Origin of the sequence: Acinetobacter sp. 226-1, from assembly GCF_030329325.1 — a bacterium.
Lineage (GTDB): Bacteria > Pseudomonadota > Gammaproteobacteria > Pseudomonadales > Moraxellaceae > Acinetobacter > Acinetobacter sichuanensis.
Map to the genome: position 1 here is coordinate 1 of NZ_JACANU010000016.1, position 50,086 is coordinate 50,086.

At 37.3% G+C, this 50,086-nt stretch carries 50 protein-coding genes and 1 pseudogene; 29 read left to right on the forward strand and 22 right to left on the reverse strand.

Annotated elements, in window-relative coordinates; genetic code table 11:
• The first annotated feature begins 244 nt into the window (after positions 1–244).
• The 8 genes and pseudogenes from HX124_RS15985 to HX124_RS16020 all read left to right on the forward strand — a co-directional run bounded on the left by HX124_RS15985 (position 245) and on the right by HX124_RS16020 (position 6,523).
• The gene (locus HX124_RS15985; protein WP_107010143.1) at positions 245–601 is read left to right on the forward strand and encodes a roadblock/LC7 domain-containing protein; all 357 of its coding nucleotides are present in this window, start codon (positions 245–247) and stop codon (positions 599–601) included.
• A 1,103-nt stretch (positions 602–1,704) separates the two neighbouring features.
• Positions 1,705–1,941 carry a hypothetical protein gene (locus HX124_RS15990; RefSeq protein WP_286384087.1) on the forward strand — a complete coding sequence of 79 codons (237 nt, stop codon included), beginning with the start codon at positions 1,705–1,707 and terminating at the stop codon, positions 1,939–1,941.
• Between the two features lie 100 nt (positions 1,942–2,041).
• Entirely contained in the window at positions 2,042–2,212 is a 171-nt protein-coding gene (locus tag HX124_RS15995) for a hypothetical protein (RefSeq protein ID WP_286384086.1), read from the forward strand.
• Between the two features lie 345 nt (positions 2,213–2,557).
• Complete coding sequence (locus HX124_RS16000; RefSeq protein ID WP_286384085.1) at positions 2,558–2,968, forward strand: hypothetical protein; 411 nt, start codon at positions 2,558–2,560, stop codon at positions 2,966–2,968.
• A gap of 119 nt (positions 2,969–3,087) precedes the next feature.
• Positions 3,088–3,312: a hypothetical protein gene (locus HX124_RS16005; protein ID WP_286384084.1), complete on the forward strand. Its 225-nt coding sequence runs from the start codon at positions 3,088–3,090 to the stop codon at positions 3,310–3,312.
• A 335-nt stretch (positions 3,313–3,647) separates the two neighbouring features.
• Positions 3,648–4,286, forward strand: a complete 639-nt coding sequence (locus HX124_RS16010) for a putative metallopeptidase (RefSeq protein ID WP_286384083.1) — start codon at positions 3,648–3,650, stop codon at positions 4,284–4,286.
• Positions 4,287–4,344: 58 nt separating this feature from the next.
• Positions 4,345–4,850 (forward strand): annotated as a pseudogene (locus tag HX124_RS18165) (DUF2280 domain-containing protein).
• Complete coding sequence (locus tag HX124_RS16020; RefSeq protein WP_286377389.1) at positions 4,847–6,523, forward strand: terminase large subunit; 1,677 nt, start codon at positions 4,847–4,849, stop codon at positions 6,521–6,523. Before HX124_RS18165 ends, HX124_RS16020 begins: the two are co-directional and overlap by 4 nt.
• 99 nt (positions 6,524–6,622) lie before the next feature.
• On the opposite strand, the gene HX124_RS16025 is transcribed toward HX124_RS16020, so the two are convergent.
• Positions 6,623–6,799, reverse strand: coding sequence for a phage protein Gp36 family protein (locus HX124_RS16025; RefSeq protein ID WP_353619697.1), 177 nt, complete (start codon positions 6,797–6,799; stop codon positions 6,623–6,625).
• A 13-nt stretch (positions 6,800–6,812) separates the two neighbouring features.
• A complete protein-coding gene (locus HX124_RS16030; RefSeq protein WP_286384082.1) occupies positions 6,813–6,953 on the reverse strand; it encodes a hypothetical protein in 141 nt (46 codons plus the stop codon).
• On the opposite strand from HX124_RS16030, the gene HX124_RS16035 reads away from it, so the two are divergent.
• Together HX124_RS16035 and HX124_RS16040 are read left to right on the forward strand one after the other, a co-directional pair.
• On the forward strand, positions 6,952–7,095 hold the full coding sequence (locus HX124_RS16035; protein WP_286384081.1) for a hypothetical protein: 144 nt from the start codon (positions 6,952–6,954) through the stop codon (positions 7,093–7,095). The two genes, HX124_RS16030 and HX124_RS16035, sit on opposite strands and share 2 nt — an antisense overlap.
• Positions 7,079–7,831: an NlpC/P60 family protein gene (locus HX124_RS16040; RefSeq protein WP_286384080.1), complete on the forward strand. Its 753-nt coding sequence runs from the start codon at positions 7,079–7,081 to the stop codon at positions 7,829–7,831. The genes HX124_RS16035 and HX124_RS16040 overlap by 17 nt, the downstream gene beginning before the upstream one ends.
• A gap of 142 nt (positions 7,832–7,973) precedes the next feature.
• Here the strand turns inward: HX124_RS16040 and HX124_RS16045 are convergent, their stop codons facing one another.
• A complete protein-coding gene (locus HX124_RS16045; RefSeq protein ID WP_286384079.1) occupies positions 7,974–8,675 on the reverse strand; it encodes a VIT1/CCC1 transporter family protein in 702 nt (233 codons plus the stop codon).
• A gap of 523 nt (positions 8,676–9,198) precedes the next feature.
• On the opposite strand from HX124_RS16045, the gene HX124_RS16050 reads away from it, so the two are divergent.
• A complete protein-coding gene (locus HX124_RS16050) occupies positions 9,199–11,397 on the forward strand; it encodes a TonB-dependent receptor (RefSeq protein WP_502872839.1) in 2,199 nt (732 codons plus the stop codon).
• Between the two features lie 415 nt (positions 11,398–11,812).
• A complete protein-coding gene (locus tag HX124_RS16055) occupies positions 11,813–12,970 on the forward strand; it encodes an MFS transporter (protein WP_286384078.1) in 1,158 nt (385 codons plus the stop codon).
• Positions 12,971–13,195: 225 nt separating this feature from the next.
• Here HX124_RS16055 and HX124_RS16060 read toward each other — a convergent pair whose 3' ends face one another.
• From HX124_RS16060 to HX124_RS16090, 7 genes are all read right to left on the reverse strand, one after another.
• Positions 13,196–13,825 carry a 3-oxoacid CoA-transferase subunit B gene (locus HX124_RS16060; protein WP_286384076.1) on the reverse strand — a complete coding sequence of 210 codons (630 nt, stop codon included), beginning with the start codon at positions 13,823–13,825 and terminating at the stop codon, positions 13,196–13,198.
• A gap of 4 nt (positions 13,826–13,829) precedes the next feature.
• Positions 13,830–14,534, reverse strand: coding sequence for a CoA transferase subunit A (locus HX124_RS16065; protein WP_286384075.1), 705 nt, complete (start codon positions 14,532–14,534; stop codon positions 13,830–13,832).
• Between the two features lie 62 nt (positions 14,535–14,596).
• Positions 14,597–15,514, reverse strand: a complete 918-nt coding sequence (locus HX124_RS16070; RefSeq protein ID WP_286384074.1) for a hydroxymethylglutaryl-CoA lyase — start codon at positions 15,512–15,514, stop codon at positions 14,597–14,599.
• On the reverse strand, positions 15,511–17,505 hold the full coding sequence (locus HX124_RS16075; RefSeq protein WP_286384072.1) for an acetyl/propionyl/methylcrotonyl-CoA carboxylase subunit alpha: 1,995 nt from the start codon (positions 17,503–17,505) through the stop codon (positions 15,511–15,513). Before HX124_RS16075 ends, HX124_RS16070 begins: the two co-directional genes overlap by 4 nt.
• Before the next feature lie 10 nt (positions 17,506–17,515).
• Complete coding sequence (locus HX124_RS16080) at positions 17,516–18,313, reverse strand: enoyl-CoA hydratase/isomerase family protein (RefSeq protein WP_286384071.1); 798 nt, start codon at positions 18,311–18,313, stop codon at positions 17,516–17,518.
• 10 nt (positions 18,314–18,323) lie between these two features.
• Entirely contained in the window at positions 18,324–19,925 is a 1,602-nt protein-coding gene (locus HX124_RS16085) for a carboxyl transferase domain-containing protein (RefSeq protein ID WP_286384070.1), read from the reverse strand.
• A 109-nt stretch (positions 19,926–20,034) separates the two neighbouring features.
• The gene (locus HX124_RS16090) at positions 20,035–21,207 is read right to left on the reverse strand and encodes an isovaleryl-CoA dehydrogenase (RefSeq protein WP_107009137.1); all 1,173 of its coding nucleotides are present in this window, start codon (positions 21,205–21,207) and stop codon (positions 20,035–20,037) included.
• A 147-nt stretch (positions 21,208–21,354) separates the two neighbouring features.
• Here HX124_RS16090 and HX124_RS16095 point away from each other — a divergent pair, with 147 nt between their 5' ends.
• From HX124_RS16095 to HX124_RS16105, 3 genes are all read left to right on the forward strand, one after another.
• Positions 21,355–21,978, forward strand: a complete 624-nt coding sequence (locus HX124_RS16095; protein WP_286384069.1) for a TetR/AcrR family transcriptional regulator — start codon at positions 21,355–21,357, stop codon at positions 21,976–21,978.
• A gap of 114 nt (positions 21,979–22,092) precedes the next feature.
• Positions 22,093–23,781, forward strand: a complete 1,689-nt coding sequence (locus HX124_RS16100) for an AMP-binding protein (RefSeq protein ID WP_286384067.1) — start codon at positions 22,093–22,095, stop codon at positions 23,779–23,781.
• Between the two features lie 97 nt (positions 23,782–23,878).
• Positions 23,879–24,553 carry a class I SAM-dependent methyltransferase gene (locus tag HX124_RS16105; protein ID WP_286384065.1) on the forward strand — a complete coding sequence of 225 codons (675 nt, stop codon included), beginning with the start codon at positions 23,879–23,881 and terminating at the stop codon, positions 24,551–24,553.
• Between the two features lie 362 nt (positions 24,554–24,915).
• Here the strand turns inward: HX124_RS16105 and plsB are convergent, their stop codons facing one another.
• Positions 24,916–27,084: a glycerol-3-phosphate 1-O-acyltransferase PlsB gene (gene plsB / locus HX124_RS16110; RefSeq protein WP_286384063.1), complete on the reverse strand. Its 2,169-nt coding sequence runs from the start codon at positions 27,082–27,084 to the stop codon at positions 24,916–24,918.
• Positions 27,085–27,394: 310 nt separating this feature from the next.
• Between plsB and cysK the strand changes: the two genes are divergently transcribed.
• The gene (cysK, locus tag HX124_RS16115) at positions 27,395–28,393 is read left to right on the forward strand and encodes a cysteine synthase A (protein ID WP_107009131.1); all 999 of its coding nucleotides are present in this window, start codon (positions 27,395–27,397) and stop codon (positions 28,391–28,393) included.
• A 56-nt stretch (positions 28,394–28,449) separates the two neighbouring features.
• On the opposite strand, the gene HX124_RS16120 is transcribed toward cysK, so the two are convergent.
• Positions 28,450–29,034, reverse strand: coding sequence for a YceI family protein (locus HX124_RS16120; RefSeq protein ID WP_286384062.1), 585 nt, complete (start codon positions 29,032–29,034; stop codon positions 28,450–28,452).
• 342 nt (positions 29,035–29,376) lie between these two features.
• Between HX124_RS16120 and HX124_RS16125 the strand changes: the two genes are divergently transcribed.
• Both HX124_RS16125 and HX124_RS16130 read left to right on the forward strand, forming a co-directional pair.
• Positions 29,377–29,937 carry an FxsA family protein gene (locus HX124_RS16125; protein ID WP_286384061.1) on the forward strand — a complete coding sequence of 187 codons (561 nt, stop codon included), beginning with the start codon at positions 29,377–29,379 and terminating at the stop codon, positions 29,935–29,937.
• A gap of 136 nt (positions 29,938–30,073) precedes the next feature.
• A complete protein-coding gene (locus HX124_RS16130; RefSeq protein ID WP_107009128.1) occupies positions 30,074–30,703 on the forward strand; it encodes a LysE family transporter in 630 nt (209 codons plus the stop codon).
• Here the strand turns inward: HX124_RS16130 and HX124_RS16135 are convergent.
• Positions 30,657–30,872 (reverse strand): hypothetical protein, encoded by a 216-nt coding sequence (locus HX124_RS16135; RefSeq protein WP_286384060.1) that lies wholly within the window; start codon positions 30,870–30,872, stop codon positions 30,657–30,659. The two genes, HX124_RS16130 and HX124_RS16135, sit on opposite strands and share 47 nt — an antisense overlap.
• A gap of 292 nt (positions 30,873–31,164) precedes the next feature.
• On the opposite strand from HX124_RS16135, the gene HX124_RS16140 reads away from it, so the two are divergent.
• Positions 31,165–31,416, forward strand: a complete 252-nt coding sequence (locus HX124_RS16140; RefSeq protein ID WP_286377857.1) for a hypothetical protein — start codon at positions 31,165–31,167, stop codon at positions 31,414–31,416.
• 110 nt (positions 31,417–31,526) lie between these two features.
• On the opposite strand, the gene metK is transcribed toward HX124_RS16140, so the two are convergent.
• Positions 31,527–32,693 (reverse strand): methionine adenosyltransferase, encoded by a 1,167-nt coding sequence (gene metK / locus HX124_RS16145; RefSeq protein WP_286384059.1) that lies wholly within the window; start codon positions 32,691–32,693, stop codon positions 31,527–31,529.
• A gap of 422 nt (positions 32,694–33,115) precedes the next feature.
• Here metK and argC point away from each other — a divergent pair, with 422 nt between their 5' ends.
• The 9 genes from argC to HX124_RS16190 all read left to right on the forward strand — a co-directional run bounded on the left by argC (position 33,116) and on the right by HX124_RS16190 (position 43,761).
• On the forward strand, positions 33,116–34,171 hold the full coding sequence (gene argC, locus HX124_RS16150) for an N-acetyl-gamma-glutamyl-phosphate reductase (protein ID WP_286384089.1): 1,056 nt from the start codon (positions 33,116–33,118) through the stop codon (positions 34,169–34,171).
• Positions 34,172–34,250: 79 nt separating this feature from the next.
• Positions 34,251–35,000 carry a DUF6776 family protein gene (locus HX124_RS16155; protein ID WP_107009147.1) on the forward strand — a complete coding sequence of 250 codons (750 nt, stop codon included), beginning with the start codon at positions 34,251–34,253 and terminating at the stop codon, positions 34,998–35,000.
• An 18-nt stretch (positions 35,001–35,018) separates the two neighbouring features.
• A complete protein-coding gene (gene clpS, locus HX124_RS16160) occupies positions 35,019–35,435 on the forward strand; it encodes an ATP-dependent Clp protease adapter ClpS (protein WP_107009123.1) in 417 nt (138 codons plus the stop codon).
• A gap of 9 nt (positions 35,436–35,444) precedes the next feature.
• Positions 35,445–37,721, forward strand: a complete 2,277-nt coding sequence (clpA, locus tag HX124_RS16165; protein ID WP_107009122.1) for an ATP-dependent Clp protease ATP-binding subunit ClpA — start codon at positions 35,445–35,447, stop codon at positions 37,719–37,721.
• A 76-nt stretch (positions 37,722–37,797) separates the two neighbouring features.
• Positions 37,798–38,151 carry a YnfA family protein gene (locus HX124_RS16170; RefSeq protein ID WP_107009121.1) on the forward strand — a complete coding sequence of 118 codons (354 nt, stop codon included), beginning with the start codon at positions 37,798–37,800 and terminating at the stop codon, positions 38,149–38,151.
• A 174-nt stretch (positions 38,152–38,325) separates the two neighbouring features.
• The gene (locus HX124_RS16175) at positions 38,326–38,883 is read left to right on the forward strand and encodes a 1-acyl-sn-glycerol-3-phosphate acyltransferase (protein WP_502872838.1); all 558 of its coding nucleotides are present in this window, start codon (positions 38,326–38,328) and stop codon (positions 38,881–38,883) included.
• A 231-nt stretch (positions 38,884–39,114) separates the two neighbouring features.
• Positions 39,115–39,864, forward strand: coding sequence for a YebC/PmpR family DNA-binding transcriptional regulator (locus HX124_RS16180; protein WP_286377854.1), 750 nt, complete (start codon positions 39,115–39,117; stop codon positions 39,862–39,864).
• Between the two features lie 526 nt (positions 39,865–40,390).
• Positions 40,391–43,000 (forward strand): aminopeptidase N, encoded by a 2,610-nt coding sequence (pepN, locus tag HX124_RS16185; protein ID WP_286384057.1) that lies wholly within the window; start codon positions 40,391–40,393, stop codon positions 42,998–43,000.
• A gap of 185 nt (positions 43,001–43,185) precedes the next feature.
• On the forward strand, positions 43,186–43,761 hold the full coding sequence (locus tag HX124_RS16190) for a tetratricopeptide repeat protein (RefSeq protein ID WP_286384056.1): 576 nt from the start codon (positions 43,186–43,188) through the stop codon (positions 43,759–43,761).
• An 88-nt stretch (positions 43,762–43,849) separates the two neighbouring features.
• On the opposite strand, the gene arsH is transcribed toward HX124_RS16190, so the two are convergent.
• Genes arsH through HX124_RS16205 form a run of 3 tightly spaced genes read right to left on the reverse strand, consistent with a single transcriptional unit; the run spans position 43,850 to position 45,922 of the window.
• Positions 43,850–44,554: an arsenical resistance protein ArsH gene (arsH, locus tag HX124_RS16195; RefSeq protein ID WP_286384055.1), complete on the reverse strand. Its 705-nt coding sequence runs from the start codon at positions 44,552–44,554 to the stop codon at positions 43,850–43,852.
• Positions 44,555–44,569: 15 nt separating this feature from the next.
• A complete protein-coding gene (gene arsB / locus HX124_RS16200) occupies positions 44,570–45,598 on the reverse strand; it encodes an ACR3 family arsenite efflux transporter (RefSeq protein WP_286384053.1) in 1,029 nt (342 codons plus the stop codon).
• A gap of 3 nt (positions 45,599–45,601) precedes the next feature.
• Entirely contained in the window at positions 45,602–45,922 is a 321-nt protein-coding gene (locus tag HX124_RS16205) for an ArsR/SmtB family transcription factor (RefSeq protein WP_286384052.1), read from the reverse strand.
• A gap of 84 nt (positions 45,923–46,006) precedes the next feature.
• On the opposite strand from HX124_RS16205, the gene arsC reads away from it, so the two are divergent.
• The gene (gene arsC, locus HX124_RS16210; RefSeq protein WP_286384051.1) at positions 46,007–46,435 is read left to right on the forward strand and encodes an arsenate reductase (glutaredoxin); all 429 of its coding nucleotides are present in this window, start codon (positions 46,007–46,009) and stop codon (positions 46,433–46,435) included.
• 431 nt (positions 46,436–46,866) lie between these two features.
• Here the strand turns inward: arsC and HX124_RS16215 are convergent, their stop codons facing one another.
• From HX124_RS16215 to HX124_RS16235, 5 genes are all read right to left on the reverse strand, one after another.
• On the reverse strand, positions 46,867–47,991 hold the full coding sequence (locus tag HX124_RS16215; RefSeq protein ID WP_286384050.1) for a phage integrase Arm DNA-binding domain-containing protein: 1,125 nt from the start codon (positions 47,989–47,991) through the stop codon (positions 46,867–46,869).
• A gap of 8 nt (positions 47,992–47,999) precedes the next feature.
• A complete protein-coding gene (locus HX124_RS16220; RefSeq protein ID WP_286384049.1) occupies positions 48,000–48,206 on the reverse strand; it encodes a hypothetical protein in 207 nt (68 codons plus the stop codon).
• A 60-nt stretch (positions 48,207–48,266) separates the two neighbouring features.
• A complete protein-coding gene (locus HX124_RS16225; RefSeq protein WP_286384048.1) occupies positions 48,267–48,575 on the reverse strand; it encodes a response regulator in 309 nt (102 codons plus the stop codon).
• On the reverse strand, positions 48,572–48,769 hold the full coding sequence (locus tag HX124_RS16230) for a hypothetical protein (RefSeq protein ID WP_286384047.1): 198 nt from the start codon (positions 48,767–48,769) through the stop codon (positions 48,572–48,574). Before HX124_RS16230 ends, HX124_RS16225 begins: the two co-directional genes overlap by 4 nt.
• Before the next feature lie 115 nt (positions 48,770–48,884).
• On the reverse strand, positions 48,885–49,976 hold the full coding sequence (locus HX124_RS16235) for a hypothetical protein (protein ID WP_286384046.1): 1,092 nt from the start codon (positions 49,974–49,976) through the stop codon (positions 48,885–48,887).
• Between the last annotated feature and the right edge of the window lie 110 nt (positions 49,977–50,086).

The following is a 50,086-nucleotide window of genomic DNA, read 5'->3' on the forward strand; positions in this document are numbered from 1 at the left end:
TTATGGTTTTAATTGCGAATTTGTTGACAGCTCGGAATAGACGAGTGGAGCTCACTTTTTAGTGGGCTTTTTTGTTGTCTGGGATAAAGTGACGACCCTTACATAATATTTAATTGCTTAATTTATTAGTGTTTGATTATAATAATATTGTAATCAAATGTAGTTATAGTTTGGTTTATGTTCAAATAAAAACTTATTTAAAATAAGCTTTTATTCTTGTTTGTTCTATAAGGGGTTATTAATAATGGCTAAATTAAGCTTGGAAGCTTTAAATAATATTGATGGTTTTATGGTTGGTGCGCTTGTTGATAGTGAGAGTGGCTTAACTTTGGCTTCTACAGGTTCAGGCTTGGATTTGGAGCTTGCTGCAGCTGGAAATACAGAAGTAGTTCGTGCTAAGCGCCGAGTAGCAAAATCTTTAGGTTTAAATGATCATATTGATGATATTTTGATTACTTTGGGTAAGCAATACCATCTGATTCGTCCACTTGAAACGAACGATACATTATTTTTATATCTTGTTTTAGATCGTCAAAAGGCAAATTTAGCGATGGCCCGTCATGAGTTAAAGCGTTTTGAAAAAGAATTAGATTTTTCATAAAATTTAGAAATAAAAAACTACCTTCGGGTAGTTTTTTTATTGGATCGACTCTAATTTGATCGATTTCGTGCTATTTAAGGGTTTTGAATTTGACAGCTTTAATTATATTAATGTTGATTTATATTTGATTATAATAATGCTTGACGTACAGGTACGAGACACTTACCATTATTTGCAATAGTGGGCGCATTTATAGTCATCCGCTTAGTACCATCAGTTAAATGATAATGATGCAAGATTGACAGCTCGGAATAGGCGAGTAGTATGTGTACAACGTCACGGGGGCGCTAACCGCCGTAGTCTTCTGTTTGGCCAGGAGCGTTAGTTTACTACTTGTTCTTTGTTTAGTAACTCTGCTCAAGAACAAGTATTTTTATTAGAATTTATGTACCCATATTCCTGATGATATGGGTATTTTTTTATCTGTAATAAACTGATATAAAAGAATATAAATAATAGTTGTTATTTTTCTTTTATTTTTGTATAAAAAAGAAACAACAAAAAAAGGGGGGAGATAAAATGCTTAATAAATCTATAGCTTTCTTGTTTTTTGTGTTTATGTATCTAGCACTTACAACAATGGTGTATATGATCGGGAATTTACCTATGTGGTAAGGTAAATTAATTTACGTACAATAGCTCATCGAAAGGTGGGCTATTTTGTTGTCTATGAAAAGACAACCTATTCCTACTGGGATGCCGACCAGTAGAACATGCCTTCGAGTAAAAACCTAGAATAGGGAGTGGCGTCCCGAACTAAAGAGGATTGAAAGCAAGTAAAGCAAACCGTGCATGTTAGGTTGGTGTGATTGTGAGTAGCGGTAGATCAGTTGCCGAGCTGATTAATATCAAAATCAAAGGCAAGGGTGTGGCAGATTACTACATCCTTTTAACGCGCCATTAGCTCAGTGGATAGAGCATCCGCCTTCTAAGCGGATGGTCACAAGTTCGAAATTCTAACTTAATTTAGTGTGATCGGGATAGGCTTACTACTCCATGATTTATTCAATTTTATATGTATAATTTCTCCCGTTTTTTTTGGATTTTTTATTAAATTTTCTGCTATATATTAAAAAATAATAATACTAATTATGGTGATATATATGAATATATGTATAGGGGGATGCTGGCATGGTAGTAAATTGCTGGTAGATCAAAAAACGAATTATTTTTTAGCAAAAGATAGAGCTACCAGTAAGCCTACAAGATATAGAAGATTTGAGGTCATTTGGATGAATAATCCACAAGTTTTTTGGGTTGCAGATAACTTAAGTCATGTGGAGATCAATCAGAAAATAGAAGTCTATTTAGCTGGGTTAAAAAACTCTACTAACATTTAAAGTTTATAAAGGTTTAGATTCATATATGGTATGTAAAACATTAACATATTATTAAAAAAATTTATTTAAACTAAAGGTTGGTAAAACTTAGGGTTAAGCAATGAAGTATTTGGTAGTCTCTATAATGCTTTTGTCAGGATGTGTAAGTTATCAAAAGCAGGAAATTAAAGAAACATTTGAATGTATGAATTATCGTATGATGATGACTGCACCAATGCCTTTTGATGCTGTAGAAAAATTAAAGCAGAAATGCATTGAATCCAAAAAATAATATACTTTTAACTTAATTTAATCATGTGGTTTTAAAGAGCTTAAATTTGGTGGCTTTATTTTTTTATTGCTGATGATTGATATAAAATGTGAATGTATTTTTTTCTATTAATGGTAATATTGCTTTGCAAAACAACAGCCTGAATCAGCGCAAAAGATCAGGGAGGACAGCCCTTCAGTAATGGAGGGCTTCTTTTTTGGATAAAATTTACAGAAAAATACTTTGCATAGAATTAAATTCAGGTAGCATAGAAATTGCATAAGTAATTCCCCAAATTACTTATGTATGCAGCTTTTATACCTACAATTTTCTACCAAATTGTAGGTTTTTTTATGGGCTAAATTTATGGAAACTTCCGAATACACCTCATTAACCAAGAAGCAACCATTAAAACCTAAATCCAAAACTCGCCCATTACCAAAAGCAACACAAAAATATTTAGAAGCTGAAGAAACCTTATTCCAAGAATTAGAAGAAAATAACATTGGTTATCGAAGAAAATTTCAATTTGAATCTACTAAAAATTGGCGATTCGATTTCTATATTGTGAAGGTCAATCTTCTTATTGAAATTGTGGGTAGCCCATGGTCAGTGGGTCGTGGTGGGAAGAAGATTGCAAACGCATTTAATAAATATGAACTCGCTGAAAACATGGGTTATACGATTGAACGATTTGATCCACATACAGTTGAATCAGGTTATGTGATTCGTTTGATTAAGATGCAGTTAGAGAGATTGCAATCTTTAGAAATTTAAGTAACTTCTTTGACAATAATAAAATATCGATTCTTTGTATTAACACACTATATAAACCATAGTAAAATGGTCAGGATTGATTGTTAGTACTTTATAATAATTTAATTGAGGGTAGTAAGATGAATATATGCATTGGTGGTTGTTGGCATGGTAGTAAATTACTTAAAAATGAAGAAAGAGGATATTTTCTTGCAAAAGATAAAATTACAGGTAGAGCAACTACATATGCGAGATCTGTATTAAAGGTAGATAAAGAATTATATATATTTTGGATTGCAGATAATTTAAATCATCTAGAAGCAAATGAAAAAATAAAGAATTATCTAGATAGGTTAAAAGGATAGTTTAGTATTGTAAAACACACCTACAAATTCTTTTCCCCAAATTTCCCCCAATAAAAGAATAAGTAGGTGTGCTCATTATTTTTAATAGTTATTGGCATTGAGTATATTCATAATAAATAAAATAGCAACTAAGTGTTTGTTTTATAATATAAAACAGAGTCGTTTGGTTGGTTTTAGCTAGTGAATTGATTTTTAATCAATATCTTAAAGTCAAATAACTATTTATTATAAATTAGTGGTTTACAAATCATTAAAAACAATATGGGATTGTTTGGTTTTAGTTCATCTATTTTCATTTTCTAAATTTTAGATGTTATTTACCCATAGGTATTTAAATGGAACAGATCAGACCATTCCCACCAACAGAACTACTTGATCAAGCTGAGGAAGAAGAAATAATCCGTTTGGCACCTGCACCAGATCTAAAAGATTGGGTTGTTAAAAACTTTCTTACCATTGGCGGCGCGTTACATAATCCTGACCATGATCACATTGCTGAGCTACTTCACGACAATGATGAATTCTTAGCATTTGCTTGGGCATCATCTGCGGCTCAATCTAAAAAACGTATGGTATTGGGTCAATGTGAAAAGGTGATGTTTAATGTTGGTGGATGGAAGAAAGCACGACAAGAACAACAGATGCGGGACTGGTATGGTTTTGTACCGACGTATTTAATTACGATTGATGCGAGTTATTGTGAAAATAGTAATGACCGTAACTTTTGCGCGCTACTGGATCATGAGCTTTATCACATTGGTGTAGAACGCGATGAAGATGGTGAAATGCTCTACAGTGATATAACAGGTTTACCTAAACATTATTTAGCTGGTCACGACGTTGAAGAGTTCTTTGGTGTGGTCAGACGTTGGGGCGCGAATGAATCAGTTAAGCGTTTGGTCGAAATCACCAAGAATGCACCGTTTGTTCCTGATGTTGATATTTCCAAGTGTTGTGGGACATGTGTGATTTGAGCTGAGAGGCTCTTTTTTTTGGCAATCTTGCTTGACGTAGCATGACAAAGGTGAGTTTATGGCAGCACTTAAAGAGCCTGTAAAAATCTTTATAGTTCAGTCTCTTGCTTGCTTTGAAACCCCTCAACAAGTAGCTGATGCTGTCAAGCAAAGATTTGGGTTAGAAATTGAAAGACAGCAATGTGAAAATTACGATCCGACCAAATATGCAGGTCGAAACCTGAGTAAAAAATTAAAGGATCTATTTGAGCGAACTCGAACAGACTTTAGAGAAAATATTGAAGATATTGCGATTGCGAATAAAGCATTCCGACTGAAAGAACTTCAAGGGATGTATGACGACTCTGGTCTGGTAGGAATAAGCGACTTAAGCAGAATTTACTAAAACAAGCTTTTCAAGAAACAGATGGGCGAGTTACACGGCAGGAACATACTGGCGCAAATGGTGGTGCAATAAAAACCGAGACTGAACAAAAACAATCTCTACCAAAATACACACCAGATGAACTCGCCAACATGACACCACAAGAGCTTTCACGTTTAGCGATTACAGGTAAGTTATGACTTATGCATTAGAAGAAATCGCACCACTCATTAAAGATTGGACGATGAACACGCGTTTGCCTGAAGTTGTAGCTGAAATGACACGGCGCTATTACTACAAGGCTTTAATTGAGCAATGCGAGTTGAGCCAAGAGGCTGAGGTGTATAAATGCAAGAATGATCCTGTGCATTGGTTTAATCAGTGGATCTGGACATACGATCCACGTGGTATGGCATTTGGCTTACCTGCAAATATTCCATTTGTACTGCGCCCTAAGCAAGTCGAGTTAGTCGATTGGTTGTTGGAGCGTGAGAACACGCAGACACATGGCTTAATTGAAAAAAGCCGTGATGAGGGAATGTCTTACGTTGTTTTAGGTTTTTTCCTACATCGTTGGTTGTTTGTCGAAGGTTTTGCAGGTGGTGTGGGAAGTCGTAAAGAAGAACTCGTGGATAAGAAGGGAGATCCTAAAACCCTATTTCATAAGTTCCGTGACATGTTCTCAAAAATGCCAGATTGGATAAAGCCTAAAAAGTTTGTCGAAAAAGTTCATGACAACTATATGCGAATCATTAACCCAGACAATGGTGCAACCATCACAGGTGAGGCTGGCGATAACATTGGTCGTGGTGGACGTACCACAATGTACTTCCTTGATGAATGGGCATTCGTAGAACGTCAAGAAGCAGTAGATGCAGCAATATCACAGAATACGAACGTACACATTAAAGGATCTACTCCGAATGGTATTGGTGATCGATTCTATCGAGATCGTTTCAGTGGTCGTTATTCCGTGTTCACAATGCCTTGGCGAGCTAATCCAGATAAAAATTGGACTGTGGAATATAGTGGGAAGGTTATTCATCCGTGGTATGAAAAGCAATTAGCCACATTAGATGATGTGGTTTTAGCGCAAGAAGTTGATATTAACTATGCTGCATCTGTAGAAGGCGTGTTGATTCCAAGTGCTTGGGTTCAAGCCGCAATTGATGCGCATATTAAACTTAAAATTCAACCATCGGGTGAACGTATAGGTGGTCTCGATGTTGCAGATGAAGGTAAAGATAAGAATTCATTTGCTGATCGTCACGGTATTGTCTTGCAGTATTTAGCTACATGGTCAGGTGTTGGGGATGACATATTTGGAACTACGCAAAAAGCGATTGATATTAGTCTTGAGCGTAATTTAGATCATTTTCTTTACGATGCTGATGGGTTGGGTGCTGGATGTCGAGGTGATGCGCGTGTGATCAATGAGCTCAATCAAGAAAAAGGTATTCCTGAGATTGATGTGGATCCATTTAGGGGTTCAGGTTCTGTATTTGAGCCAGATGAGGAAATGGTTGAAGCGCGAAAGAATATTGATTTCTTTGCAAACTTGAAAGCGCAAGCATGGTGGTCACTCCGTTTACGATTCCAGAACACGTATCGTGCGCTTAAGGGAATGGAGTTTGATCCTGATTCGATTATTTCATTGTCCAGTGAAGATTTGCCAAAGGCTGAATTAGAAGCCTTAACAACTGAGCTGTCACAACCTACATACACAAAAAATGGCGCAGGTAAGATTCTAGTCAATAAACAACCTGATGGTGCCTCATCCCCAAACCGAGCAGACAGTGTGATGATCTGTTTTAGTGGGGTTCAAGGGCGTAAGGGTCTTAAACCTGCAGGTGCAGGTAGTCGAGTTTTTTAATTCATAGGTAAATACATGGCAAAGTCAAATAAAGGCAAAGCGTCAAAAAAGGCTTTGTCGAGTGGAAGTTTATATTCTCAAGAAGCTGTAACGCGTTTTTTAGTTAATTTTGGTCGTCAAAGGGAGCTTGTAACGCACAGCAATATAGCTATCAATTTCTTCTGATGCATCTTGCAAAGCTTCTTCAATGGAATTGCTCACTGTTTGCATTATTTCTAATTGCTGCATTTCCCCTTCCCCGAAACGTGTTTCTAAATCACTTCGGGTGGCGTACATAGATCACCTATTTTTAAGATGCTGCTGTCTTTTTAATTTCAGCAGCGAGTTTCTTTTCAGATGCAGCAAGCGACTTTTCAAGCTCTGTCACTTTGGCTTTTAGCTCAGCATTCTCAGTGGTTATTGGTTTAGCAGGCTTAATTATTAGCTTCATGAACTTCCTATCAAATCGCCAATTTCAAAAACGTAAAGACAAGCGTGAACAAGAGCTACATGAAATTGAAATGTGTGAAGCTAAATACAAACAACGAATGAAGAATTTAAAAAGTGAGTTAAAACATGAAATTAATCAATGAAAACCCATGGCAATATTTGTCAGTGAAGCTCCCAATGTTGGGAGCTTTTTTTATGCTTGTACTAATTCCATTGTTGCAATGGGCATTAGATTTTCAGCTCATTCCAAAACAGCATGAAGCCGTAGTTGTTGGAATTGTAATTCCATTGCTTGGCTTGATCGGCAAGAAGATCTATCAACCAGAGCTACATGCACCGCAGCTAAATGGCGTTAATAGCCTTTTAGCCACACCGCAAAATTCAAATGATTTGGCGTGGATGATTGAAGCGAAAAAACATGTTGGTTTACGTGAAATTGTAGGTAAGCAACATAACAAAACTATTTTGGGATGGATTAAAAGCTTAGGCGGTTGGTTCACTGATGATGAAACGCCATGGTGTGGAACATTTGTTGCTCATTGCTTAAAAGTGGCAGGTGTAAAATATCCAAAGCATTGGTACCGCGCACTTGATTATGTGAACTACGGATTTAAACTCGCAAAGCCTGCCTACGGATGTGTTGCAATTAAAACTCGCAAGGGCGGTGGTCATGTTTGCTTTGTTGTAGGTCGTGATCAAAAAACTAAAAAATTAGTCTGCCTAGGTGGGAATCAAGGCAATGCTGTCTCTTATGCCTTATACAGTGATTCAGATTTTCAAGAATTTCGTTGGTATGGTAAAACGAGCCGACCTGCTGAGTCTCGTTATGATTTGGCGGTACTAAGTGGAGTGAGTGCAATTAAGGTGAGTGAATTATGATGTAAATTGACAACCATTATATGTGCACCTTTAAATAAGCCTTAACTTAGCCCCATTTAAAAACAAGTGGGGACTAAATTTATGACAACAAACAGGCATAATAGCTAGAAGGAAATCCTTCGGAGTAATACAAAAAACGCTCTTATGCTACGCTCACATTGAATAATGATCCAATCCAAGAACTAAGTAGCATCGCGATAATACCCCAAAGCATCACTCGGATTGAGCCTCTCCAAATGCTAGCTCCCCCTGCATAACTGGCCAGTGCACCCATAATGCCAAGACTTAATACTCCAATCACCATCACGCCTTTCTCTAAGTATTGCTCAGGCAGTAATATAATGGAAACTAAAGGAAAGAGTGAGCCGACTGTAAAAGCAGTGGCTGAAGAAAAAGCAGCGCGAAAAGGCTGGGCAGAGGTATGATCTAAAATACCAATTTCATCACGAGCATGGGCATCTAAAGCATTATGTGCGGTGAGCTGACGGGCAACTTCTTCAGCTAAAGTGGGTTGCAATCCGCGTTGTATATAAATATTTTTTAATTCATTTAATTCATGTTCGGGATGGCGTTGCAGTTCACGTTGTTCCATCTCCAGATCATTCTGCTCAATGTCTTGCTGGGATTTAACCGAAATATATTCACCCGCAGCCATTGATATAGCTCCAGAAATCAATCCAGCGATACAGGTCACTAGTAGGGTATGGGTAGATGCACCACTGGCTGCAATGCCTACCACTAGACTGGTCACTGAAATAATTCCGTCATTTGCCCCCAGTACTGCTGCACGTAACCATCCAGCACGTTCAATATAATGTTTTTCGATATGATAAGAATGGTGCACAATAAACTCTCTTGCTGTTATCCACATGATTGTAGTCAATATAGGATGACAAAACCTTAATTGAGCGGTAAGCATCCGACTATTAAACTGTGTTTTTTTTAAATTTTATGATGATTTTTAGAACAATAGATAGTTGTTATAGTTGTGTGTTTTGACGTTTTCATCAATCATTAACAAAGTTAGTCCTAACTTTTATAACTAATTTGAGTGAAAAATAGTCAGGAATAATTTTGGAATGACTAATAATCTAAATGTAGTAGTTTTGCAAAAAACAGCAATAAAAATTAATTTTGAGATAAGAATTAAAAACTTTCACTATCTCGTAATACTTAATATTAGAGGGAGTGTACTGTGATCAACCTTTAATTTTAAATGCAAAAAAGCTATTTACCAGTCTTTCCTAGCTTGTCTGAAAATTATAGACCATATGGAAAGACATATAGAAAAATTCACGAATAAGAAGATTATTTTGTAATAAATTATTGTCATTTTGTTTTAAGTGTTAATATAATTAATAATGATTATTATTAACATTGGTGTTTGTGTGTTTTACGCAAAGAAAAAACTACCTTTAATGATGCTTTCTACGGGCTTTCTTTTTGTTTCTTCAGCAAAAGCTAATTCTGAAGTAAATGAGGATGCAATATATGCAACACTTCCAACTATTGTAATGCAGGCAATGGCTGAAGGTGACCCAGTCAAAACCTATGTAGATTATAAACAAGCAAATGTTACTCGAAATGGTCTAGATAAAAAGGATATCCCCCAAACGATTGATACAATCGATGTATCAAAATATAAGCTCTATGGAGCAAATGATTTAAGTGTAATGTTACAAGGCACACCAGGCGTATCAACATCTTATGATATGAGGGGGGATGGGATTATGCTGCGTGGATTTAGTGCCGATTCTGGTGATATTTATCGAGATGGTATTCGTGAAAGTGGTCAAGTAAGACGTAGTACTGCTAACGTAGAGCGCATCGAAATTTTAAAAGGTCCAGCCTCTGTTTTATATGGTCGTAGTGGTGGTGGTGGTGTTATAAACATGGTCACTAAATTCGCTAACTTTGAATCACCTAGTACGATGGGGGTATATGCCGGCTCTTATGAAAATGTTGGCAGCACAGTTGATATTAATAAAGTTCTAAATGATAACTGGGCAGTACGATTAGTTGGTGAAAAATCAGATACAAATAGCTTTCGTGACGGTATTGGCACAAAAGAAGAAATGATATCACCAAGTTTTACTTATCGAAGTGATGATGAGAAACTGTTATGGACAACAGAATTTGCTTATGATGATTTAAACCGTATTCCTGATCGTGGTCCGTCTTATGAAAATTTACCTAAAGGGACCTCCACTAAAATGGGGTTTGCACAATCTGGGGATTATGTTGAGGATATTTTAAAAACAGCGAGAACAGATGTTAAATATGAATTCGCACCAGATTGGAAGTTTCATTGGGCTTTAAGTCATCGTGAAGCGGAACAAAATTTTGATCATTTTTATGCTGGATCAATGTGTACTTCTGATAAGACACCAACCTCTACAGACAAAGGGTGTTATAAAGGGTATGTCAACCAAATTTATTATTGGCAACAAACAACAAATAAGACCACTTCCAATACGTGGGATGTTACTGGTGAATTTAACACAGGATCAATTAGACATAATATTTTAATTGGTACGGATTGGACTTACGAACAGCGCGAGCCACTATTATCTAATAAAAATCAAGATGGATCTCTTATTTATGGTTTTGTTAATCCATTAACAGGTGATCGTTTTAGTAACCGCGGCAATGGACACGTTATTACGTCTCATAACTATAATGAGGGTACAAACTACGGGATATTCCTACAAGATCTCATTAGTTTTAATGATCAAATAAAAATGATGATCGGTGGAAGGTATGATTACTATGAAGCAAAAACAACCAATAAGCTTGCAAGCTCATCTGCTTATGGGCAATCTAAAACTGTAGAAAATGAGACATTCAGTCCAAATATAGGTTTTGTTTGGCAACCAGTTCCTGCTCACAGCTTATATGCTTCTTATAGCAAAAGTTTTGCCCCTTTTGGTGGAAGCATGGGAGTGAGTGCTGTATCAGCAACAGCAGACTTAGCTGCTTTCAACTATGAGCCACAATATAATGATCAATATGAAGTTGGTATAAAAAGTGATTGGCTTAATAAAAGATTGAATACGCAATTGTCTGCTTTTCATATTAAAAAACATAATATACGTGATCATGAAGATCCGGATGATGATAACTCTCCTTATGTTGTTGTGGGTGAGCATGAGTCTAAGGGAGCAGAGTTTAGTTTCATTGGTAGGTTGGTCAATAATATTTATGTGCGCGGTGGATATGGGTATACAGATGCGAAAATTAACGAAGATAAAGTAGAGCCTAAACTTGTTGGAAATTATTTACGCAATGTTTCAAAACATACAGGAAACCTATTTGTTCGTTACTTACCGACCAAAAAAATATATGGTGAAATTGGCGCAACTTATATGGGGTCATATTACACTTCAGATGAAAACACAACAGAAATGCCAGATTGGACACGTATAGATGCTGCATTAGGTTACAAAGATAAAGCATGGGGTGCTACTGTTGCTGTAAATAATTTAACCGATAAGGAGTACTGGCGGTCAGGTTCGATGCCAGGTACCCCAAGGAATTACTTATTTAAGCTAAATTATTATTTTTAAAATTAAAGTTAAGTGCCTAGATAATTGATTATCTGAAAATAAAAACCGCTTTTTGCGGTTTTTATTATTTTCTTTCTTTTGTTTTCATTAATTGACAACATGACCCCAATTTATTATTGACACTTCTCTCAGTTTCACTGTCTGAGATAGGGTTATAGCAAGTCGGTTGTGACTTAGATTTGATTTTGAATAAAAGCAAAAATCAGTAAATATTTTAACTATAATAAGCTCGCTATCCAAAAGTGATTGTTTTTGTATGCTTATTGAGCAATCTACAAAAAATAAATAATTTTATTATTTTCTAATTTGTAGACTGATTTGTAGATTGTTGAATTGCAATCCACTACATTTAAATGCATACATATGCAACTATTACTTTTTATAACTAATTGTAAATACAAAGGTTTACAACTGAATGCAACCAATTCCAATCCAACACAAACTAGGTGCTTTTTATTTTTTCTATTATTCAATTGTTGGAACATTCATGCCTTATTGGAGCTTATACCTGCAAAATCAGGGTTTTAGCTTTAATGAAATTGGTCTTCTGTCCTCTATTGCAATTATTACTCGTTTTTTTGCCCCATTTATTTGGGGGTGGATTGCTGATAAGTCAGGCAAAAGGATGTTATTGGTTAGACTAGCAACATGGATGGAAGCTGTTATTTGGTTACTAATTTTTATTATTCCTAATAACTTTCAGTCTGTTGCGTTATTGATGCTTATTTTTAGTTTTTTCCAAAATGCTATTTTAGCTCAATTTGAAGGTGTGACATTATTTTGGTTGGGAGAGCGTAGAGCTGAGCTGTATGGCAAAGTCAGAAAATGGGGATCGGTGGGTTTTATCGTTGGTGTATTTAGTATTGGTGCATTACTTGAAATAGTCACAATTTCAATGTTACCCATCATGTTGTTATGTATAGCATTTACTGCATTTCTGTGGTCTTTTACCATTCATGAGCCAAAACATGCACCACAAGCGCAAAAAAAGTTAGAACCTTTATTGCCTATTTTAAAGCGTCCTATCGTTTGGGCTTTTTTTAGCATCGAATTCGTTATGCTTTTTGCTCAAGCGCCATTTTATAGTTTTTATAGTAATTATTTAAAACAAGCTGGTTTTAGTACAACTGAAATTGGATTTTTATGGTCAGTTGGGGTAATTGCTGAAATCATAATGTTTGCATATGCCACATTTTTTCTTAAACGGTTTTCTTGGCGCGTTTTGGTCAGTTTATGTTTGTTAATGACAGGAATTCGTTTTGTATTGGTAGGTACATTTCCTGAAAGTTTTTTGATGCAATTTCTTCCACAAACATTACATGCTTTTAGTTTTGGTTTATTTCATGTATTGGCAATGCGTATTATTTTTCAAAATTTTAGCCTAGGACAACAAGGGCGAGGGCAGGCATTATATAGCACCATGTGGGGACTTGGTGTTGCTAGCGGTAGTATTTTAGCAGGACATTATTGGCAGCAATTTTCTGGAGAATGGATTTTTATTTTTGCAGGATGTATAACGCTATTCGGTTTCATTTTTGTTCATTGGTTACCGAGTAAAGTACAAGAAATATGAAAATATGATTATAAATTAATAGTCTATGAAGGAATGTGGATTGAGGGGATGATTATTTCTGATTAGATTTTTAATAGACCCAGTATGAGAATATATACTGGGTCTATGTTTAGAGATAACTAGATTTGAATCGCTTGATACAAGTCAATTTAAGTCATTAAACTCAGTATAAACATGATTAAAAAATATAAAATTTTTAATCACTGCCATATTTGTATGAGAACTTTAATGAAGAATTGACACACCTGTGACTTTTTGCACGTCTTCAAAATTGATACCTTCAGCCAGCTCAACCAATTTAATTCCTTGTTCTGTCACATCAAAAACGCCTAAATCAGAAATAATACGGTCAACTACGCCTTTTCCAGTCAAAGGTAACTCGCAGTTTTTAACGATTTTAGGCGAGCCATCTTTGGCGCAGTGCTCCATTAACACCACAACTTTTTGGACACCTGCAACCAAGTCCATAGCCCCGCCCATACCTTTGACTTTTTTGCCGGGAATCATCCAGTTGGCAAGGTCACCTGTTTCAGAAACTTCCATTGCACCCAAAATCGCAATATTGACTTTGCCACCACGAATCATGGCAAATGATTCTGAACTCGCAAAAAATGCTGCGCCAGAACGTGCCGTGACGGTTTGCTTACCTGCATTGATGAGATCTGCATCCACAGTTTCTTCTGTTGGAAACTCGCCGATACCGAGTAAACCATTTTCAGACTGTAGCCAAACATCCATATTTTCAGGAATATAGTTTGCAACAAGGGTTGGTAATCCAATCCCTAAATTGACATAAAAACCATTTTCAAGTTCTTGTGCAGCACGTTGTGCCATTTCATTGCGTGTCCAAGCCATGACCTTATCCCTCTGATTTTAATGTCAATTGTTCAATACGCTTTTCAGGCTGTGCATTGACAATAATACGATGTACATAAATTCCCGGCAGATGCACATGATCTGGATCAAGCTCACCGACTTCAACTAAATGTTCCACTTCAACCACGGTGATTTTCCCTGCGGTGGCACAGTCAGGATTAAAATTACGCGCTGTTTTACGGAAAATTAAATTACCTGCTTTATCCGTTTTATAGGCTTTGACAAGAGCAATATCCGCAGTGAGGGATTCTTCTAAAATATGATCTTTACCCTTAAAATTACGGACTTCTTTGCCTTCAGCAACCAAAGTGCCAACACCTGCTTGGGTGTAAAAAGCAGGAATACCTGCACCACCTGCACGGAGTTTTTCTGCCAATGTTCCTTGAGGTGTTAGTTCAACTTCTAATTCACCATTTAAAAACTGACGTTCAAACTCTTTGTTTTCACCAACATAAGATGCAATCATTTTTTTGATTTGTTTAGTTTCTAACAATAAACCAAGACCAAAACCATCCACACCTGCGTTATTGGAAATACATGTCAGGTCTTTGACACCTGTTGCCTTTAATGCTGAAATTAAAGCTTCAGGCAGACCACAGAGACCAAAACCGCCAACGGCTAAAGTTTGTCCATCTTGGACAATGTCTTGTAATGCATCCGTTGCATTTGCATAAACTTTACTAAGCATATTTCACCTTGTTATTACGATCTTATTCCATTAATTTTTCTTGCACTTATGTATGGTTTATATCATGAAGCACATTGGGTTTGCCAATAGGCATTGGCATAGTTTGAAGGATTTTGTCGATTTAAAACTTGGCTGATATTTCGACTTGCTTGCATGAGTGCATCAAGATTGATTCCTGTTTCAAAGCCCATTTTCGACAGTAAATAATATAGGTCTTCAGTTGACACATTGCCTGACGCACCTTTGGCATAAGGGCAACCCCCTAAACCTGCGATTGAGGAGTCAAAAACTCGAATGCCTTGTTCAAGAGACTGATAAATATTGGCAATCGCCATGCCATAGGTATTGTGGAAATGTCCTGCAAGTACTTTTGCGTCTAACTCAGCAAGACACGCGCCCCAGACTTTTTTAACACGATCAGGTGTGGCTGTGCCGATGGTTTCACCTAAGGAAACTTCATAACAACCCATGTCATACAAACGTTTACTGACATAAGCCACTTGTTTCGGGTCTATCGTACCTTCATAAGGGCAGTCAACGATACATGATACATAGCCACGAACTTTGACGTTGTTGGCTTTGGCTGCGGCTAAAACATCAGCAAATTTTTCAAAGCTTTCATCAATTGAGCAGTTGATATTTTTACGGGTAAAACTTTCAGAAGCCGCAGTAAAGACAGCAACTTCTTGGCAGCCAACCGCAAGCGCAGCTTCAAAACCTTTAAGATTAGGCGTGAGTAAGCTAAAGCCAATATTAGGATCTTTCGGCAAGTCGGCAAAGAGCTGGTCGCTATTTGCCATTTGCGGGACCCATTTTGCTGAGACACAAGAGCCGACTTCAATTGAAGTCAGTCCTGTTTGCATTAAGTTTAAAATTAAGGCTTTACGTTGTTCAAGTGTCAAAGGTGTTTTTTCGTTTTGTAGTCCGTCACGAGGACCGACTTCAACGATTTTCACGAAGTTGTCGTGTGCTAAAGTCATGCAACATTCTCCGTGAGTAATTCAAATTCAACCAATTCATCACCCGCTTTGACTTGATCGCCCGCTTGGAAATAGGCTGCTGCAATCACGCCGTCTTGTGGTGCACGAATGGTATATTCGATTTTCATCGCTTCAAGTGTCAGTAAAATATCATCCTTTTTCACTTGATCTTTCGCAGACACTAAGACTTTGGTAATCACCCCCGGCATCGGTGCTTTTAAATTACTTTCATTGCTTGAGCTGTCTTCATTGCTGATTTTTGGCTGAATATGTTCAAAAATATAATTTTGTGCATTTGAAAATACCGTCAAAGCTTGTTCATTACGGCTAAAAGCAATTTTTTGCTTCAGACCATTGAGGTCGATGTGTACTGTATTTTCATTGAGTAATTGACCCGAGATTTGTAGTTGTAAATCTTGATATTCTGCAATGAATTGATCAGCGACGGGGCGGAAATGGATCACAATTTCATGCCCAGCCAAGTTAAATTTGACAGGGTAGCGGTTGGCTTGGTTCAAACGCCAAATGGATTGATTTTGCCAAACAGGATTATTTGCGGTTTTATTGGCTTTAAATCGGTTTAAAAGCTCGGTAAATGCTGCGATGATGATTAAATTGGTATCCGCAGTGCGAATATTTTTAAACAAAAATTCATCTTCACGTTGAATTAAGTTGGTGTCTAAGTCTGCATTTTTAAATGAATCGCAACGAATGATGCGATCTAAAAATGCAATGTTATTGCCCAAACCTTCAACATGGAAATGCCCAAGTGCATGATGCATTTGGACTAAGGCTTCATCACGGTTTTTACCCCATACGATCAGTTTAGAAATCATCGGGTCATAATAAGTGGTGATTTCATCACCTTGCACAATGCCGCTATCAACACGAACATGTTCATTTTGTGCGGGATAATGTAGGTAGCGGATTTTTCCAATCGCAGGGAGATAACCTTTTTCAGGTTCTTCGGCATAGATTCGCGCTTCGATGGCATGACCGTTGATGCTGAGTTCATGTTGTAATTTGGGTAATGGTTCACCACTAGCAACACGCAGTTGCCACTCAACCAAGTCTTGCCCTGTGATCATTTCAGTAACAGGATGTTCAACTTGAAGACGGGTATTCATTTCCATGAAATAGGCTGTACCATCTTGTTCAACGATGAATTCAACTGTTCCTGCACCAACATAATTTACTGCACTTGCTGCATCAATCGCAGCTTTACGCATTGCTTCCAGTTTTTCTTCAGCAATATTTGGTGCAGGGGCTTCTTCAAGTACTTTTTGGTGACGACGTTGTACAGAACAATCACGTTCAAATAAATGCACATAGTTGCCGTGTGAGTCGCCAAAGACTTGCACTTCGACGTGACGCGGATTTACTACATAACGTTCCACTAAAACTTCATCATTACCAAAGCTCGATTTTGCTTCATTTTTACACGAAGACAGCGCATCTAAAAAGTCAGCTTCACGCTCAACTAAACGCATGCCTTTACCACCACCACCTGCACTGGCTTTAATCAAAACAGGGTAGCCAATACCATCGGCTTGTTGTTTTAAAAATGCTGCATCTTGGTTGCTGCCATGATAGCCCGGTGTTAAAGGCACACCTGCTTTTTCCATCAAGGCTTTTGAAGTCGCTTTAAGCCCCATTGCCAAAATTGCAGCAACAGGTGGTCCAATAAACACAATATTATTTTTTTCACAGGCAAGGGCAAATTGATCATTTTCAGACAAGAAACCATAACCGGGATGGATCGCTTGCGCACCCGTATCTAACGCCGCTTGAATGATCCGATCGACTTGTAAATAACTTTGTGAAGCAGGGGATTCACCAATATAAACTGCTTCATCTGCTTGTTTGACATGCTGTGAGTTGGCATCTGCATCTGAATATACCGCTACCGTTGCAATGCCTAATTTTTTTGCAGTACGAATGACACGGCAAGCAATTTCGCCACGATTGGCAATTAAAATCTTTTCAAACATGGTATTGTCCTTATTCTGTACTGTTTGTAATCCATTCAGGGCTTTGTTTATTTAAAAACGCCTGTAATCCATTTTTCGCTTCAGCACCCTGACGTACATGTGCGATATGCTGAGCAGTTTGAACGAGTAAATCTTCGGTTAAACTTTCTTGGCTGACCATTTGAATCAGTTGCTTTGAAGCAGCTTGAGCTTGTGGTCCACCCAACAATAATGTGCCTACAATTTCATTTATTTTTTCATCTAAAGTTTCAGGTGTGGTCACTTCATGCACTAAACCAATCGCTTTGCCTTGCTCCGCAGTAATACGTTCAGCGGTGAGGAAATAGCGTGATGCTTGACGTGCGCCAATGGCACGAATCACATAAGGGCTAATGGTGGAAGGCGCTAGACCCAAGCGCACTTCTGAGGTTGCAAATTTTGCATCAGTACTGGCGATACACATATCACACGCAGAGGCTAAGCCCATGCCACCACCAAACGCGACACCTTGTACACGTGCAATGGTCGGTTGTTTTAACGTCGCTAAGCTTTGTAGCATTTTTGCCAATTTTAAAGCATCAGCTTCATTGTCCGCTTGTGAGGCTTCACCTGCTTGTTTCATCCAATTCAGATCAGCACCCGCAGAAAAGCTTTTACCACGACCTGCTAAAACCACCACGCGAATGTCATCACGTGTATTTAAATGCTGAAAACATTGGTTTAATTCTTCAATGACTTGGGTATTAAAAGCATTGTGGAGTTCAGCACGATTGATCCAAACCGTTGCAACTTGCTGTTGTTGTTCGAGTTGTAAATATTGAAAATACATTTTGCACCCCTTACATGCGGAACACGCCGAACTTGGTTGGTACAATCGGCGCATTGAGTGCAGCCGCTAAACTTAAGCCTAAAACATGACGAGCTTGTGCAGGGTCAACCACGCCGTCATCCCATAAACGTGCAGACGCATAATATGGGTGACCTTGATGCTCATACTGATCACGAATCGGTTGTTTAAATTGATCTTCTTGTTCAGCGCTCCAGCTTTCACCTTTAGATTCAATTTGGTCACGTTTTAAAGTAGAGAGTACGCTTGCTGCTTGCTCGCCACCCATCACCGAAATACGTGAGTTTGGCCAAGTCCAGAGGAAACGAGGCGAGTAGGCACGACCACACATGCCATAGTTCCCTGCACCAAATGACCCCCCGATCACCATAGTGATTTTTGGTACATTTGCTGTTGCAACCGCCATGACCAGTTTTGCACCATGTTTGGCAATACCTTCATTTTCATACTGGCGACCAACCATAAATCCTGTGATATTTTGTAGGAATAACAATGGAATATTGCGCTGGGTACACAGTTCAATAAAGTGCGCGCCTTTTTGTGCTGACTCTGAAAATAGAATCCCGTTATTGGCAATGATGCCGACTTTCATGCCATAAATTGAAGCAAAACCAGTGATTAAAGTCGTACCAAAACGCGCTTTAAACTCGTCTAAACGTGAACCATCCACAATACGAGCGATGACTTCACGAATATCAAAAGGTTTACGTGTATCGGTTGGGATGATGCCGTAGAGTTCTTCCGCTGCATAAAGTGGTTCTTCGATTTCAACATTATTTTGATTTGGCGTTTTATTTAAATTTTTAACAATATTTCGTGCAATTAAGATTGCGTGTTCATCATTTTCAGCCAAATGATCGGCAACACCTGAAAGACGTGTATGGACATCACCGCCACCGAGGTCTTCTGAAGTCACGACTTCACCCGTTGCAGCTTTCACCAGTGGGGGACCACCTAAGAAAATCGTACCTTGGTTACGGACAATAATGGTTTCATCTGACATGGCAGGGACATAAGCACCACCTGCGGTACAACTCCCCATGACAATGGCAATTTGAGCGATACCCATACTCGACATACGCGCTTGATTGTAGAAGATACGTCCAAAGTGGTCGCGGTCAGGAAAAACTTCATCTTGCATCGGCAAGAACGCACCACCTGAGTCCACCATATAAATACACGGTAAATGGTTTTGTTCAGCGATTTCTTGCGCACGTAAATGCTTTTTCACTGTGAGTGGATAATACGTTCCACCTTTCACCGTTGCATCATTTGCCACGATCATACAGCTTACGCCTTGTACTTGCCCGATGCCTGCCACTACTCCTGCAGCAGGGACATCATCAGCGTAGACATTGAAACCTGCAATTTGACCGATTTCTAAAAAAGCTGTACCTGCATCAATCAGTTGGTCAATACGATCTCGTGCTAAAAGTTTTCCTCGGGCAATATGTTTTTCACGTGCTTTTTCACCGCCACCCAAAGCAATGGTTGCGACTTTTTGTTTAAGATCATCGACCAGTTGCTGCATCGCCGCTTGATTGGCTTTAAAATCCTCACTTCGAATATTAATTTTGCTTTGTATTTGGTTCATCTGAAACATCCTTGTCTTTTTTATATTCGATTATTGCTACATCAGTGTTGGTGTTTAAATGATCCTGAAATTTATTATCACGCCAAGATCATTAAAAAACAGTGTTTAATTATTTGGTTTCATTGAATAATTCACGACCAATCAACATACGACGGATTTCTGATGTACCCGCGCCGATTTCATAGAGTTTTGCATCACGCCATAGACGACCTGTGTCATATTCATTGATATAACCATTGCCACCTAAAGTTTGGATCGCTTCACCTGCCATCCATGTCGCTTTTTCAGCAGAATACAAAATTGCACTTGCTGCATCTTTACGTAAACCACGATCATGATCCGCTTTGTCACATGCAGCACCAACGGCATAAACTAAGGCTTTAGACGCTAACCATGTTGAATACATATCGGCAATTTTGCCTTGCATAAGTTGGAACTCACCCAAAGCTTGTCCAAATTGTTTACGGTCATGAATGTAAGGAATCACCACATCTAAACAAGCATCCATAATGCCAAGAGGTCCACCACTGAGAACAGCGCGTTCGTAGTCCAAGCCACTCATCAGGACTTTCGTGCCATTACCGACACCACCTAAGACATTTTCTTTCGGTACTTTGACATTATCAAAGAATAGCGGGTAGGTGTTTGAGCCACGCATACCGAGTTTGTCGAGATGAGAGCCATGACTAAAGCCTTCCATATTTTTTTCAACAAGGAATGCAGTCATGCCTTTTGCACCTGCGGCAAGATCAGTTTTGGCATACACCACTAAAACATCAGCATCGCCACCATTGGTGATCCACATTTTTGAACCATTTAAGATAAAATGATCGCCAGCATCTTCGGCTTTGAGTTTCATACTGACCACATCAGAACCTGCATTCGGTTCAGACATTGCGAGTGCGCCTACATATTCACCTGAAATCAATTTTGGTAAATAACGTTGCTTTTGATCTGCGTTGCCATTACGGTTAATTTGGTTGACACATAGGTTAGAATGCGCACCATAAGACAAACCGATAGCGGCTGAAGCACGAGAAATTTCTTGCATGACAATGATATGCGCGAGATAACCGAGGTTAGTACCACCGTATTCTTCACTCACTGTTAAACCCATTAAGCCCATATCACCAAACTTTTTCCAAAGATGGTGGGGGAATAAATTATCTTGATCGACTTGTTTGGCAATGGGCGCGATTTCCTTTGCACAAAACGCAGCCACTGAATCACGGAGCGCAATTAATGTTTCATCAAGTCCAAAATCAATACTTTGTAGGTTCATCGTCCTGTCATCCTAACGGTTTTAGTTGTTGTTCCAAAAAACACTTTTTCTTGTTGCTAAATTTACAATACATGTTTTTTTTGAAAAAGTGAATATAAATTCAAAAATTGATTTACAATTCACTTTAATTGATTGAGAATACAAAATATGAGCTATAAACGATCATCTTTAATGCAAGAACGAATGGAACAAAATCGCAAAACGATTTTGCAGTCTGCACGTGAGTTAATTGCTGAAGGTGGATTTAAAGATGCACAGATACAAGCGATTGCTGACCGAGCAGGGGTATCAAGCGGCTTGGTCTATCGTTATTTCACCAACAAAAGCCAAGTGCTGATAGAGGTGTTAGATGACGCGATCCATGTCGAAGTTGATATTTTGAATCATATTGCAGCAGGTGAGCTTACTGCGACGCAAAAGTTACATAAAGCAGTCACGACTTTTGTCAAACGTGCAATGAATAGCCCACAACTGGCATATTCACTGATGTTTGAACCCGTTGACCCAGAGTTAGAGCATGGTCGTTTTCGTAGTAAACAATTGATCAAACAAAGCATGAAGGGAATTTTGGCTCAAGGAAAAACCACAGGTGAATTCGGTTTTGAAGATTTAAATACAGCTGCACTTTGTGTAGTGGGTGCAATGACATTTGTGGTGATTGAACCGTTAAACCCTTCAAGAAATGTGATGTTTGATGAGTCCTATAAAGATTATTTTGTGAAACAGATTGCCGATTTTTGTGTAAATGCGGTACAAAGCAAGGAGGATTAATATTTATTTAACGGTTTGAATACACATAAAATCTGTTTCGACAAGTGATCATGGAAAACAATTAGATTAGAGATTAGAAAAGCAAAATCACAAAGAATCAAGGAGTATGATTCAATGTCGCAAGTACGGTTAAGTTACGCATATGGAACAAGTCAAGAACCTTTAATTGGGATGACGATTGGTGATAAATTTGATGAAGCTTGTCAGATATATGCTGATCAGGATGCGGTGGTCAGTCTTCATCAAAATATCAGGCTCAGTTATCAAGAGCTGCAAGATCAGGTCAATGCCTTTGCCTGTAGTTTATTGCGTTTAGGGCTTAAAAAAGGTGATCGTCTTGCGATCTGGTCACCGAACTGTGTGGAATGGACAATTGCGCAGTTTGCTGCTTTTAAAGCAGGCATTGTTTTGGTCAATCTCAATCCTGCTTATAAAAAAAATGAGTTGGAATATGTATTGAATAAAGTGTCTTGTAAGGGATTAATCATTGCTTCAGTTTTTAAAAGTTCTGATTATCAGCAAATATTGACCCAAATTGCCCCTGAAATTCAGACTGCGCATGATAAAGTTTTAAATGCTGAAAAAGTGCCACATTTAAAATATGTGATTAAAATTGATGAGCAACAACATGAAGGCATTCATCGTTTTTCAGACTTGTTGAGTCCGCCTAGCAAAAAAGAACAAGCGCAATTACAAACCATTGCCCAAGATTTACAGTTTGATGAAACCATTAATATTCAATTCACTTCGGGTACAACAGGTAATCCGAAAGGGACGATGCTGACTCACAATAATATTTTAAATAATGGTTATTTTGTGGGTGAAGGGATTCATTTAACACCGCAAGATCGAGTCTGTATTTCTGTGCCATTGTTTCATTGCTTTGGTATGGTAATGGGAAATCTCGCATGTATCACCCATGGTTCAACCATGGTTTATCCATCTGCTGTGTTTAATCCATTGGCAAGTTTAAAAGCCATTGAACAAGAAAAATGTACAGCAGCTTATGGTGTACCCACCATGTTTATTGCCATGCTCGAAGAAGAAATATTTGATCAGTTTGATTTAAGTAGTTTACGTACGGGTATCATGGCAGGTAGTCCATGTCCACGTGAGATCATGCAACGTGTGATTGATCGTATGCATATGAGTGAAATTACCATTTGTTATGGTATGACTGAAACTGCACCTGTCAGTATGCAGACGTCAACCACAGACCCAATTGAGTGTCGTGTGGGTACTGTTGGACGAGTCAAACCCCACCTTGAAGTTAAAATTATTGATGAACAGGGCAAAGTTGTACCACGTGGCAAACTCGGTGAGCTTTGTGTGCGTGGCTATTCTGTGATGTTGGGGTATTGGGAAGATGAGGAAAAAACCAAAGAAGTGATTGATGTAGCAAAATGGATGCACACAGGCGATATTGCTGAAATGGATGAAGACGGTTTTGTCAAAATCAAGGGACGTATCAAAGACGTTGTGATTCGTGGTGGTGAAAACTTATTCCCGAAAGAAATCGAAGACTTCTTATATACTCATCCAGATGTCTCTGATGTGCAAGTGATTGGTCTACCTGACCCACGTTATGGTGAGGAGCTATGTGCGTGTATTATTTTACATGAGCATCATCAAGTGACAGAAGAATGCATTCGTCAGTATTGTAAGGAACATATTTCACATAATAAAGTGCCGAAATATGTGCGATTCTTTACTGAGTTTCCGATGACTGCTTCTGGAAAAGCGCAAAAATTTAAACTTCAAGAATTTATGCGCAGCGAGTTAAATTTAAAAGAAATTGCTTAAACGTTAAGTGATCCAAAGTCGCACTAAGTTCTATTTCAAGTGACATTGTTTTGGCTTAGAGCGTTTCATTTATTTTCAATAAAATAGTAATAAGACGATGGCGAAAGATTTTAATCATCCTCAAGTGGTTGATGGATATGATGATCATATTCGAAAACTGATTCCAGGTTATGAGCTGATCCATTTGCAGGTTCATGCTTTACTCAAAGCGCGCTTACCTGAGCGAGCTGAAGTTCTAGTGGTGGGCTGTGGTACAGGGCATGAACTGTGTTATTTGGCAGCTCAATTTCCACATTGGAGATTTACTGCAATTGATCCTGCTCAAAATATGCTTGAAAAAGCCAAAGCACGGCTTGAGTCTGAAAACTTAGCGACACATGTACAGTTTTTGCATAGTGATACCTCTGGGCTGAGCCATACAGCACAAAAATTTGATGCTGCATTGTCTATTTTGGTTTCACATTTTATTCCTGAAACTGAAAAAATGGTTTATTTTCAAGATATTTATCATGCTTTAAAAGATCAGGCTGTGTGTTTGAGTTATGACTTGATGCAAATTGAAAATGTACAACAATTGAAAACTTTACAGCATTTATCCGAATTGACAGGGCTTTCAGAAAAACAAAGCCAAGCCATGATTGAGCGTTTACAAGATGATTTTTGCTTAATTTCGAATCAAGCATTGCATCAGTTATTAAGGCATATAGGCTTTAAGTCTGTGGAAAACTTTGCGCAAGTTTTAAATTATTTTGGTACGTTTGCAGTGAAATAAAAAACCGAAGCAGCAACTTCGGTTTCTAATGGTTTATACCATTCTTGAAAATTAACATAATATAAGAGGTTCGTTTTTGACGGAGTCTTACATCTAAAGTTTGTATTTAGGGAATAGCCTTCGGCTCGACCTACTTTTGTTTTGGCAAAAGTAGGCAAAACCATTGTCATCCACAGAACTCGTTCACTAGCGTCAAAAAATCTAATGTTTCGCAGAAACTTTATTTATACGAAGGAGTCCTGCCTCAAACAACTGTGGATGACGTTTCCGCGTCTTAATTTATAATTAGAAGCAGAGAAAATCATTCCAAAAATACATTATAAAACTTTTATTGATTGGTATTAGTTTAAAATCGCTTAAAATTAATGCGTTGAGTTCACCGTGTACAAATGAGCAAAAGCTTTTAATAAGCGCAAAGTATCATCCGCTTGATCAATTAAAATCGTTTGATTATCAATTTGAATCAATTTTTCAGTCACAAAATAATCTAAAATATGCTTGATTTCTACACTGATTTCATCGGCTTGCCATTTTAAGAAGTACATTTTCTGTAGTTCTGGATATTGTTGTAAAGCAGCATTGAACAATTCGTCTTTACTGATTTTTTCAATTTGTGGCTCACTTTGTGCCGTTAAAATATGAGCAATCAGTGCAGGTAAGATCAAGGTATGCAGAATATTATTGCTAAAATATTTAAGCAAAGCCTCTTGTTGGTTACATACTTTAAGCCAACGTTCATTATCATGTTCAATAAATTCAACTTGTTTAAGTTTAATTGCATACTGAATAATTTCATGGTTTGAAAGTGCTGTAATTTGTATTCTTTCATCATATACATGATATTTAAGTAAATTTCTAAACTGTTCTAGTCGTAATAAAACATCACGTTCAGCCAAAGCATGTGTGGGTGCATTTAACAAAATAGTCGCAATTAAGTTTACAGGGTTAATGACTGCGGCTTTATTAATATTTTTTAAAATATCATTGGCAACTTCATTCACTGTTAATTTGACAGGATCAGGAAGTTCTTCTTCAGAGCTGACATGTCCAGGCACATGATTTTTCTCTAAAATTTCTTTGAGAAAAACAGGCTCACCAAAATTAACATGCACCATTCCAAAGACTTTTTCAATTTTTTGAATAGATTTGAGTAAACCAAATAAAGATTCAGCTTGTTTTTTCTGACCACCGAGTTCTTTAATATAAGAAGAACCTTCGATCAGTTTTTCATAACCAAAATAGGTTGGAATAAAGGCGATTGGTTTGCTGTTGCCACGCAAATGACTCTGAATGGTCATTGCCAACATGCCTTTTTTAGCAGGAAGTAACAAACCTGTACGAGAGCGTCCACCTTCAACGAAATATTCTAAGGGAGTATTACGGCTGAGTAGGCTATGCACATATTCTTTAAAAACAGCCGTATAAAGCGCATTTCCACTAAAGCTACGACGAATAAAATAAGCACCAGCACCACGCATGAGCTGACCCACAACAGGCATATTGAGATTAATTCCTGCGGCAATATGCGGTACCATCAAGCCACGTTTATAGATCACATAGGACAAGAGTAAATAGTCAATATGGCTACGGTGGCATGGTGTATAAACAATTTCATAATCTTTAGCTAGCTCACGAACGACTTCAAAATTATGTACTTGAATACCATCGTAAAGCTGAGTCCAGAGTTTAGTGAGCGCAATTTCAGCAAAACGCAAAGTAGAATAAGAAAAATCAGAAACAATCTCATCTAAATACTTTTTCGCTAAATCTTCAGCGTGTTGCACACTTATTTTTTTATGAATACTTTCAGTTAAAACAGCTTCTTTAATCACATCTGAAATTAGTAAAGTATTAATCACATTACGACGGTCAGAAATATCAGGACCTAAAATGGCTTCTTTATATTGATTAAAAGATTGGTTAAGTTGTTTAACGACATAGTGTGCTGGTGCAAAGTTTGGTGCGACTTCCAAAGCACTATTGATTAATGCGCGTAGTGAAATCGCTTGATGAAACTCAATATAATTTTCACGACCATATAAGGTGATATTTAACGCTTGCTTAATCCCTGTCGGTTTAGTCCAAGCATCTGCCATTAAAGCTTTGTACCAACTGTCTTCATTTTCGGGCGCACGTCCCCATAAAATAGTGACAGGAACAAATAAAATATCTTCTTCTGGGTGCTTTAATAAATATTCAACTAAACGTATTAATTTATCTGGATAATAAGCAGATGCATTGGTTTTAGAGGCTTCCAATACTAAAAAAGAATCGTCTTCTTGGTGTTCTTTGAGCTTTAGTGTAGAAAAAGCCGAATGTAAGCCGCGTTTCTCTGTTTCATTATCAATCAGAACTTTATTTGAAGTAGAATTGTCTTGAATGACATAGCAAATTGGAAGTTGTTTCGCATTTTGTTCTTTTATTGTATTTTCAAGTGCTTGAGTATCACCAAGAACTTGTGGGCTGACAATTTTATCTAAAACTTTCTTGGTAAATTGACGATAAAATTTTTGATAAGCATTGTTTGCCATGTGTATCTCAATACTATTTTTAATGTGGTCTATTATGGGCTAAATTTATGAAAAATGTATAAGACTATTTGGATATTCCTGCAACAAACTCAACTAAAATTTAACGAAATGTAGCTAAATTACGCATTTTTAAGACCACAAAAATATATTCAATTGAAAAAACACTTTTCTGGTCAAATCGCATGATTCGTCTGCGTCACTTTAACCTTACACATTTTTTATCAATAAATCTCTGTGTTGAATGTCAACGTGACAATAAAAGACGATATGATAGTTAAATATGCAATCATTTTAAAATTAAGGAAATTTTATGACAACTGATGCTAACTTTCCAAAAACAGAAAATTTAGGCATTGCCGTTTATAGTAACAATGCAGATGCGGTAGGAAATACGCCTTTGGTTCGTATCAATCGTTTGATTTCAGGTGCTGCTACTGTTTTGGCAAAAGTAGAAAGCCGTAATCCTGCATTTTCAGTCAAAGATCGAATTGGTGCAGCACTTATTGCAGATGCAGAAAAAAAAGGTTTACTCAAAGCAGGTATGCATATTGTAGAGCCAACCAGTGGTAATACAGGAATTGCATTAGCCTTTGTTGCAGCCGCAAAAGGTTATGACATTACCTTAACGATGCCTGCAAGTATGAGTATCGAGCGCCGTAAAGTACTGAAAGCATTAGGTGCAAATCTAGTCCTCACTGAACCTGCAAAAGGCATGAAAGGTGCTATTGATGAAGCTGTACGTTTAGTGACAGAACATCCTGAACAATATTATTTGCCACAACAATTTGAAAATCCTGCAAATCCTGAAATTCATGAAAAAACGACAGGACCTGAAATTTTTGCAGCAACGGGTGGTAAAGTTGATATTTTAGTGGCAGGTGTGGGGACTGGTGGAACCATTACAGGTATTTCACGTTATTTTGAGCAAGTGAAAAATCAACCGATTTACTCTGTTGCTGTTGAACCAGCAGACTCGCCTATTATCGGTCAAGCAAAACGCGGAGAAGCATTAACACCTGGACCACATAAAATTCAGGGGATTGGTGCAAACTTTATTCCTAAAAACTTAGACTTAGACTTAGTCGATGAAGTTATTGCCATTGAAAATCAAGAAGCCATTGATTTTGCGCGTCAGTCAGCAACACAAGAAGGCATTTTTGTGGGAATCTCAAGTGGTGCGGCATTGGCAGCAGCAGCAAAATTGGCTGAACGTCCTGAAAATGCAGGAAAAACGATTGTTGTCATTTTACCCGATGCAGGTGAACGTTATTTATCTTCTGTACTCTTTGAAGATATTTCTGCAGATTAAATATAAAAAGAGCTTGCACCCAAGTTGTGTGCAAGCTCTCTTTAAATCACTTTAAATTATTTTGCAGCAGCAACGGAAGCTTCAGTTGTAATATTTACAGTGATTTTATCGCCAACATTCGGAACAAAGCCACCTACACCAAATGCAGAACGATCAAAAGAAGTCGTTGCATTAAAGCCGATCGACTGCGCTTTAGTCATTGGATGTTCACCTTGTTTATTTAAAACAGCATCTAAAACAACAGGTTTTGTCACATCTTTGACAGTCAAATTACTTGTGATTTTGTACTTGTTTTTACCTAAAGATTGTACTTTAGTACTTTTGAATGTGATGTTTGGATATTTTTCAGCATCAAAAAAGTCAGCTTTTTTCAAATGCTCATCCAAAGCTTTTACGTTTGTGTTTAGGCTTTCAAGAGGAATAGTCACATCAACAGAAGAGTTTGCTGGTTTGGCATTGTCAACGTTAATTGTACCTTGGATATCGCTAAAATTTGCTGATGGTGTAGAGAAACCAAAGTGATTCCATGTAAATACAGTTGCTGTATGTGTTGGATCAATCTGATAGGCAACAGGTTTTGCTACAGTGAATGTTGCAATTGAAGCAACTGCTAAACCAAGTGTTAATGCTTTAAAGTTCATCTTTTTTATCTCACATTTGAATAGGGCTAAGTCTACGTCATTTTCATTTTAATACAGCATTATGGATAAAACGATATGTTGCATGAATAGAACAATTCAAAGTATTACCTATAAAAAAGATTAAAAATAAGAGAAAATTGTTATTTTTGGCAATCATGTAGCATATTGAATATCAGCGTATTATATTGATTTTCTTGTTGTCATAAGATTCTATCTAAAATAAAACAAGAAAATTTTGATGAAATGCACTTTAAAAATATTTAAATGCCCATATAGACATTTAAGTGTATAAAGAACCTGATATACACTCTTTTTATTTATGTTGAGAATAGATTAATTTTCATGAAATTAGCACTTGTGGTATTGGTTGGTTTAATCCTCGAAATATTTGTATGGATTGGTGTCGGTGATCTAGTCGGAAGCATGTGGTATGTATTCTTCTGGTTTATTGCTGCCTTTTTCATTGGTTTGAACTTAGTCCGTGCCAATGCAGCAGGTTTAATGCCGCAGATGCAGCAAATGCAAATGGGGCAGATGAGTGCTGACCCACAATTAGCGAACAATTTACCTAAAATTTTAGCAGGAATTTTATTAATTATTCCTGGTCTGATTACAGATGTGCTTGCTATCTTAATTCTTATTCCACCTGTGCAAAAAGCTTTTAAAAACATGATGATGAAAACCATGATGAAGCGTCAGCAAGCCATGATGGAAAAAATGATGGGTGGAATGATGGGCGATATGGGCGCAGACTCAGCACAGAATCCTTTCGCAGATTTAATGCGTCAAATGCAAAATCAACAACAGGGTGGACAATATAACGACTCTTCAATTATTGATGGTGAAGCTCGTGAAATTGAACCTGAGCGTAAGCAAATTGATTTCAAAGATGTAAAAAAATAAAAAACTAAAATTTAAAAATGTCAAAAAAAGCTAGATGATGATCTAGCTTTTTTTATATGTGAGCTTTAATGCACATTAAAATAGCGAAAACACAGCGTATAATATGACATCTTTCAAGTATTTAATGCAGAGTAATATGTCATTACTATTGACGATTTGTTCTTTACATTTTATTGCACAACTCAGTCCTGGACCAGATGTTTTATTGGTTGCTAAAAGTTCAGCTTCGACTACACGACAAAATACTTTAAAAATTGTTCTGGGTATTTCTGTTGGGATTATTGTTTGGGTGGTATTAACTTTATTGGGTTTTACCGTATTAATCGAACAATGGCCTTGGATTCAACAAGTTTTAATGTTCATTGGTGGGTTTTTCTTAGCAAAAATGGGTTATGCCATGTTGAAGGGTGGAATCTTACATTTAAAACAAGAAACGTCGTTACAAGGTGTGATGTCAGAACAACCTAAAAACTATTTTATTATGGGATTGTTGACCAATTTATCTAATCCTAAAACCTTGATTTATTTTAGTAGTGTATTTTCTTTGGCTTTAAGTTCTTCGGCAAATAGTCATTTAAAATCACAATTAGCAGTGATTATTCCGATACAAACTTTTTTAGTTTTCAGTTTATTTATGCTTATCATGTCAATGCCTAAAGTAAAATCCATTTATCAAAAATCAGGCAGTTATATTGACATTGTCTCAGGTGCACTATTTCTTATTTTTGCGTTGTGGTTATGGTTGGATGCAATTCAACTTCTTTAACGTGCTGTTCACGTTTATTTTCATCGCTAAAGTCAGAAACTTGGCTCGTTTTTTTTAATCCCGAGTAACTATTTGGAATAAGTCGAGTTTCTGTATTTTCTGAGCCTTGATATTTACGACTACGATTTGCTCTTTCACGTAAACCACCTTTTTTGATCAATGTTGTCATCATGTCTTCCTCAACTTATAAATGAATATTTTAATCAATCTTATCCTTAGAGTAAAAGATTGATTGGCTTAAATGTCATTTTGCTAAAAATATCATAAATTTTTAGATGAATTTAATTGTCTGAAATTTAAGAAAAACTTTAAAAAAACTTGACTTTTTGCTGATTTATACACAAAAAATATTGTACAAATTATTTTAATTTGGTTACTTTAATCATAGTGACATTTTTAAATATTAAGATGTTCATGTTTTAGAAAAACAATAAATGTAATCGTATAGTAGGAGGATACCTATGCTATATCAATACCAATGCGCTTGTTGTAACAAGGCTGTTACTGCAAATGATAGAGAATGTTTACACTGTGGTTCACAGCATATTCGAAGTCCTTATAGTATTTGGATTTTATGTGTGCTTGCGTGTTTAGCTGTTGTTGTAACGGTTAAAATTATGCATATTTATGTGAAAAATCATTCAGAGGCACCACATCAGATGAGTTTGGTAGAGGTATTAAATAAAGAAAATTTACGCTCTGAATCTAAGTAAATATTTTGGTTTTGGCTTAGGGTTTCTTAAGGTAAATTAACCAATTAGGATAGGGAATAAAAAAGCTCGCATTTGCGAGCTTTTTTTGTTAGATCAAATAAGATCTAAAATTATAAGTTTGCAGATGCTTTTAATGCTTCAACTTTATCTGTTTTTTCCCATGTAAATGCAGTATCAGAGCCTTCACGACCAAAATGACCATACGCTGCTGTTTGCTTATACATTGGTTGAATTAAGTTCAACATACGAGTAATACCGTATGGACGTAAATCAAAATGTTCACGGACTAATTGAATAATCAATTCATCTGATACTTTGCCTGTATTAAATGTATTGATTGAGATCGAAGTTGGCTCAGCTACACCAATCGCATATGACACTTGAATTTCACATTTGTCAGCGAGACCAGCGGCAACAATATTTTTTGCAACATAACGACCTGCATAAGCAGCAGAACGGTCAACTTTAGATGGGTCTTTACCAGAGAAAGCACCACCACCATGACGCGCCATACCACCGTAGGTATCCACAATAATTTTACGACCTGTTAAACCACAGTCACCTACAGGACCACCAATGACAAATAAGCCTGTTGGGTTAATATGGAATTTAGTCTCTGCATGGAACATATCCGCAGGAATAATTTTTTTCACGATTTCTTCAATCACAGCTTCTTTTAAGTTCGCTTGTGAAATATCAGGATCGTGTTGAGTTGAAAGTACAACTGCATCTAAACGTACAGGTTTACCATTTTCATATGCAAAAGTCACTTGGCTTTTAGCATCAGGACGTAACCATGGTAATGAACCATTACGACGCAATTCTGCTTGCTTTTCCATTAAGCGATGTGCATATGAAATAGGTGCAGGCATAAGTACATCAGTTTCACGGCTTGCATAACCAAACATTAAACCTTGGTCACCAGCGCCTTGATCTTCTGGTTTTTGACGGTCTACACCTTGTGCAATTTCAGGTGATTGTTTACCAATCATGTTGATCACTGCGCACGTTGAACCATCAAAACCTAAGTCAGTATGATGATAACCAATACCTTTTACGGTATGGCGTACAACTGCTTCAAAATCAATATTGGCAGTTGTGGTAATTTCACCCGCAAGAACGACAGCACCTGTTTTTACTAACGTTTCACAGGCAACGCGTGCATATGGGTCTTCTTTTAAGATGGCATCCAAAATAGCATCGCTAATTTGGTCCGCCATTTTGTCTGGATGGCCTTCGCTTACTGATTCAGAAGTAAAAACACTGTATTCGCGCATGAAAATCCTACGGCTATTATTTTTTAGATGCGTTATGTTACATCTTGTTGCCCATAATCACTAGGCTATTATCATGAAAAAAATGAATTAGATATATAAAATAATTCATTTAACCCTATAAAAACATTCAATTTCAATATGCTAAAGTCGTTAAGCATGTCATTTTTTTTGCTTATTAAATAGCTGAATGATTAAAATTATTAATATATATCATGTATATATTTATAGATGAAGTGGGTGTGATTAAAATTTTATGTATAAATGAACATTGTGAGCTTTGAAAAAGGTGTGATTGAGGTATTTTCAGACAAAGGCTTTGAGAATGTCACTAAATAAAAAGAAAACCGAGTGAAATAGTTTAGAAAAGGAAAACTTCCTGTCATACTACAGGGTGATAAAATGGATACTTTAAAATTGAGGTAATAAACGTGATTTCAGTTGGTATTGTCGGGGGCACAGGTTATACGGGCGTTGAATTGTTGCGTCTTTTACTACGACACCCAAATGCACAGGTAAATGTACTGACTTCGCGTACTGAAGATGGTCGCCGTGTAGATGATATGTTTCCAAGTCTACGTGGGCATACTGACCTAAAATATTCAGACTTGAATATTGATGAATTAAAAAAATGTGATGTGGTCTTTTTTGCAACGCCACATGGTGTTGCGATGAAACATGCAGCCGAACTGGTGGCTGCTAACACTAAAATAATTGATTTAGCTGCTGATTTTCGTTTACAAGATTTAGTTCAATTTGAAAAATGGTATGCTTTAGAACATGCTTGCCCAGATATTTTAAAAGACTCAGTCTATGGGTTGTCTGAACTCAATCGTGACAAGATTAAACAAGCACAAGTTGTAGGTAATCCTGGCTGTTATCCAACCACAGTACAACTAGGACTTGCGCCTTTATTTAAACAGCAAGACATTTTAATTAAACCTGAAAGTATTATTATTGATGCAAAATCTGGGGTTTCTGGTGCAGGTCGTAAAGCAAGCTTAGGCATGATTTATTCTGAAAATGCAGATAACTTTAAGGCTTATGGCGTTGCAGGTCACCGTCACCATCCTGAAATTGTAGAAGCACTCGAAAATATTTCAGGTCAAAAAGGTGTATTTGATCATATCGTATTTGTGCCGCATTTAGTGCCAATGATTCGTGGTATGTTAAGCACGATTTATGTCGATTTAACAGATGCAGGCGATGCTTTAGATTTACAAAGTTTATATGAAACATTCTATGCGCATGAACAATTTGTTGATGTAATGCCTGCAAATAGTTCACCTGAAACACGCTCAGTACGCGGTGCAAATCAGTTGCGTATTGCTTTGTATAAGCCACAACCGAAAAAACTGGTTATTTTATCTGTACAAGATAACTTAGTAAAAGGTGCGGCAGGGCAAGCTGTACAAAATATGAACTTAATGTTTGGTTTTGATGAAGATGCAGGTCTACAAGGCATCGGATTATTACCATAAAAAACGCTTTTCAACTTCACACACATTTAACTTTGCGGTTAAATGTGTGGTTTGATGCAACTACTGATCAGAGATGACGATGCCAAATACACAAACAAATACCGCGTCACAGCCGAGCCCAAAGTCTAAAAAAACATTAATGAATGGCAACTTGCCACTTCTGGCAGGTGGTGTCGTTTTATGTGCAGGTAGTATGCTTTTGGGCTACACCGTTGGACATCGTCAGGGTTTAACAGTGGTCGGGTATGATGCAGATGCCGAACAACTTGTTGAAGTTGTTGAGAAGCAAAAAGCGACTTTAACAACTTTAAATAAAAGCCTAAATGCTGCGGTACAAGAGCGAGATGTTGCAGTAGGCAATACCAAAGATCTTTTTGATGCGTTAAATCAAGCGAAGTCCGATAAAGAACAAGTCGATGGTAAAAATGCTGTCTACCGAGATGTATTAAAACAGCGAGGTGGACTAAGTTTAACTGTACAAAATTTAGCAGTAAAAGCTTTACCTGAAAATGCGTATGAATATCAAATTGATTTAGTTCAAGTCAGTCCAAATAATCGTCGTGCAACAGGATCGGCTGAAATACGTTTAATTAGTGGTACAGAAGTTCTAACTGTGCCTATGGAAGATGGCAGTTATAACTTTGAAGATTTTGAACGTTTGACAGGACGTTGGACAATGCCAAAAGGTTTTAGTCCACAGTACATTGAAATACGTCTCAATGGTGCAACACCTGTCGTTAAACGTTTTAGTTGGTCTAGAGGCAAGGCAGTAGAAAGTTCAGCAGCATTTGCTTCTGAAGTTCCACAAGCTGAGGCAAATGCTCAATAACTTATGAATTTAAAATATATGCGAACCCTTAAACGTCAAATTAGTTTAAATGCGATGAAATCTTCTTTTGACCAGACTGGATATGTTGACTGGCATTTTAATCCACGTTTAAGCGAATCCCAGCAAAATGAAGACCATGAAGGGGATACTGCTGTACAAACAGCACCTCCTCAGTTGAAGCGTCCTCCAATGTATGCTGTTGTTTTATTGAACGATGATTACACGCCAATGGACTTTGTAATCGAAATTTTACAACAATACTTTGCATTGAATCTTGACCAAGCCACTCAAGTAATGTTAACAGTACATTATGAAGGAAAAGGTGAAGCTGGCGTCTATCCGCGAGACATTGCGGAAACAAAAGCTAACCAAGTAAATAATTACGCTCGGTCTCAAGGTCATCCGTTACTTTGCCAGATTGAGCCAAAAGAATAAGGGGGTTACATGCTCAGTCGTCAATTGGAAGTTTCTTTACGTTTGGCTGTTAGCATGGCTCGTCAAAAGAGACATGAGTTTCTTACGGTTGAACATTTGCTATTGGCTTTATTAGATAATGACTCTGCTGTTAATGCTTTAAAGGCATGTGGAGCAGAAATTGTCAGTCTACGTAAAGAATTAGAAGAATATGTAGAACAACATACGCCAAAACTTGGTGAAAATAGCGATCAAGCACCACATCCAACAGAGAGCTTTGATCGTATTTTGCAACGTGCGATATTCCATGTGCAATCAAGTGGTGGAGATCGTACGGTTGAGGGTGCGGATGTTCTCGTTGCAATGTATTCAGAACGTGATTCTTTTGCAGTTTACTTGCTCAAACGTCATCAAATTAATCGTTTGACTTTAACTCAATATCTATCGCATGGTGGACGTAAAGAAGAAATTCAAGTTGAAGAAGAATCTGATGATTTAGAAGGCGAATCACATGCCTCTGCAAATGCTGGACCATTAGAGCTTTATACATTGAATTTGAATGTCGAAGCACAAAAAGGCAAAACAGATCCATTGATTGGTCGTGAAAAAGAAATTGAGCGTACAGCACAAATTCTTTGTCGTCGTCGTAAAAACAATCCATTGTTAGTAGGTGATCCAGGCGTTGGTAAAACTTCTATTGCTGAAGGTTTGGCTTGGCTCATTGTGAATGGTAAAGCGCCGAAGCCGCTTGCAAATGCAGAAGTGTTTAGCTTAGATATTGGTGCTTTAGTTGCAGGAACGAAGTATCGTGGTGACTTTGAGAAACGTTTAAAACAACTTTTAAATGCTTTAAAGAAAAAGCCAGAAGCGATTTTATTTATTGATGAAATCCACATGATCATTGGTGCAGGTTCGAGTATGGGCAGTACAATGGATGCCTCGAATTTGATTAAACCTGCTTTGGCAAATGGTACTTTGCGTTGCATTGGTTCAACAACGTTCCAAGAATATCGTCAAGTCTTTGAAAAAGATCATGCTTTATCACGCCGTTTCCAAAAAATCGATGTGAATGAGCCATCTATTTCAGAAACAATTGATATTTTGCGTGGTTTAAAATCTAAATTTGAAGAATTTCATCATGTTGAATATGATGATGCTTCTTTAGTTTCAGCGGCTGAGTTATCTGCTAAGTTTATTAATGATCGTTTCTTACCTGACAAAGCCATTGATGTGATTGATGAAGCAGGTGCGCAGCGTCGTTTAAAAGCTGAAAAAGATGGTACGCTCATTACTGTTGAAAATATTGAAGATATTGTTTCAAAAATTGCACGTATTCCACCAAAAACTGTTTCTAAAGATGATAAGTCTGTACTTGAACATTTAGAGCGTGATTTAAAACGTGTGGTCTTTGGACAAGATGAAGCAATTATTGCACTTTCATCAGCGATTAAGCTCTCTCGTGCAGGGTTAAAATCTCCAGATAAACCAGTGGGTAGTTTTGTATTTGCAGGTCCAACAGGTGTAGGTAAAACAGAAGTCACCAAACAATTAGCAAAATTGTTAGGAGTTGAGTTTGTCCGTTTTGATATGTCTGAATATATGGAGCGCCATGCAGTTTCACGTTTGATTGGTGCACCTCCAGGTTATGTAGGCTATGATCAAGGTGGTTTACTCACTGATGCGATTCATAAAAACCCACACTGTGTTTTATTGCTTGATGAAATTGAAAAAGCACATCCAGATGTCTTTAATTTATTACTTCAAGTGATGGATCATGGTGCATTAACTGATAATAATGGGCGTAAGTCAGACTTCCGTAACGTGATTATTGTATTAACGACAAATATTGGTGCAGAAAGTATTTCACGTACCAGTATTGGTTTTACTGAGCAAGACAATAGTAACGACAACCAAGAAGCAATGAAACGTGCTTTTGCTCCAGAATTCCGCAATCGTTTGGATGGTGTCATTCAGTTTAAAGCACTTCCAACCACAGTGATTGGTTCTGTTGTTGATAAGTTCTTAACAGAATTACAAGCACAGCTTGATGAGAAGAAAGTTGTACTTGATGTGGATCAATCCGCTCGTGATTGGATGGCTGAAAATGGCTATGATCGTCAAATGGGTGCACGTCCAATGCAACGCCTAATTCAAGAACATTTGAAAAAACCGCTTGCGGAAATGATTCTTTTTGGTGAGCTTGCAGATCATGGTGGTAATGTTGCTGTTTCTGCGAAGAAAGAAGATGGTAAGGCAGTTGGTTTAAAACTTGAAGTTTTTGAAGATGAAACTGCTGAACCTGCCTAATTTTATTTGAAATAAAAACCCGTGTCATAAACACGGGTTTTTTATTTTTAGCATTTTTTATTTTAGGATTGAACTTATGGATGTGCAGTTTTCTAAAGTCATCATGACATTTTTTTTATTTGTAGTGACTGCGATTGCTGAAATCTTGGGATGTTATTTTCCATATCTGATTTTAAATCAAAATAAAAGCCATTGGTTATGGATTCCTACGGCATTGAGTTTAGCTGTATTTGTATGGTTATTAACTTTACATCCTGCTGCATCGGGTCGAATTTATGCAGCTTATGGCGGAATTTATGTTTTTACTGCACTGATTTGGCTCAGATATGTTGACCAAATGAGTTTAACGCGTTGGGATCTAATGGGTGGAGCAGTCGTTTTATGTGGTGCTGCATTAATTATTTTACAGCCAAATGGTTTAGTCCGATAAATTTGAGTATAAAGAGAAATAAGAGGGTATTTTTAGTCTGATGTTGCTGATGGTTGTATTAAATTTGCACATCACTACAAATATCATCTTATTCGTATGCAATATATCATTGTAATTTTTAAAAAATACTTTCAAAATCTTGACTTCTATTTTTTAGTCATCGGTTAGATTTATATGAAAAAATTAGGTGAACTCACCTTCAAACTTGCTGGTGTAAAGTATCATGTTGAACCCAATGTATTAGAAAAAAAACAAGTGATTATTGGTTTTGAACATACTTCAATGATGGATGCTGTTTTATCATTGGCACTTTTTCAGATTTATCATATAAAAATTCATACGTTGATTAAAAAAGAGCTATTTAAAGGTCCATTTAAACCTGTCTTAGAAGCATTGGGTGGTATTGCTGTTGACCGTAAAGCCAATCAAGATATCGTTGCACAAATGGTCAAACATTTTCAAGAAAATGAAGAATTTAACTTGGTCATTGCACCTGAAGCAACACGTGCAAAAGATGGTGAAACACGTAAACCGATTCGTACAGGTTTTTGGCATATTGCAAAAGCTGCCAATGTTCCGATTGTATTGATGTATATCAATAATAAAAATAAACAAGGTGGCATTTTTGGAAAAATTTATCCAACTGATTTAGATCATGATTTGGCTTTACTGAAAGAAATGTATAAACAGTATGCTGATTTAGATATCGAAATTCCAAAGCCGAAATCTTAAGGTCATGAATAATTTTTTATTTTTATAGTTCAACGTTGGTTTTAATTTTATAAGACAATGAGATTGTGTTAAATGTAATGCAATATACAAGTTAAACTTAACAAAATTTAGGCATTCATACTTTTGTATGTAAAATCAAAAATCAAAGGCTTTCTCATAAAAAAGCGCTTATGGTAGAATTACCAACAATTTGATTTGGCATCAAGCCAATCTATAAGGAGCATATTTCGCATGGCGGGTCATTCCAAGTGGGCCAATATTAAGCATCGTAAAGCAAAACAAGATGCGAGTCGCGGTAAAGTTTTTACCAAATATATTCGTGAAATTGTAACGGCTGCTAAACTTGGCGGTGCAGATGCAGCAAGTAACCCACGTCTACGTGCAGTCGTAGAAAAAGCACTTTCAGTCAATATGACACGTGATGTCATCAACCGTGCAATCCAACGTGGTGCGGGTGGTGAAGATAACGACGATTTAAAAGAAATTACCTATGAAGGTTATGGTGTAGGCGGTGTTGCTGTTATTGTTGAAACAATGACTGATAACCTAAACCGTACTGTTCCTGATGTTCGTCACTGTTTTTCTAAAACAGATGGTAACTTGGGCACAAATGGTTCAGTTGCATTCTTGTTCACAAAACGTGGCGAAATTACTTTTGAAGATGTTTCTTTAGAAGATCAAGTGATGGAAATTGCGCTTGAAGCTGGTGCTGAAGATATTGAAATTGATGAAGATGAAATCTTAGTCATCACAACACCTGAAGCATTTGGTGATGTGCAAGATGCTTTAACTGCAGCAGGTTTGAAATCTGATAATGCAGAAGTAGTGATGAGCCCATCAACGAAAGCTGAAATCACAGATATTGATCAAGCGAAAAAAATCATGAAAATGATTGATATGCTTGAAGATTTAGACGATGTTCAAAACGTGTATACCAACGTTGAATTCTCTGATGCAGTTTTAGCTGAATTAGATGCTTAATGCTAAATTGGTGAAAATAGGGTTTTGATTGAGTTTAAAATCGTATTTTAAAAACGCCGAATGTGATGACATTGGGCGTTTTTTATTGATAAAAATTTAAATGTGTGACGATATTGATATCAAAATATAATTTCAGATTTGATATGCTGCTTATAAAACTAAAAATAGCCTAAGTATTTTTTAAGGGACAAAAATAATTTCATAAACATCCCCTATAAAATAGGTATTATCATAAGTATTGCATTTTATGGTGATTTTTTGATTTTGTATAAAGCTTATAGAGAGATAGTTATTATCATGTAGAATTTCCTGAAATTCCCATGCCGCATCAAATTGTTTTTCTCAATTTATTTTGACTAAATATACGTCATATCAATCTTATTTCACATTGAATAGATTGAAAATAAGATCACAAAGACCCATATAAAAAGACAAAGCAATACACAGACAAATTGTGCAATTTGACCTATGATCAAATGACTTTACACATATAAATCTGAGTAATACAACAGAATTAGGACATCATATGAATATCGCAGCTAATCCAGTGATTGAAGCAGATCAAACTGTTTATTTAAAAGATTATCAAAAACCTTCTTATCTTGTTGATTCTATACATCTAGATATTCAAGTCTATGATGATCATACCCTTGTTAAAAGTAAGCTCGTGATGCAGCGTCAAGCTGCTGGTGATTTGGTGTTATTGGGTCGTGATCTTGAGCTTCAATCCATTATGCTAAATGGCAAAACGCTGACCAATGAGCAATATCAACTTGATGCTGAACAATTGGTCATTGCCAATACGCCTGATTTAGCCGAACTGAATATCGAAGTATTGATTCATCCTGAGTCAAATACTCAGTTAGAAGGACTTTATCAAGCTGCGGATAATCTGTATGTAACGCAAAATGAACCTGAAGGTTTCCGTAAAATTACCTTCTATCCTGATCGCCCCGATTTACTTTCAGTCTTTACCACACGTGTTGAAGCGGACAAAAAATTTCCTGTACTCTTAGCCAATGGTAATTTGATTGAGGCAGGTGAAGCAGGTGAAGGTCGTCATTATACCGTTTGGCAAGATCCAACCAAAAAGCCAAGTTATTTATTTGCATGTGTGATTGGCGATTTGGCAGTACTAAAAGATCGCTATACCACTTCTGAAGGTCGTGATGTCGCTTTGGAAATTTATGCTGAAGCCAAAGATATTCCAAAATGTCATATTGCGATGGAAGCATTAAAACATTCGATGCGTTGGGATGAAGAGCATTACGGTCGTCCATATGATTTAGACAATTATATGATCGTGGCGACAAGTGCATTCAATATGGGTGCAATGGAAAATAAAGGTTTAAATATCTTTAATACTTCATGTGTACTTGCAGATGAAGAATTTACCACTGATGCAGCAATCATGCGGGTGCAATCCGTCATTGCCCATGAATATTTCCATAACTGGACAGGTAATCGCATTACTTGTCGTGATTGGTTCCAATTGTGTCTAAAAGAAGGCTTAACAGTTTTCCGTGATCAATCATTCTCAGAAGATTTACAATCGGCTGCGGTACAACGTATTGATGATGTTGCTGTTTTAAAATCACATCAATTCCCTGAAGATTCAGGTCCATTGTCTCATCCACCACGTCCTGACCATTTTGTGGAAATTAATAATTTCTATACTGCCACTGTTTATGAAAAAGGTGCGGAAATTAACCACATGATGGCGACATTGCTCGGCAAAGAAAAATTCCGCCAAGGGACAGATGAATATTTCAAACGTCATGATGGTCAAGCGGTGACGGTTGAAGATTGGGTTGCAGCATTAAGCGCAGGTTCAGGTGTAGATTTATCAGCATTTCTCATTTGGTATAACCAACCGGGTACGCCAAAACTGCAAGCGCAAGGTGAGTATGATGCTGCCAATCAGACCTATCGTTTAAGTCTAAAACAAAGCTTAAAAGCACATGCAAAATATCCAAACCTCAAAGCTGTTCCGATTCCTGTAGCATTGGCTTTATTTGACGCTGAAACAGGTGAGCAACTGGTATTAAATGCTGAAGCTTTGTTTGAAAATGGCGTGAAAGATGGTGTGTATTTATTTGATCAAAATGAAGCAAGCATTGAATTTACAGGCTTAAAAGCTGCACCTGTGGTGTCGTTATTGCGTAGTTTCTCTGCACCTGTAAACCTTGAATTTAACTATTCAGATGAACAGCTTGCATTCTTATTGCAGTATGAAACCAACGGCTTTAACCAATGGCAGGCTGCTCAGACTTTGCTTGAACGTATTTTGTTGAATGGTCATGATGCACAAACTTATCTGGATGCAATTCAGAAAACCTTACCTTTCGTTATTGCCAAAGACCCACTATTGGCTTCGCGTTTATTTGATGTGCCGACAGAGGGTTATTTAGGTAGCCGTATTGATCAAGATTACAATCCTACGGTGATCAATGAAGCGCGTGAAGCTTTGCTGAATACTTTGGCACGTGAATTGGGCGGTTTTGTTAAAGAAACTTATCTGAGCCTTGACCCAATTGCACAAAAAGAGTTTTCTCAGGCAATGGGGGTTCGTGCGCTGAAAAATATCATGCTGAGTCTGCTTGCACGTCAGGGGGATAGCGAAGTCTTTGATTTGGCATACGAACAGTACCAAAATACCGGCAATATGTCTGAGCGTTTAGGTGCTTTAAAAGTCTTGGTCTGGAATGATGCACCTCAGGCACAGGAAGTTTTACAAGACTTCTATACACGCTTTAAAGATGAAGCTTTGTCATTGGATCAATGGTTTATGATTCAGGCAGCACATCCAAAAGCAACCGCAGAAAGCATTGCTTATTTAACCTCCCATGCTGATTATGATTTGGCTGTGCCGAACCGAATCCGTTCAGTATCAGGTGGTTTAAATGCTAATCCTGTCAATACTTGGAGTTTTGGGGTTCAGCATTTTATTGATCTGGCAAAATATTTGGATGAGAAAAATCCGATTGTGGGTTCTCGCTTATTGCAAGTCTTGTCACGTTGGTACACTTTGGCAGAGCCACAGCGCAGTCAAGTGAAAGCTGAGCTTGAAGCGTTGAAATCTCAAGTGAAATCTAAAAATGTCAGTGAAACCCTAAATAGTATGTTAAGCATTTAATTTTAATTAAGTATTTGATATATAATAATTTATTAAGCTATTTGCCTTGTTTTTTATAGGGCAAATAGCAAATATGATTTGATTGATAAATTCACAATATTTAATTGCTTTCTATGGTATGTATTCTGCTAAAAACTAAATATCACCTAGATACATTTTAAGTTTATCGATGAGTATTTTAAAAAATGAAAGCTAGTTTTATTCAAGTTTCTTTATTTATTTTAATATCTTTACCAGCATTAGTTTTAGCGAATAAACAAAATTTACCTACATTAAGTCATCCAACTCTTGCAAACTCTCAAGCTCAATTTGAACAGGGAAGAAAATATTATTTTGGTGAGGGTGTGGAGAAAAACTATAAACAAGCTTTTGAATTATTTAAAAAATCTGCTGAGAAAGATAATATGCTTGCACAGCACTCACTTGGATTTATGTATTTTAAAGGCGATGGCGTCGAACAAAATAATCAACAAGCACTCAAATATTTTCTGCAAGCTGCAAATCAAGGCTATGCAGAATCACAATTTAATGTAGGTCTAATCTATGTAAATGGTTTAGGTGTTGCTCAAGATTACAGTCAAGCTTTTGATTGGTTTTTAAAAGCAGCTCATCAGGAATTGCCTAAAGCAATGAAAAATATTGGTCAGATGTATGAATCAGGTTTAGGTGTTCATAAAGATTTAGAGTTAGCAAAAAAGTGGTATCAAAAAGCAGCCGAAAAAGGTGATGCAGATTCACAAAAAAAGCTTTTGAACTTTTAATCGCTTAACTTCTATATTTAGGTAGAAGTTAGAAGCATCACCTTCGGCTTGATATGAGTTTATTGGAATTAACCTGATAAATTTAAATTCATATTTCTTTTTGATTGACTCGTTTCGATAATGCCTCGGCACTTTCCACCCGTTCCGAATAACGATCGGTCAGATAGGCAGTTTGCCCACGGGTGAGCAAGGTAAATTTAAACAACTCCTCCATGACATCCACAATACGATGATAATAAGCAGAAGGTTTCATCCGATCATTTTCATCAAACTCCAGAAATGTCTTGGGAATAGAAGATTGATTTGGGATGGTGATCATGCGCATCCAACGTCCTAAAATACGCAGTTGATTGACTGTATTGAATGACTGTGAACCACCACAGACCTGCATGAGGGCTAAAGTTTTACCTTGCGTTGCCCGAATTGCACCCGCAGCAAGTGGAATCCAGTCAATCTGCGCTTTGAAAATTGAACTCATGGCGCCATGACGTTCAGGTGAACACCACACCATTCCCTCAGACCATGCCAACAGTTCATGTAACTCCTTGACTTTGGTATGGCTTGCATCGCCATCTTCAGGCAATGGCAAACCTTTAGGGTGAAATATTTTGACTTCAGCTCCGAAATATTCAAGAATTCGTCCAGCTTCCTGAACAGCAAGGCGGCTGAATGAACGCTCTCGATTGGAGCCATACAACAATAATATTCGTGGTGGATGTGGCAGTTCCTGAGCCTGTACGTTTGCCAGAGTCGGTTGTTTGAGTAGATTTAGATCCAGATGAGGGAGTGTCATATATCATTTAACCCTTTAAAAATATTTCTTTTTTAACCACAGTGACACACCCACCAGACTGATGAGCACGGGCACTTCGACCAAGGGACCAATCACAGTGGTAAATGCCACAGGGGATGCCAAACCAAAGGTGGCAATGGCGACGGCAAGTGCCAATTCAAAATTATTGCCGGCTGCGGTAAAGGAAATGGCGGTGGTTTTGGCATAGTCATTGCCCATCCATTTGCTCATAAAAAAGCTGATGAAAAACATCACCACAAAATAAAGTGTCAATGGAATAGCAATACGCAGAACATCCAGAGGCAGGCGAACTACATCGGCACCTTTCAGGCTGAACATCGCCACAATGGTTAACAGTAAGGCAATTAAGCTGATCGGGCTGATTTTAGGAATGAAGCTGTTTTGATACCATGCCAATCCCTTTTGTTTGACCAAGATCCATCGGGTCAGAAAACCCAATAAAAATGGAATACCCAAATAAATCAGCACCGCATGGGTAATAGTCCAGAAACTGACCTGAATGATTTGCGCTTCCACCCCAAAAAATGGCGGTAAAAAGCTCAGGAATAACCATGCATAAGTACTGAAAAACAGGATCTGAAAAATACTGTTAAATGCGACCAGCGCAGCAACATATTGATTATCACCGCAGGCGAGATTATTCCACACCAAAACCATGGCAATACACCGTGCCAGTCCGATCAAAATCAATCCTGTCATGTATTCAGGATAACTTTGCAAAAAGATGATCGCCAATGCAAACATTAAACATGGTGCAATCAACCAGTTTTGCAACAAGGATAAAGTCAGAGTTCGCTTGTCTTTAAAGACCTGTGGCAGGGTGGCATAGTCAACTTTGGCAAGCGGAGGATACATCATCAAAATCAAGCCAATTGCAATGGGAATATTGACTGAGTCGATGCTGAGTTGGTTCAATGCAACCGATGCCTGTGGAAACCACACCCCAATGGCAACCCCGAAAGCCATGGCAATAAAAATCCATAGCGTTAAGTTACGGTCTAAAAACGAAAGTTTTGCAGCCATGTATTACTCGCAATGGATGGATACAGAATGTTGACGGTTTTTCAGGATGGTGGATGGATGCTCGTGTGCCATGATGCTTAAAACAGACTGCGCCCATTCGGGAAGATCAGGATGTAAAGCGTAATATACCCATTGTCCACGACGTTCATCCTGTAAAATGGCAAGATTCCTGAGCAGTGCCAGATGTCTGGAAATTTTCGGTTGGCTGATTTCAAGTTGTTCTGTGAGCTCACAGACACAGACATTTTGTTTTTCAATCACCAGTTTCAAAATATCTAAACGCGTTGGGTCTGAAAGACATTTAAAAAAATCGACTTGGTTCATGTCGGTATTTTCCAATATATTTACTATTGCGAATATACGTATATCCATATATAAATGCAATATCCATTTCGATTGAGCAATCTCATGTCACAAAACATTAAGATTTACCATAATCCAGCCTGTGGCACATCACGCAATACTTTGGCACTGATTCGAAATTCAGGACAGGAACCTGAGATTATTGAATATCTGCAAAATCCGCCAAGTAAGGCAGAGCTGATTGATTTAATTCAGCAATCAGGGTTAAGTGTTCGTGCAGCCATACGTCAGCATGTCGAGTCTTATGAAACATTAAACTTGGCACAATCCAATTGGAGCGATGAGCAATTGTTGGATTTTATGCTGAAATATCCAATTTTGATTAATCGTCCTTTTGTCCGTACAGCACTTGGTACTCGATTGTGTCGACCGTCAGAACTTGTTCTTGATCTTCTGTCCGCACCGCAATTAAAGCCATTCAGCAAAGAAGATGGTGAAGTGATTATTGATGAGCATTTACAACGTGTGAAATAATAAAGCAATTTCAATTGCTCTAAAAAGTATCTAGGATGAATCTCCTGCGCGTTTTCAGATTTACTGTGTTGAGTTTTGAAATGACTTTTGAAAGGCTATTAACATTGAATAAACTGTCAAAATTGTTAAAATGCCTTTCTTTTCTGTTTTCATTTTGCTTTATTTTTTTGATTAAGTGCAAAATGATAAAAAACAGTATCTTACTTAAGGATTTTCTTAATGCTCTCTATCTATTTATTATATGCCCTAAAGTAACTTAAGTATATGTTTTTAATAGTTTATATATTGAGTTTGAATAGTAAAAATATAGCAAAAATAGCAATTATAGATATTATAGAAAACAAAGAGTTAGTATGTAGTTTTGCATCTCATTATTTTGGCAATTTAGTCAATAATAAAAAAGCCACTATTTGTGGCTTTTTTATTATTGACTAATCCATCTTAAATGGGAGATCAATACCCACATCTGCATCATTCCAAATAATTTCATGTCCTGATGCATAGACTTCAGTCATTTTTTCGGTTGCATGGCCAGCTAAAGTTTGAGCTGATTTACCAGCCTTTTTATGCAAGTGAATAGATAAGGCTCGAATTTCATGAAAGCTTGGTAGCTGTCGACCATTTAATTCTGGATAAGCATTAGAGAGCTTAACTGCTTTTAAAAATTCTCTAGAAACATATTGAGCTTCTACTTGAGTCCAATGCTCTTTTGTTTGATCTCGATTTTTAGTCTTTCCTTTAGGTACTCTATGGATAATGTAAGGACTGACAACATTATCTTTACAGCGATTTAAGACGCGTTGCAATTCATCATTAATTTTAATTCTTACATAGCCAGCACCTTCTAAAATATCAAAACTATCTTCAGGATCATCAGTTGTTTTTTCTTGCGCAACATGTAAGAAACCTTCTTTGATATCAGACCACTTCATATTGATAATATCTATACGTCGTTGGGTGGTTAGCATCGCAATATCAATTGCATTTTTTAGCCATTGTGGCGATACATTCCGAATAGCATCTAATCCCTCCAAAGTGTGACGCTTCCTTTGCTTTATTCGATGGCGTTTAATAGTTTGAGCCGCTGGATTATCCACTACAAGACCTTTACTTATTGCTAAGTCAAATATTTGTCGCAATAGGCTGCGTGTTTCAATACTTGTTGATGCAGGTAAGCTATCTAATAATTTATTAACCATGAGTAAGTTAATTGAAGAGAGTGCTAATTGGTCCCAAGCGGCACAGCGATTTAAGCTATGCCTGTATGTTCTTAATGAGTTTTCAGAGAGAGGACGCCCATCTTTTCGACGCTTTTCAGCTAAAAACTTTTGTGAAAATTCGCCAAAATTAACTTCCCCTATAACAATTGATACAAGATCAGTTGCTGGAATTAAGAGATCATTGAGCTTTCGTGCTGCATTTATAGCTTTAGCTTTATCTGGTCCCATACCATGATACTTGCCAGTTAAAGGGTGGCGATAGCGCCAAGTATTATTGCCACCACGATATAGGTTTGGTGGCAAATCTTTATTTTTTCTCGTGCGTGGTCGTGCCATATCAAGTTTCAGCCTTCAAGTACTCGATCAACAAGATCATCACCAGTTCTTTTTTGGTAAATATGCCACTCAATGTACCAAAGTTTACCAATTTGTGTTGCAGGCAGTGTACCAAGTCGACACTGTCTTGTGATGGTTTGTGGTGTTGGAGGTGTTGAATTTTCATCTCCATAAACACGTTTGATAAATTCAGAAACCTTAATTAAACAAGTCATCTTCACCAACTCCAAGCATCAAAATTAATAAATACAAATCCATTCACGACTAATAAAATTTCAAGCAACAAAAGACAAAACTCCATTTTTATCCCCTTTGACCAGTTGCAGGATTTCCGTTCCCGCTTTTTCTGTACAAGTCTGCTCAGGTGAACGAAGATGATCCTCAAATTCAATCCCAAGCTCAAAAGCTGCCTGATTACCGCCCAAAGAATCTGTTACCAAAATATATTGATAGCGTTTTTTAACATTTCGATCATTAGTGCGAGCTGTAAAGCCCTGACCATTCAGACACTTAACTTGATATCCAAGCTTGTCGAACCAGATGCGAAATGCATCTAGGTTCTTTGATTTAATAACTCGTTTCATTGAGCATCTCCATCAGGTCCATTCTCCAACTCAAATCGACGTGCACGAATACAACCCATGAGTTTCGGTTGAATATCTGGATGACGACTACCCACATCAATCTCTAGTACGTCTAATGTTGTGAGGTCTGGAGCGTTTTGAATCTGTACCATTAATGATGGTGGTTGCCCTATGGGTTGAGCGTCAACATTCAACTCACTTAAACGTTTACTAATTGCATTAATTAATGGTTTACGCTGTTCTTCAGTCCATTGGGTCGTATATCGGACTAAAGCATTGGCTTCAGCGGGACTTTGTGCTTGACTTGCTCTATTGAATTAAGTCAGTTAGATTTTCTTGATATTCCCGTTCAGCTTCTGCATTTTTAGGTGAATCAATCTCAGCTAATCTCGCATTAAAACAAGTATTAAGATCTTCATGTTGTTCATCACTTAAAGTTCCGTTTGAAGCAAAAGTGGTGCGGATCTTAATTAACTCTTGCGCTGTTTGAGCTGCTGTAATTTGTCCTTTAAATTGAACAATCAGCGCGTTAATTTCCTCAGCTTCAATTTGTTTAAATTTGGCATATAGCTGTTCAATCATTGATTTTAGCGAGTTCAAGTCTCTTTTATTCAAATCACTGTTGATCGTAATTTGAGTTTCAATAGCAAAGACTTCACGCTCTCTAGTTGTTTTGTTCAATGCCTCGATGTAGCGTTTTTTTACTTCTGCTGAAGTTGTTTTTTTCGGTTTTTCTTCAACAATCTTAGTAGGTGCAGGATCAGAAACTTCTTCCTTAGCATGAAATGCATCCATTATTTTGAATAAATCTTTACGATCTTCATCATTTAATTTTGGATCGGTATTAATTTCATCACTGATTTTTTGAATATCTTCAGGTGACTTTGTTTTAAAGATTTTAGATTCAATGCAAGCAAAATAGTCATCTGGCGTACCAATGATAATAGTAGGTGTTGACTTAGGCTCAACAACAGTTTCAACTTCGATAGGATCTAATGAACCGCCGTTTAACGTGATGAATGCACGTGCATGAGCAATAGCATCATCTGAAGTTTTATGTAAAAGCTTTGAAGCAATTAGACGTTTTAAATAGTTGGCATTGTCAGCTGTGCTTAAAATCTCAATAGGATGATCCACATCTAAAAGATTAGGTGCGTAGTAATACATTGCAGCATCAATTAAGTCATCGAAGCCTTGAATACACTCAGGTACTTCTAGATCCAATTGACCGATTGTCATAAAACGAGGTGCAAGGCAAAACTCGTAATCAGTACCGAAGAAGACCGTAGCAGGGAATTGACTCAACTCGCCAAAGTCGAGCAGTTGCCCGACTGCACGACACAACACTGCTTGACCAGATGACATTGCTTCAAAAGCTTGTTTAGCGTTTAAAATATCCATTTGTTATCCCTCAATGATGCATCGGTTGCTGTTGCGAGTTTTGGTTTCGTTGGGTTTGTTTGGTTGGCCAACCCATTTGATCTGAACGAGCTCGACAAGCATTATTAATA

Bases quoted from the DNA above. Each gene is read 5' to 3' on its own strand.
- HX124_RS16190 (WP_286384056.1), top strand. From the start codon at position 43,186: ATGAAAGCTAGTTTTATTCAAGTTTCTTTATTTATTTTAATATCTTTA.
- HX124_RS16130 (WP_107009128.1), top strand. From the start codon at position 30,074: ATGTCATTACTATTGACGATTTGTTCTTTACATTTTATTGCACAACTC.
- clpA (WP_107009122.1), top strand. From the start codon at position 35,445: ATGCTCAGTCGTCAATTGGAAGTTTCTTTACGTTTGGCTGTTAGCATG.
- HX124_RS16225 (WP_286384048.1), bottom strand. From the start codon at position 48,575: ATGAAACGAGTTATTAAATCAAAGAACCTAGATGCATTTCGCATCTGG.
- HX124_RS16205 (WP_286384052.1), bottom strand. From the start codon at position 45,922: ATGAACCAAGTCGATTTTTTTAAATGTCTTTCAGACCCAACGCGTTTA.
- pepN (WP_286384057.1), top strand. From the start codon at position 40,391: ATGAATATCGCAGCTAATCCAGTGATTGAAGCAGATCAAACTGTTTAT.
- HX124_RS16235 (WP_286384046.1), bottom strand. From the start codon at position 49,976: ATGGATATTTTAAACGCTAAACAAGCTTTTGAAGCAATGTCATCTGGT.
- HX124_RS15990 (WP_286384087.1), top strand. From the start codon at position 1,705: ATGAATATATGTATAGGGGGATGCTGGCATGGTAGTAAATTGCTGGTA.
- HX124_RS16020 (WP_286377389.1), top strand. From the start codon at position 4,847: ATGACTTATGCATTAGAAGAAATCGCACCACTCATTAAAGATTGGACG.
- HX124_RS16175 (WP_502872838.1), top strand. From the start codon at position 38,326: ATGAAAAAATTAGGTGAACTCACCTTCAAACTTGCTGGTGTAAAGTAT.
- HX124_RS16070 (WP_286384074.1), bottom strand. From the start codon at position 15,514: ATGACTTTAGCACACGACAACTTCGTGAAAATCGTTGAAGTCGGTCCT.
- arsC (WP_286384051.1), top strand. From the start codon at position 46,007: ATGTCACAAAACATTAAGATTTACCATAATCCAGCCTGTGGCACATCA.
- cysK (WP_107009131.1), top strand. From the start codon at position 27,395: ATGACAACTGATGCTAACTTTCCAAAAACAGAAAATTTAGGCATTGCC.
- HX124_RS16030 (WP_286384082.1), bottom strand. From the start codon at position 6,953: ATGAAGCTAATAATTAAGCCTGCTAAACCAATAACCACTGAGAATGCT.
- HX124_RS16060 (WP_286384076.1), bottom strand. From the start codon at position 13,825: ATGGCTTGGACACGCAATGAAATGGCACAACGTGCTGCACAAGAACTT.
- arsH (WP_286384055.1), bottom strand. From the start codon at position 44,554: ATGACACTCCCTCATCTGGATCTAAATCTACTCAAACAACCGACTCTG.
- HX124_RS16105 (WP_286384065.1), top strand. From the start codon at position 23,879: ATGGCGAAAGATTTTAATCATCCTCAAGTGGTTGATGGATATGATGAT.
- HX124_RS16055 (WP_286384078.1), top strand. From the start codon at position 11,813: ATGCAACCAATTCCAATCCAACACAAACTAGGTGCTTTTTATTTTTTC.
- HX124_RS16215 (WP_286384050.1), bottom strand. From the start codon at position 47,991: ATGGCACGACCACGCACGAGAAAAAATAAAGATTTGCCACCAAACCTA.
- HX124_RS16005 (WP_286384084.1), top strand. From the start codon at position 3,088: ATGAATATATGCATTGGTGGTTGTTGGCATGGTAGTAAATTACTTAAA.
- HX124_RS16095 (WP_286384069.1), top strand. From the start codon at position 21,355: ATGAGCTATAAACGATCATCTTTAATGCAAGAACGAATGGAACAAAAT.
- plsB (WP_286384063.1), bottom strand. From the start codon at position 27,084: ATGGCAAACAATGCTTATCAAAAATTTTATCGTCAATTTACCAAGAAA.
- clpS (WP_107009123.1), top strand. From the start codon at position 35,019: ATGCGAACCCTTAAACGTCAAATTAGTTTAAATGCGATGAAATCTTCT.
- HX124_RS16075 (WP_286384072.1), bottom strand. From the start codon at position 17,505: ATGTTTGAAAAGATTTTAATTGCCAATCGTGGCGAAATTGCTTGCCGT.
- HX124_RS16180 (WP_286377854.1), top strand. From the start codon at position 39,115: ATGGCGGGTCATTCCAAGTGGGCCAATATTAAGCATCGTAAAGCAAAA.
- HX124_RS16010 (WP_286384083.1), top strand. From the start codon at position 3,648: ATGGAACAGATCAGACCATTCCCACCAACAGAACTACTTGATCAAGCT.
- HX124_RS16140 (WP_286377857.1), top strand. From the start codon at position 31,165: ATGCTATATCAATACCAATGCGCTTGTTGTAACAAGGCTGTTACTGCA.
- arsB (WP_286384053.1), bottom strand. From the start codon at position 45,598: ATGGCTGCAAAACTTTCGTTTTTAGACCGTAACTTAACGCTATGGATT.
- HX124_RS16135 (WP_286384060.1), bottom strand. From the start codon at position 30,872: ATGACAACATTGATCAAAAAAGGTGGTTTACGTGAAAGAGCAAATCGT.
- HX124_RS16170 (WP_107009121.1), top strand. From the start codon at position 37,798: ATGGATGTGCAGTTTTCTAAAGTCATCATGACATTTTTTTTATTTGTA.
- HX124_RS16000 (WP_286384085.1), top strand. From the start codon at position 2,558: ATGGAAACTTCCGAATACACCTCATTAACCAAGAAGCAACCATTAAAA.
- HX124_RS16220 (WP_286384049.1), bottom strand. From the start codon at position 48,206: ATGACTTGTTTAATTAAGGTTTCTGAATTTATCAAACGTGTTTATGGA.
- metK (WP_286384059.1), bottom strand. From the start codon at position 32,693: ATGCGCGAATACAGTGTTTTTACTTCTGAATCAGTAAGCGAAGGCCAT.
- HX124_RS16100 (WP_286384067.1), top strand. From the start codon at position 22,093: ATGTCGCAAGTACGGTTAAGTTACGCATATGGAACAAGTCAAGAACCT.
- HX124_RS16065 (WP_286384075.1), bottom strand. From the start codon at position 14,534: ATGCTTAGTAAAGTTTATGCAAATGCAACGGATGCATTACAAGACATT.
- HX124_RS16120 (WP_286384062.1), bottom strand. From the start codon at position 29,034: ATGAACTTTAAAGCATTAACACTTGGTTTAGCAGTTGCTTCAATTGCA.
- HX124_RS16040 (WP_286384080.1), top strand. From the start codon at position 7,079: ATGAAATTAATCAATGAAAACCCATGGCAATATTTGTCAGTGAAGCTC.
- HX124_RS15995 (WP_286384086.1), top strand. From the start codon at position 2,042: ATGAAGTATTTGGTAGTCTCTATAATGCTTTTGTCAGGATGTGTAAGT.
- HX124_RS16035 (WP_286384081.1), top strand. From the start codon at position 6,952: ATGAACTTCCTATCAAATCGCCAATTTCAAAAACGTAAAGACAAGCGT.
- HX124_RS16080 (WP_286384071.1), bottom strand. From the start codon at position 18,313: ATGTATTTTCAATATTTACAACTCGAACAACAACAGCAAGTTGCAACG.
- HX124_RS16025 (WP_353619697.1), bottom strand. From the start codon at position 6,799: ATGTACGCCACCCGAAGTGATTTAGAAACACGTTTCGGGGAAGGGGAA.
- HX124_RS16155 (WP_107009147.1), top strand. From the start codon at position 34,251: ATGCCAAATACACAAACAAATACCGCGTCACAGCCGAGCCCAAAGTCT.
- HX124_RS15985 (WP_107010143.1), top strand. From the start codon at position 245: ATGGCTAAATTAAGCTTGGAAGCTTTAAATAATATTGATGGTTTTATG.
- HX124_RS16090 (WP_107009137.1), bottom strand. From the start codon at position 21,207: ATGAACCTACAAAGTATTGATTTTGGACTTGATGAAACATTAATTGCG.
- HX124_RS16085 (WP_286384070.1), bottom strand. From the start codon at position 19,925: ATGAACCAAATACAAAGCAAAATTAATATTCGAAGTGAGGATTTTAAA.
- HX124_RS16125 (WP_286384061.1), top strand. From the start codon at position 29,377: ATGAAATTAGCACTTGTGGTATTGGTTGGTTTAATCCTCGAAATATTT.